Source organism: Bradyrhizobium sp. USDA 3364 (assembly GCF_054056355.1).
Genome location: NZ_JBSRYG010000002.1, coordinates 847133 through 904803, shown reverse-complemented (window position 1 = coordinate 904803; position 57671 = coordinate 847133). Strand labels below are relative to the sequence as shown.

At 58.5% G+C, this 57671-nt stretch carries 39 protein-coding genes and 3 pseudogenes (1 of these 42 cut by a window edge); 26 read left to right on the top strand and 16 right to left on the bottom strand.

The features are described 5' to 3' along the window. The 6 genes from ACVILL_RS04375 to ACVILL_RS04350 all read left to right on the top strand — a co-directional run. On the top strand, nucleotides 1-421 hold the 3' portion of the coding sequence (locus ACVILL_RS04375) for an ABC transporter permease (RefSeq protein WP_456728013.1). Its footprint begins 368 nt before the window's first position; 421 of the gene's 789 nt are visible here — the last part of the coding sequence; its start codon lies off the left edge, out of view; its stop codon occupies nucleotides 419-421. A gap of 311 nt (nucleotides 422-732) precedes the next feature. Further along, a complete protein-coding gene (locus tag ACVILL_RS04370; RefSeq protein ID WP_456734159.1) occupies nucleotides 733-2748 on the top strand; it encodes a carbamoyltransferase family protein in 2016 nt (671 codons plus the stop codon). A 182-nt stretch (nucleotides 2749-2930) separates the two neighbouring features. After that, on the top strand, nucleotides 2931-4037 hold the full coding sequence (locus ACVILL_RS04365) for a nodulation protein NodZ (protein WP_456728012.1): 1107 nt from the start codon (nucleotides 2931-2933) through the stop codon (nucleotides 4035-4037). A 1175-nt stretch (nucleotides 4038-5212) separates the two neighbouring features. Continuing rightward, nucleotides 5213-6049 carry an SDR family NAD(P)-dependent oxidoreductase gene (locus tag ACVILL_RS04360; protein WP_456728011.1) on the top strand — a complete coding sequence of 279 codons (837 nt, stop codon included), beginning with the start codon at nucleotides 5213-5215 and terminating at the stop codon, nucleotides 6047-6049. A 176-nt stretch (nucleotides 6050-6225) separates the two neighbouring features. Continuing rightward, nucleotides 6226-8052 carry a nif-specific transcriptional activator NifA gene (gene nifA / locus ACVILL_RS04355; protein ID WP_456728010.1) on the top strand — a complete coding sequence of 609 codons (1827 nt, stop codon included), beginning with the start codon at nucleotides 6226-6228 and terminating at the stop codon, nucleotides 8050-8052. 219 nt (nucleotides 8053-8271) lie between these two features. Next, a complete protein-coding gene (locus ACVILL_RS04350; protein ID WP_456728009.1) occupies nucleotides 8272-9114 on the top strand; it encodes an electron transfer flavoprotein subunit beta/FixA family protein in 843 nt (280 codons plus the stop codon). Between the two features lie 93 nt (nucleotides 9115-9207). On the opposite strand, the gene tcuC is transcribed toward ACVILL_RS04350, so the two are convergent. Next, nucleotides 9208-10560 carry a tricarballylate/proton symporter TcuC gene (gene tcuC, locus ACVILL_RS04345; protein ID WP_456728008.1) on the bottom strand — a complete coding sequence of 451 codons (1353 nt, stop codon included), beginning with the start codon at nucleotides 10558-10560 and terminating at the stop codon, nucleotides 9208-9210. 1083 nt (nucleotides 10561-11643) lie between these two features. Here tcuC and ACVILL_RS04340 point away from each other — a divergent pair. The 5 genes from ACVILL_RS04340 to ACVILL_RS04320 all read left to right on the top strand — a co-directional run bounded on the left by ACVILL_RS04340 (nucleotide 11644) and on the right by ACVILL_RS04320 (nucleotide 17946). Further along, nucleotides 11644-12867: a GFA family protein gene (locus tag ACVILL_RS04340; RefSeq protein ID WP_456728007.1), complete on the top strand. Its 1224-nt coding sequence runs from the start codon at nucleotides 11644-11646 to the stop codon at nucleotides 12865-12867. Nucleotides 12868-12872: 5 nt separating this feature from the next. Next, nucleotides 12873-13559, top strand: coding sequence for a 2OG-Fe(II) oxygenase (locus tag ACVILL_RS04335; RefSeq protein WP_456728006.1), 687 nt, complete (start codon nucleotides 12873-12875; stop codon nucleotides 13557-13559). A gap of 833 nt (nucleotides 13560-14392) precedes the next feature. Continuing rightward, nucleotides 14393-16993, top strand: a complete 2601-nt coding sequence (locus ACVILL_RS04330) for a hypothetical protein (protein ID WP_456728005.1) — start codon at nucleotides 14393-14395, stop codon at nucleotides 16991-16993. Nucleotides 16994-17136: 143 nt separating this feature from the next. Continuing rightward, nucleotides 17137-17316, top strand: coding sequence for a hypothetical protein (locus ACVILL_RS04325; RefSeq protein ID WP_456728004.1), 180 nt, complete (start codon nucleotides 17137-17139; stop codon nucleotides 17314-17316). 405 nt (nucleotides 17317-17721) lie between these two features. Next, nucleotides 17722-17946, top strand: a complete 225-nt coding sequence (locus ACVILL_RS04320; RefSeq protein WP_456728003.1) for a hypothetical protein — start codon at nucleotides 17722-17724, stop codon at nucleotides 17944-17946. A 705-nt stretch (nucleotides 17947-18651) separates the two neighbouring features. Here ACVILL_RS04320 and ACVILL_RS04315 read toward each other — a convergent pair. The 7 genes and pseudogenes from ACVILL_RS04315 to trpD all read right to left on the bottom strand — a co-directional run bounded on the left by ACVILL_RS04315 (nucleotide 18652) and on the right by trpD (nucleotide 26202). Continuing rightward, on the bottom strand, nucleotides 18652-19950 hold the full coding sequence (locus ACVILL_RS04315) for a preATP grasp domain-containing protein (RefSeq protein ID WP_456728002.1): 1299 nt from the start codon (nucleotides 19948-19950) through the stop codon (nucleotides 18652-18654). 185 nt (nucleotides 19951-20135) lie between these two features. Beyond that, nucleotides 20136-21672, bottom strand: a pseudogene (locus tag ACVILL_RS04310) (class I adenylate-forming enzyme family protein). A gap of 129 nt (nucleotides 21673-21801) precedes the next feature. Continuing rightward, complete coding sequence (locus ACVILL_RS04305; RefSeq protein ID WP_456724742.1) at nucleotides 21802-22077, bottom strand: hypothetical protein; 276 nt, start codon at nucleotides 22075-22077, stop codon at nucleotides 21802-21804. 797 nt (nucleotides 22078-22874) lie between these two features. Beyond that, nucleotides 22875-23999: a M20 family metallopeptidase gene (locus ACVILL_RS04300; RefSeq protein ID WP_456728001.1), complete on the bottom strand. Its 1125-nt coding sequence runs from the start codon at nucleotides 23997-23999 to the stop codon at nucleotides 22875-22877. A gap of 373 nt (nucleotides 24000-24372) precedes the next feature. After that, nucleotides 24373-24570 carry a hypothetical protein gene (locus ACVILL_RS04295; protein ID WP_456728000.1) on the bottom strand — a complete coding sequence of 66 codons (198 nt, stop codon included), beginning with the start codon at nucleotides 24568-24570 and terminating at the stop codon, nucleotides 24373-24375. Nucleotides 24571-24939: 369 nt separating this feature from the next. After that, nucleotides 24940-25134 (bottom strand): hypothetical protein, encoded by a 195-nt coding sequence (locus ACVILL_RS04290; protein WP_456727999.1) that lies wholly within the window; start codon nucleotides 25132-25134, stop codon nucleotides 24940-24942. Further along, nucleotides 25135-26202 carry an anthranilate phosphoribosyltransferase gene (trpD, locus tag ACVILL_RS04285; protein WP_456727998.1) on the bottom strand — a complete coding sequence of 356 codons (1068 nt, stop codon included), beginning with the start codon at nucleotides 26200-26202 and terminating at the stop codon, nucleotides 25135-25137. It lies immediately after the preceding gene. A gap of 1609 nt (nucleotides 26203-27811) precedes the next feature. Between trpD and ACVILL_RS04280 the strand changes: the two are divergent. Continuing rightward, nucleotides 27812-28024, top strand: a pseudogene (locus ACVILL_RS04280) (phosphomannomutase/phosphoglucomutase); the annotation flags it as partial. Nucleotides 28025-29223: 1199 nt separating this feature from the next. Here ACVILL_RS04280 and ACVILL_RS04275 read toward each other — a convergent pair. From ACVILL_RS04275 to ACVILL_RS04265, 3 genes are read right to left on the bottom strand one after another with little or no spacing between them, the layout of a single operon-like run. Next, a complete protein-coding gene (locus ACVILL_RS04275) occupies nucleotides 29224-30831 on the bottom strand; it encodes an acyl-CoA carboxylase subunit beta (RefSeq protein WP_456727997.1) in 1608 nt (535 codons plus the stop codon). A gap of 1 nt (nucleotide 30832) precedes the next feature. Beyond that, entirely contained in the window at nucleotides 30833-31336 is a 504-nt protein-coding gene (locus tag ACVILL_RS04270) for a biotin/lipoyl-containing protein (protein WP_456727996.1), read from the bottom strand. 1 nt (nucleotide 31337) lies between these two features. Beyond that, nucleotides 31338-32807 carry an acetyl-CoA carboxylase biotin carboxylase subunit gene (locus ACVILL_RS04265; RefSeq protein ID WP_456727995.1) on the bottom strand — a complete coding sequence of 490 codons (1470 nt, stop codon included), beginning with the start codon at nucleotides 32805-32807 and terminating at the stop codon, nucleotides 31338-31340. A gap of 3449 nt (nucleotides 32808-36256) precedes the next feature. Here ACVILL_RS04265 and ACVILL_RS04260 point away from each other — a divergent pair. Beyond that, nucleotides 36257-36592 (top strand): DUF7694 domain-containing protein, encoded by a 336-nt coding sequence (locus tag ACVILL_RS04260; RefSeq protein ID WP_430649906.1) that lies wholly within the window; start codon nucleotides 36257-36259, stop codon nucleotides 36590-36592. A 521-nt stretch (nucleotides 36593-37113) separates the two neighbouring features. Here ACVILL_RS04260 and ACVILL_RS04255 read toward each other — a convergent pair. Next, the gene (locus ACVILL_RS04255) at nucleotides 37114-37554 is read right to left on the bottom strand and encodes a hypothetical protein (protein WP_456727994.1); all 441 of its coding nucleotides are present in this window, start codon (nucleotides 37552-37554) and stop codon (nucleotides 37114-37116) included. Here ACVILL_RS04255 and ACVILL_RS04250 point away from each other — a divergent pair. From ACVILL_RS04250 to istB, 4 genes are all read left to right on the top strand, one after another. Continuing rightward, the gene (locus ACVILL_RS04250; RefSeq protein WP_456734475.1) at nucleotides 37514-37747 is read left to right on the top strand and encodes a hypothetical protein; all 234 of its coding nucleotides are present in this window, start codon (nucleotides 37514-37516) and stop codon (nucleotides 37745-37747) included. The two genes, ACVILL_RS04255 and ACVILL_RS04250, sit on opposite strands and share 41 nt — an antisense overlap. 373 nt (nucleotides 37748-38120) lie before the next feature. Then, complete coding sequence (locus ACVILL_RS04245) at nucleotides 38121-38483, top strand: hypothetical protein (RefSeq protein WP_456727993.1); 363 nt, start codon at nucleotides 38121-38123, stop codon at nucleotides 38481-38483. 741 nt (nucleotides 38484-39224) lie between these two features. Next, nucleotides 39225-40745 (top strand): IS21 family transposase, encoded by a 1521-nt coding sequence (istA, locus tag ACVILL_RS04240; RefSeq protein WP_456727992.1) that lies wholly within the window; start codon nucleotides 39225-39227, stop codon nucleotides 40743-40745. 14 nt (nucleotides 40746-40759) lie between these two features. Next, nucleotides 40760-41521: an IS21-like element helper ATPase IstB gene (gene istB, locus ACVILL_RS04235; RefSeq protein WP_456727991.1), complete on the top strand. Its 762-nt coding sequence runs from the start codon at nucleotides 40760-40762 to the stop codon at nucleotides 41519-41521. Between the two features lie 223 nt (nucleotides 41522-41744). Here the strand turns inward: istB and ACVILL_RS04230 are convergent, their stop codons facing one another. Next, on the bottom strand, nucleotides 41745-42053 hold the full coding sequence (locus tag ACVILL_RS04230; RefSeq protein WP_456727990.1) for a hypothetical protein: 309 nt from the start codon (nucleotides 42051-42053) through the stop codon (nucleotides 41745-41747). Nucleotides 42054-42737: 684 nt separating this feature from the next. Here ACVILL_RS04230 and groES point away from each other — a divergent pair. Together groES and groL are read left to right on the top strand one after the other, a co-directional pair. Then, nucleotides 42738-43052: a co-chaperone GroES gene (groES, locus tag ACVILL_RS04225; RefSeq protein WP_069280009.1), complete on the top strand. Its 315-nt coding sequence runs from the start codon at nucleotides 42738-42740 to the stop codon at nucleotides 43050-43052. 84 nt (nucleotides 43053-43136) lie between these two features. Further along, a complete protein-coding gene (gene groL / locus ACVILL_RS04220; protein ID WP_456727989.1) occupies nucleotides 43137-44786 on the top strand; it encodes a chaperonin GroEL in 1650 nt (549 codons plus the stop codon). A gap of 1387 nt (nucleotides 44787-46173) precedes the next feature. On the opposite strand, the gene ACVILL_RS04215 is transcribed toward groL, so the two are convergent. From ACVILL_RS04215 to ACVILL_RS04205, 3 genes and pseudogenes are all read right to left on the bottom strand, one after another. After that, nucleotides 46174-46719, bottom strand: coding sequence for a YopT-type cysteine protease domain-containing protein (locus ACVILL_RS04215; protein WP_456727988.1), 546 nt, complete (start codon nucleotides 46717-46719; stop codon nucleotides 46174-46176). A 438-nt stretch (nucleotides 46720-47157) separates the two neighbouring features. After that, nucleotides 47158-47376, bottom strand: a pseudogene (locus ACVILL_RS04210) (IS21 family transposase); the annotation flags it as partial. Nucleotides 47377-48087: 711 nt separating this feature from the next. Beyond that, on the bottom strand, nucleotides 48088-48666 hold the full coding sequence (locus ACVILL_RS04205; RefSeq protein ID WP_456727987.1) for a hypothetical protein: 579 nt from the start codon (nucleotides 48664-48666) through the stop codon (nucleotides 48088-48090). Between the two features lie 1131 nt (nucleotides 48667-49797). On the opposite strand from ACVILL_RS04205, the gene ACVILL_RS04200 reads away from it, so the two are divergent. The 7 genes from ACVILL_RS04200 to ACVILL_RS04170 are packed head-to-tail and all read left to right on the top strand — an operon-like array spanning nucleotide 49798 to nucleotide 57374. Then, complete coding sequence (locus ACVILL_RS04200) at nucleotides 49798-51459, top strand: class I tRNA ligase family protein (protein ID WP_456727986.1); 1662 nt, start codon at nucleotides 49798-49800, stop codon at nucleotides 51457-51459. Next, a complete protein-coding gene (locus ACVILL_RS04195; protein WP_456727985.1) occupies nucleotides 51456-52673 on the top strand; it encodes an MFS transporter in 1218 nt (405 codons plus the stop codon). The genes ACVILL_RS04200 and ACVILL_RS04195 overlap by 4 nt, the downstream gene beginning before the upstream one ends. Continuing rightward, nucleotides 52674-54008: a lysine N(6)-hydroxylase/L-ornithine N(5)-oxygenase family protein gene (locus ACVILL_RS04190; protein ID WP_456727984.1), complete on the top strand. Its 1335-nt coding sequence runs from the start codon at nucleotides 52674-52676 to the stop codon at nucleotides 54006-54008. A gap of 53 nt (nucleotides 54009-54061) precedes the next feature. Continuing rightward, nucleotides 54062-54403: a cupin domain-containing protein gene (locus ACVILL_RS04185; protein WP_456727983.1), complete on the top strand. Its 342-nt coding sequence runs from the start codon at nucleotides 54062-54064 to the stop codon at nucleotides 54401-54403. Then, on the top strand, nucleotides 54400-55488 hold the full coding sequence (locus tag ACVILL_RS04180; protein ID WP_456727982.1) for an NAD(P)/FAD-dependent oxidoreductase: 1089 nt from the start codon (nucleotides 54400-54402) through the stop codon (nucleotides 55486-55488). Before ACVILL_RS04185 ends, ACVILL_RS04180 begins: the two co-directional genes overlap by 4 nt. Nucleotides 55489-55500: 12 nt before the next feature. After that, nucleotides 55501-56667: an alanine racemase gene (gene alr, locus ACVILL_RS04175; RefSeq protein ID WP_456727981.1), complete on the top strand. Its 1167-nt coding sequence runs from the start codon at nucleotides 55501-55503 to the stop codon at nucleotides 56665-56667. Continuing rightward, the gene (locus tag ACVILL_RS04170) at nucleotides 56664-57374 is read left to right on the top strand and encodes a hypothetical protein (RefSeq protein WP_456727980.1); all 711 of its coding nucleotides are present in this window, start codon (nucleotides 56664-56666) and stop codon (nucleotides 57372-57374) included. The genes alr and ACVILL_RS04170 overlap by 4 nt, the downstream gene beginning before the upstream one ends. The last annotated feature ends 297 nt before the right edge of the window (nucleotides 57375-57671 follow it).

The window sequence follows — 57671 nt, the reverse complement described above, 5'->3', positions numbered from 1 at the left end:
CAAGTCCGTTCTGGCCGGAACAGCGATCGGGATCGTCGCTGTCACGCTGGGTTATGCATCATGGCTATCCATTCTGTATGCGATGCCAACAATCGCCCTTACTGGCCTTGTCTTCGCCAGCTTGGCCATGGTCGTCATATCTCTTGCGCCAAGTTACGATTACTTCGTATTTTATCAGACACTTGTCCTTAGTCCTATGGTGTTCTTGTGTGGCGTGGTCTTTCCGACGAGCCAACTGCCCGGCTCATTTCAGCATTTCGTCGGCTTGTTACCTCTCGCACATTCGGTCGACCTTATTCGCCCAGCAATGCTTGAACGCGGTGTCGACAGTGCTGTCCTGCATGTCGCTGCGCTCTGCGTTTACGCGGTCTTGCCCTTTTTTGCGTCGATAGCAGTATTTCGGCGCCGTCTGCTGCGTTAACGCGAGTTCAGCGAGAATGGAGAAATTCACAGTCAGATGCGCCGTGCGGTAGCTCGGGATGACCTGGTCTGTCGCAGCGGCCGCTGCAACGGACTTGAGAGGCCGCGATCGAGCAAGGTCTCTGGCCGTCCGTTCGGTCGATCGGTGCGGACGGCGGCACCGCTACATTCCGAGCGCCTGTCGCTAAGCGCCGAGACGGATTTGCAAAGTTGTATTGTGTTGTCTGGCCCGCGCACCCGACGGAGCGTGACCGCACAGATTGGATAGGTGGAACGCAGTTGTCGTTCCGCCATGATCAAATGGAGAGCTGGATGTTGTGCCTAGGAATAAGTGGCGGTCTTGACAGAATCTATGAAAGCTCGCCGGAGCTGCCGAGTACATTTCTTCACGATGGCGCTGCGGTTCTTGTGCAGGATGGCCGCGTGATTGCTGCCGTCGAAGAGGAGCGCCTCAACCGCGTCAAGCACTCCAACAAGTTGCCGAGCAACTCCATCCGATACTGCCTTTCTAGCGCAGGAGTTGAGCTCGGCGAGATCGACCGTATCGCGTTCTACGCGACTGAAGCCTACTGCAATACAATGCTCGAGCGTCTTTCTGTTTCCAAGCCCGTTCCGTTGGACGCCAAACTGTTGATGCGCCAGCTGCTGGCACGGGAGTTCGACGCCGAGATCGATCCGTCGCGGCTTTCCTTCGTAAGTCACCACGAAGCGCATGCCGTGAGCGCGTTTGCCATGTCGGGGTTCGAACAAAGTCTCATTTTTGCGATCGACGGTAGTGGCGATTTTCTCTCTGGCTTATTGGCGGTGGGGTCTGGCACCGAAATTGCGCAACTTGCAACCTTCCCGGAACGTAACTCCCTGGGGCTGTTCTATCTCGAGACGATCCGATATCTCGGCTACGGGTTGTTCGACGAGTACAAAGTGATGGGGCTTGCCCCGTATGGTGATCCCGCTCCCTATCGCGAACTCTTCGCGCAGTTCTACGAGTTGTTGGACAAGGGTGGCTATCGCGTTCACCTGGATCGGATCGCTCCGGCCCTGGTCCGCCACATCGAGGTTCGGCGAAAAGGAATGCCATTCACCCAACAACATCGAGATGTCAGCGCTTCGTTGCAGGAGGCGCTGGAGCGGATCGTGTTTCACATCCTGCGGCACCATCGTGAAGCGACAGGCATAGCACGCTTGTGCCTGGCTGGAGGGGTAGCCCATAATTGCACGCTGAACGGTAAGCTGCTTTATTCGGGGCTATTTGACGACATCTTTGTTCAACCCGCGGCGCACGACGCCGGTTGCGCGCTCGGCGCTGCATTGATCGTGTCAAATGAGCTGGGCAGGCCGGCGCCGCGCGAGCGACTGCCGGACGTTTATTGGGGGCCCGATCTCGGCAATGAGCAAGCCGTGGAGCGTGAGCTCAACGCATGGTCAGGCCACCTCGACATTCAACGAAGTGATGACATAGCATCCAGTGCGGCAGACTGGATAGCAAATGGCGCTGTAATCGGCTGGGTTCAGGGCCGCTCTGAGTTCGGCCCACGTGCGCTTGGTAACCGCAGCATTCTTGCCGACCCGCGGCCAGCCGATAACAAGAACCGAATTAACGAGATGGTCAAAAAGCGCGAGAGTTATCGTCCGTTTGCGCCGTCTGTACTGGTTGAGCATGCGAGCGAGTTCTTCGAGCTTCCAGGCGGCACGAGGGAGCTGCCGTTCATGAACTTTGTGGTTCGCGTGCGTGAAGCCCAGCGTAGCGTGCTCGGTGCGATCACGCACGTTGACGGGACCGCTCGGCTGCAAACGGTGTCGCGCGAGACAAACCCCGCTTATTGGGAATTAATCAACGAGTTCAAGAAGCGAACTGGAATACCGATTCTTCTAAACACGTCGTTTAACAACAATGCCGAGCCGATCGTTGATTCGGTGTCAGACGCGATCGTTACGTTCTTGACGACCGATTTGGACGGACTTGTGGTCGGACCGTTCCTGGTCAAGAAGCGGACGGCAACATTGCAGGATTGGAGCGCACTGGGCGTTTCATTGCCACCCTATGCATCGCTTCATCGTGTCCGCTCTCACGTAGCGGTAGATCGTCAGGAGACGGTCTGCGAGATCCGCACGGGACATTCCGCCTACGATAGTATGCGCATTTCAGATGAGCTTTTCGAGATGTTGATGCGGGTCGAGGGCGAGGCGTCGCTCGGCTGGCTGCTCGACGCAACCATGCTGGGCCAGGCCAAGCGTGAAGATCTCGTGAAGGAATTGCGGCTCGTGTGGGAGCTGCGAGGCATTCGTCTGCACCCGCCGCGCGCGGCTTGCGACCGCAATAAAGTGTAAAGCAAAACATAGCCGTAACTCATGAGCATGGCCATGCCTATGCCTGCATGTGAGGAGGCCAGGCCGTCCGACGCACGGAGGGGGCATCTCGCATCCGGCTGAAATCGGCACGTCGCCGCAACACCGCTCAAGAAAAGACGGAAAGTGTTGCGAGATCTCGGCCCATCACGGATAGCACTGATATGAAGTTCTACCGACGCAGCTCGCCGGCACCGCAATTTCAGACCGCGACGTCGGACGAGATGATACCCGAGATGTCTGCAATGGCGTCTTTTGTCCAACCAGGAGCCCGGGAGGAGGCCATGCAAAGCGGTTCGAAGAATGATAGGTTCGTAGTTTCCCGACGACGTACGGGATTCGGCGACTGCCTGTGGTCGCTGGCGGCTGCTTGGCGTTTTGCACAGCGGACCGGGCGGAACCTGGTCATCGATTGGCGGGGATCTTGTTATCTCGACCAGCCGTTCATCAATGCTTTTCCAGTGTTCTTTGAACCAGTTCAGGACATTGCCGGCGTACGAGTGATTTGCGACGACCAGATCAATCAGCGCTCGTTTCCAGGACCATTCTTCCCGAGTTGGTGGAATAAGCCATCGATCGACTGCGTCTATCGGCCGGATGAGCAAATTTTCCGAGAGCGCGACGAACTCGATCAATTGTTTCAAAGCCAGCAAGACAGCGATGCGAACACTGTCGTTTGTGACGCCTGCCTGATGTGGCGCTGCGATCAAGAAGCAGAACGAGAAATCTTTCGGAGCATCAAACCACGCCCTGAGAGTCAGGCCCGGATTGATGCCATTTATCGCGAGCACTTTGAGCCATACAGTATGATCGGCATTCATGTTCGACACGGCAACGGCGAGGACATTATGGGGCATGCTCCGTATTGGACCGATCCGGAGCGCGCCCTGCGACAGGTCTGTAATGCCATTGAAAGGGCCAGGGCGTTGCCGCACACAAAACCCGTGAGGGCGTTCCTGTGCACGGACAGCGCGCACGTCCTTGAGCAGGTTTCGGCGATATTTCCTGATGTTTTCACCATTCCCAAGCGCTTCAAGCCGCCTCAGGCCGGACCGTTGCACAGCGGGGCGCTCGGAGCCGAGGGCGGCTTTGCCGCCCTTACCGAAATGTATCTCCTTGCGCGGTGCAACACTGCAATTCGTTTTCCTCCGACAAGCGCTTTCACACGCTATGCACGCCTGTTTGCGCCACGCGTCATAGAGTTCGACCTAAACGATCCGGGCCGACTAATCTTGATTGAAGAAGCCTCCCAAGAGGTCGTGACGGCATGAACGTCGCCTCATTGATTTTGATGGCCGCTCTTTGCATCAAAAAGTGCTATCGCGTGGTTTCCGGGCGTAAAATCGTTGGCGAAGTGGCCCTTGGCAGCGAGGTTACCCTGGAGGACGCTAACCGTCGGGAGTGCGAAGCTCGACGTCGATCAACAATTGCCCCGCCGCGCTAAAAAGGTGCGCGCCAATCTCCGTCTTCGCCTCGCGCGAAGCTTGGGAATTTGGTTGGTCCTGACGTCGGACAAGGCTGCGCTCCCATATCACCGCGGCCGACGTTAGACGGGATGGTATGCATTGATGCTTGGTCCTTGGGAGGTCGAGCAGCGCCTCGCTCTGAAAAATGAGCCAACAGTGCCTCCTTTCCAGGACCTCGAAGGCGCGGGTGTGGCTTGCGACAGTCTGATGCCAGGAGCTTTCCGCCGTTGGCAGCTGAAGTGTAGAACGTAGAAGGTGCTGGGCCCGCTGAGCGCGCATCTTCGTCTTCCGCGGTCGCCGGAGCGATCTTGTGAGGGTGTCTGGCACGTGTGGCAGGGAGTATATTTGTTCACCAAAAGGCTAGGGAGAAGGAAGAATCATCGGGTCATCGGTCGCGGGTGAACCGGAATCGATCTCTCCGGCGTAGCTGAACTATCTGTTGGCCAGGATCGATTGGCGCAACAGCCCTCAAGGCCGTCTGTCGCTCGCTCGCCCAACTGACGCAGGCGCGACCGGGGACGCCGTTCAGACAATCGGCGCACCGGCTCACGATACGCGACAGCAATTCGCGGCGATGTGCGACTGTCAAACGGGCCAGTGCGTGACAGGTCGGGCAGCTGTAGGGAAATCGGACGTGCCAGGATGATAACGTCAGTTTCAGATCGCTGAACGGCGCGGTTAACAGGCCTGACCGTACCGACCGATCGTTGCTCCGCGACAAATGCTGCCCAGCTGTCGGATTCGCGGTTGCGCAAACAGGAAAGAGCGCGCGCGTCCAGGCCCGTATCCATCCAGGCAAGCGCGTGGTTCCGACATTTTTGTTGCTAACATGCCATTGTTGTCGCAAAGCGAATGCGCCGTTGCGAACCTGCCAAGCGTTCTGCGACACCAGGCCGCAAAGCCGAAGCGGCGTTGCCTCGGTTATGGTGGCCCAATTCCTGCTGGGAGTGCGCGAGCACGCAACAGGAGAGGAGGTGGGCGTGGGTCTCGATTTGCCAAATGACGATCTGATCCCGAGCCCGCTGCTGGCGATGCAATCGACTTGTCCGTTTCATGCCGATAAAGCCGGCGTGCATCGAGGAGAACGGAAGACGATGCTTCTAACCGGCGCATCGCGCGGAATTGGTCACGCTACTGCCAAGCTGTTTTCAGAAGCCGGCTGGCGTATCATTTCTTGCGCGCGCCAGCCGTTCGACGGCGAGCGCTGCCCGTGGGAATCAGGGAACGAGGATCATGTCCAAGTCGACCTCAGCGACCATCGAATGCTGCCGCGCGCGGTGAGCGAGGTGAAGAAACGTTTGAGCGGCGGAGTGTTGCACGCCCTGGTGAATAATGCCGGGATTTCGCCGAAAACACCTAATGGGGACCGGCTAACGTCCTTGACGACGTCCACCGAGACTTGGATGAGGGTCTTCCATCTCAATCTCGTGGCTCCGATCCTGCTGGCGCAGGGCTTGTTTGACGAGCTGAGAGCTGGGTCAGGATCGATCGTCAATGTGACTTCGATCGCCGGATCGAAGGTGCATCCGTTTGCTGGAAGTGCCTATGCGACGTCGAAGGCGGCGCTAGCAAGTCTCACACGCGAAATGGCACATGATTACGCGCCGCACGGCATTCGTGTGAATGCGATCGCTCCCGGCGAAATCGGGACGGACATGTTGTCGCCCGAAACCGAAGCGCGTCTTGTGCCCACTATCCCGCTGCGCAGAGTGGGAACGCCCGATGAGGTGGCCAAGGTCATCTTCTTCCTGTGCTCAGATGCTGCGAGCTACGTCACGGGAGCCGAGCTACCGATCAACGGTGGGCAACATCTGTGATCGGCCTCGCCTTGCGAGGCAGCTGACTTGAGCTGCAGCAGTGGAACGTGCGTTCTACGCTGACGTCGGGCATCCATTCCGCAAAAGAAACGCACTGAAAGTTTATCGTCGTGCCACGAAAAGCTGTTACGCTTCTACGGCGTCTCGTCAACACTTGGCCCTAGATCGAGAATGACATGCCTAACGAAGCTCGCAAACCAGAACAAGTCGCCAGGGAGGATGATCAAAACAACGGAGACCGCCTCATGCTGCATATCGCTTCCGCACGCGAAAGACCTGCCTCAGAAGTGGAGCCACAACGCGAGCTCTCCGTCGAGCCATTGCGCGAGAGCGCACTGACCGGCATCTTCGAAATATCGAAGATACTGACCGCTCCTTGCCGGCTTGAAGTTACCTTGGCCCACGTTCTCGAGGTTCTGCAATCGTTTGTGCAGATGCGACACGGCATCGTCTCACTGTTCGACGATGACGGGATGCCAGACATCACCGTGGGCGACGGCTGGAGCGAAGGCAGCGACGAACGGTACCGGGCGCGCTTGCCCCGGAAGGCGATCAACCAAATCGTCGCGGAGGACCGGCCTCTTGTCGCCGAGGATGTGGCAGCCGAGCCGGCATTCAGCGCTGCCGACCTCGAGGTGCTGGGCGCCTCGGATAATACACCCGTCTCGTTCATCGGAGTGCCAATTCGCATCGACACCAAGGTCGTGGGTACGCTGACAGTCGACCGTATCCGCGACGAAAGGTCGAGTCGCCGGCTCGATCACGACACACGGCTGCTTGCCATGATCGCCAATTTGGTGGGACAGACAGTGAAGCTGCACCGCTTGTTCGCCTGCGACCGCGAACGGCTGATGGTGGAGAAGGACCGGCTACAAAAGCAATTGTTTGAGCTTAGGCAACCTGCACGGGATCGTAAGAAGGTCCACGTTCATGGCATCATTGGCGACAGCCCGGCGCTCCGTGGGCTTCTCGAGAAGATCGCGATCGTAGCCAAATCGAACAGCACGGTTCTACTGCGCGGTGAATCCGGGACCGGAAAGGAACTGGTAGCCAAAGCCATTCACGAGTCGTCATCTCGAGCCAAGCGGCCCTTCGTCAAACTGAATTGCGCGGCGCTGCCTGAGACGGTCCTGGAGTCCGAATTGTTTGGCCATGAAAAAGGTGCCTTCACCGGCGCGTTCAGCTCGCGCAAGGGGCGCTTCGAGCTTGCTGACAAAGGGACACTATTTCTAGACGAGATCGGCGAGATTTCGGCGCCGTTCCAGGCGAAATTGCTGCGAGTTCTGCAAGAGCAGGAGTTCGAGCGCGTCGGCAGCAACCAGACCATCAAGGTCGATGTTCGTGTCATAGCAGCGACCAACAGGAACCTGGAAGAGGCCGTAGCAAAGAGCGAGTTTCGCGCAGACCTTTACTATCGGATCAGCGTCGTTCCTTTGCTCCTGCCGCCACTGCGTGAGCGGCGCAGTGATATTCCGCTGCTGGCCAGCGAGTTTCTCAGGAACTTCAATAACGAGAACGGGCGTACGCTGACCTTGGATGCGAGCGCGATTGATGTGCTGATGAATTGCGGCTTTCCCGGAAATGTCCGAGAGCTCGAAAACTGCATTCAGCGCACGGCGACGCTGTCCGCCGGGCCAGCGATCGTGAGAAATGATTTCGCTTGTTGCCACGGCCAATGTCTTTCCGCCATGCTGTGGAAAAGTAAATCGGAGGAGATGATCATGCCGGCGGTCCCGAGCACGCCGGTACTGGCTAAGTCGATCACTCCGCTACCTGAAGCGACCGCGCCGGCTCCGCCAGGCGGCAGCGAGTTGGCCTCGCTGGCTGCTCCTCCCGGCACGGTCCTCGTAAGTGGCGCGAAGATCGCCGATCGCGAGCGGGTCATTGCAGCCATGGAAAAATCTGGATGGGTGCAGGCAAAAGCAGCGCGCTTGCTGGGGCTAACGCCGCGTCAGATTGGTTACGCGTTGAGGAAATACGGAATCGAGATCAAGCGGTTTTGAGCGCAAGGATCTTGGCGTCACTTACCTGACGTGCCCGGCGGCTGCGCGGCGCTGTCGCGGCTTCGACGCATGTCGGTATTCGTCCCCTTACAAAACCGGGCCAGGTCGCTCGATCGGCTCCGCCCAGGCCTTTGTAATGGCGAGCACAGTCCAAGGAGAGTCGTTGTGGTACGAGACTTGCTGTTCTCTTCGCAGTGTCGTAACTTCTGGAGCAACTCCGTGCACAATGTCGTCTGCATCAAACAGGTTCCCGACTCTGCACAGATTCGCGTGCACCCCGTTACCAATACGATCATGCGTCAGGGTGTGCCGACCATCATCAACCCATATGACCTCTTTGCGCTTGAGGCCGCGCTGGAACTGCGCGATCGGTTTGGCGGCGAAATAACCGTGCTTACAATGGGCCCGCCGTCGGCGGAAGACTCTTTGAGGAAGGCGCTGACCTATGGCGCCGATCGCGCCGTACTGCTCACCGATCGATGCTTTGCGGGCTCCGACACCCTTGCCACGACGTATGCACTGGCAACAGCCATCCGAAAGATCGGTAAGGAATATGGCCCGGTAAACCTCATCTTCACGGGCAAGCAGACCATCGACGGCGATACCGCGCAGGTTGGGCCAGGCATCGCAAGGCGCCTGGGCGTGCTGCAGCTTACCTACGTCGCCAAAGTCAGATCCCTGGATCTCGCCGCACACACAATCGAAGCGGAACGACGTTCCGAAGGTGGTATCCAGGTCCTGCACACGAGGCTGCCCTGTCTCGTCACCATGCTGGAGGCGACAAACCAGATTCGGCGCGGCGCGATGGCGGATGCCTTACGTGCCGCACGGGCGCCGATCGTGAAATGGAGCGCGCACGACGCAGGCGTTGAGGACATCTCCAAATGCGGTCTCAAGGGCTCACCGACCGTCGTCAAGCGAGTGTTCGCCCCCTCTGCACGCGCTGAGAAGGCGGCCTTGGTTGAGGCCACGGAGCAACCCGCGCAGGCGCTGATCGACGCTATTTTCAAGTATCAACCCAAGCTCGAAGCCGATCTTGCGGTATCAGCCCGTGATGCTTGATCTGGATAGAAGGTCAGTCAGACCAAACACAAGTCCAGCTTCGAGATGGCGGTGACGACGAGGCAAAACCTGTCTGCATCCGGGAGCACCATGCTAGGGCGATGCCGTTTGCACGCCCAAGGTGCTGTCATTTGGTTCAGGGTGTGAACGGTCCGCGGTTCTCGACGGTTTGGCGGTGCCCCGATAGATGGTCAGTGCCGCGATGATGCCGAGCGTGGCTGAAAACATCAGCCAATACGCCGGTGAAGCCTTGTCGTTAGTCCGCTCAATGAGCCAGGTCGAGGCCAACGGCGTAAAGGTCCCAAACAAGGCGGCCGCGAGTGCGAAGGCCAGGGAAAAGCAAGTTGTGCGCACATGCGCAGGCACGATCTCAACGAGCGCGCCCAACATAGTTCCGCTGTAGGTGCCAAAATAGAACGAGAACATCATCGCGACCGCCAACATCTTGCCGAAGGTGGGAGCGCTTACCAGCCAGTTCAAAGCCGGATACGCGCTCATCAATGCAAGACCGGCAATGGCGAGCAGAACTGGCTTTCGGCCGATACGGTCGGAGACGGCGCCGCCAATTGGATTCCAGATGAAATTGGTCATGGCGACCAGGAGCGTCACCAGGAGAGCATCCTGAGCGGACAGCTTCAAGACTGTCTTGCCGAAAGTGGGCGTGTAAACGGTGACGAAATAGAAGGTCGTTGTGCTCAGGATCGCCATCATCATTCCGAGAACGACTATGCGCCAGCCGACCAGCGCCGAGGCAAAGATCTCGCGGGCTTTCGGATGCTTCCTCATCGCCAGAAATTCTGGCGTTTCCTCCAGTGTTCGACGAAGAAGGAAGATAAGCGGGATGATAAGGCAGCCGAGAAAGAATGGAATGCGCCACCCCCAGGAGGCGACGGTTTCGGCCGGCATCGACTCGTTCAGCAGGTAGCCCACGCTCGCCGCGACAAAGATCGCGACCTGCTGGCTGGAGGATTGAAAGGATGTATAGAAGCCGCGATTGCCTGGGGTTGCGATCTCCGCCAGGTAGACTGAAACGCCGCCGACCTCGACGCCGGCGGAAAAACCCTGCAGCAGCCGTCCAGCCAAAACGATAATCGGGGCTGCAATGCCAATGGTCGCGTAACTGGGACAGAAAGCGATAATGACAGTGCCGATTGCCATGATCGATAGTGTGATGATCAGGCCCTTTCGACGGCCGATCTGATCGATATAGGCGCCGAGGACGATTGCGCCTACTGGACGCATCAAGGCACCCAACCAGAACACGCCGAAAGTGTTGACCAACGAGGCTGTTTCACTTTCGGATGGGAAGAAGGCTCGTCCGATAGCGCTGGCGTAAAAGCCAAACAGGAAAAAGTCGAATTGCTCGAGGAAATTGCCGCTGGTTGCACGCAGGATCGCATTGACGCGCGATTTAACCGTCCCATGCTGAATAAGTGTCTGTGACAAGCGAGTTTCCTTCCCGTCAAAAATGGCCGGTTCGGAAAACCTCACGCCAGCCCAATTGCATCAGGCCGTGACTCTGTCATTGGTGACATTACCGACCGAGCGGAAGGCGCCTGATCTTTTCGGCGTATTTTCGGCGATAATTAGATTAGTGCACATATTTCAGCGCCAGTTCGCGGAGCACCAGCAGATCTCAACGCCAATTGCCGCAAGCTCACTTCACGTCAAACAAGAATTGACGAATACCTGAGGCGATTCGTTTGCCGGCTCACGGCAGCTATGAGGCTTGTTCGGGCGCTTCTGGCGGTCAAGGACGTATGCCCCTTGTGGGCAGAGACTGGCACTTATTCGCTGCTCGATTTCCGACAGCCATGCAAACCGTGTCAGACTCAAGACACCTGTCCTGACGAGCCGGCATCAACGTTTTACCAAACTATTCCGAAACTTATGGCGCGAGACCAGGGTTGGCACGGCGATTGCTGGAACGTGCAAGACCACAGGAGCGGACGAGTGCAGGCGGAACGGGTAAGAGCAGCGGCGGTGTTTTCTCAGACGCTCGTAGGGGCGAGTTGCCGACATCTCGCGCAGATCGCGGCGGAAGCTCCTAAGAGCACGTTAGACACGCCTCCTTCTAGCAGCGCTGTCCCAAGCGCGTAGCCAGTCAAAAATGAGCAATGAGCAGAAACCGCGGGGATTCGATGCATCTTGCGACCGACGTCAAGAGAGGCTCGATCGCGCAAACAGAGCCCCTCCTGTGACGCAAAATCCCGATGCTTTTGGGCGGGCCAATAACTCACCATGAATCTGCGCGTGATGTCTGGAGGCGCCAACCATGCGCGGAATTGGACTGATCTGGATCGTAATCCGACAGAACTATCGCCGCTTCAATCCATGGGCGTGCTCCATGTGTGAACGGGATTGGGCTCAAGACGCACGGCTAAGGGGGCCGCGAGGATGCAAAGAGTAGAGTTCGCCTCGGAGGCGACGGCGATCATGAGCGCCATCGCGCCAACTAGCTCGTCTGTCTCGACTGGCCAATAGCTGGTCCCGACGAGAATTCGCTTCTTCAGGGCTCGTGCTCCCCTCATGGCTGTCGTCCCAATGACGTCTTCTCAAGCTTCTCGATTTTCGCCGGATCAGCCTCCGCAGAGTTTTTGCGCGCATTTGACTGAGCGTGCGCGAGCTCTGTTTGGCGCGCATCCCTTTGCTGAGCAGCTGTCCGAAGAGCAGCTTGGTCGCCTGCTGCCTGAATACCTGGCGATGTCACAGGCCTTTCCCTACCTGCAGGCAGGGTCGCAAAAAGATCTCATATTCGATGCAATGCATCATAATCGGGATCTTCCCAGGGATATTGAACTGACCAGCGTCGTCGCTAATTTCATTTGTTGGGATGAGACGGGCGGCTATGGCCGAGTTCTCCAGGGTGGCAAGGCGGCGCTACCCGATATTCTGCTGACCGAAAATTTTCACTCAAATCTGTTTAGAAGGGATGCATTGCGACTGCTCGGCAGAGCAATACGTCCCAACTATAGCGCCACGACGAACCGGTACCTGCATTCTCTCTATGATGGGTTGTCAGCGAAAGACCCCGTGGTGCGTTGCGCCTACATGGTCGCCTTTGAGTTGCATGCTGCGGACATGATCCAGGCGCTGTGGACCACTACCGTCAAAACCTTTGATGCGAGCCCCGACGATCTTGAGTACTTCCGGAGCCACGTCGGTGGAAAAGATCCGGCCGAGAAGTATCATGGAGAAATGACAAGCCGGCTCATCGGCGAAATTGTCCCGGCTGACCGCAACGGCATCTTCTTGGACGAGTTCGATCGAGCCTATCGACTGAACTTGCAGTGGTGTCACGATCTGCTCCGGATTGTCTCACTTGAGCAAAACGACCGATCTGAAATCGAACACCGTGGCCATTGTCATTGTGGTTCTGTCAAATTCCGCGTCCGGGCGCCGCGGCAGCTCTCTGCAGTTCGATGCAATTGCTCGATCTGCCGGATGTCTGGATTTATGCACTTGCTGGTACCTGGCGATAGGCTCACGATTGAATGTGGCGAAGAGTTCCTCATCACTTATCAGTTCAACAAGAACATCGCCCGGCACACGTTTTGTCGGGTTTGCGGGGTCAAGCCATTCTATCGGCCGCGGTCGAACCCAGCCGGATTCAGCATCAATGTTCGATGCCTGGATAAAACAACGATCGAAAGCATCAGAATAGACGAGTTCGATGGCGAGCATTGGGAACAAGCATTCGGCTCTATGCAACCAGGACCCAGGCTCTGCATCGAAGAACAAACCCCGGAGTGAACCCAATGGCGCGTTCAGCAAATGACAAAAAGGGCCTACTTTCAGAAGAGGCTCTGACGAAATTCCGCGTAGAGCTCTTGGTGAAGGGGACGATCGTGATCGGCTCCCAGACGTTATTTACACTGGATGAACTGGCGAGGATCAATCAGCTGCAGGCTGAGATTCCCGAAGAAGAGGTGCGGTTGGGAGATGCCGGCGACTCGCACAACGTCTTTGTCAAACGCGTGAGGGTGGACCCACCCGGCCGCAGTCCCAGCAATGTGGACGGCGCAGCGCCGAGGCAAATCATCGATCTGCTTGAAAGGAAAGACCGCGGATTCGCATTAAAAACGATCCTGGGAGCATCGTCAGATTATGTGATTCGCAGATGCCAGTTGCATCGTATGCCTCCCGGTTCGTTTGTTGGCATCCATTTGGATGCCGAGAGCGATCCAGACTTTGAGTACTCCGTAATTGTGCAGCTCGCGCAAGACTTTGAGGGTGGCGAATTCGTCGTATATCCGAGCGCGTACGAGCAGCAGGTATTTCGACCACCATTTGGTGCGGTTCTTGTCACAACATGTAGGCTGCGGCATGAGGTGAAGCCTGTATCCGCCGGGGAGCGCCGGTCGCTGGTCTACTTCTGTTCGAAGCGCAGCGGCACAAACCGACGCGTCATCGAAAGCTCTACCAGCGGCCATGAAGCAAGTTAACTCGAGTACCTGCGAGTAAGATGAGTGGCGCGGAGGTCTCACGCTGAGTTCGGCAGATCGCAGCTATCTTGCAGAAGATCTGTCCTGCGAAGCGGTTTGTCGCTGCGGAACGCGCTGTCAAATCGGATCCGCCGAAGACCGTCGGCGAGAGCCATTCGGAAAGGAATGACGTGGTGACCCATCAAGGTCCCGCAGCGAGCTCGCGCGCACAAAGGGGGCGTCGGCCGTTCCAGATTCCACCGGAACGAGGTGACGAAGACGTTGGTCAAAGTGGGAACCGGGCGCTTCGAACAGTGAACACGTTTTTGCTGGGTCCATCTGTTTTGGAGGGCCAGTGCGGAGACGCGTTCGTTGGGCGCCGATCGTCAGCTGATCCGCCCGCTGCAATGAGCGTGGCGGTAGATGGTGGAATTCAGCGACCGAAATTGCTCTGGCTTAAGGGAGTCGGCTGCTCCTCGCCCAGGCTGCCAAAATGCTGAGCGGAGCCATGGAAGAAGCCACGATCGCACAACTTGCCTCATAAGAATACTGGGGCAACATCGCGGCACGACCTCGTCACTGTTTTCGAACTGCGGGTGTTCCGGCGCGTGCTCGACCGTGTTGTCGCGCCGCTCGTAGAAAGCTGCGGTCTCGTCAGGTTCTCGACAGCTATCCGGCCTAGCAAAGCAGGCGGATGCTGGGACCATTTGGGACGGTGTGTACGAAACCAGGGTTTAGTGCAAGGGGCAGCGAAGAAAAGCGGTTAGCTGATGCTCTAATCGCACTCGCTCGATTGCCCGATTGTCCATGCGGCAGCCGAGACCCAGATATTTCACCGTCGAAAGTGACCGCGAATGAACTTTCCCTCTCCTGGTCGCGCGCTTCAGCAGTCGGGCAGCGTGGGCGCGCAAGACAACTCGTCGGTCTCCCCCTCGGCGGACGCGGCGGCGTTCGAACAACAGCTGGGAGAGATCGCCGATGCGGGTAGTGGCGTGCCGGAGCAGACCTCCGCCCGGCTAGTCGGCGCATGGCGAAGCGAGGGGCTGCCCCTTACGGATACCGATGAGCACGAATATTCGACGCTATCGCATGGCGGAAGCTCCGGGGCGATGCTGGTGCCCTCCGTGCAGCAGCCGAGTCGGGCAGTGTGGGCTTTTGCAGGCCGTAGCAGCGAGTCCCTTTATTTTGAAGATGTGCCTCTCGTCGAGGGACTAAGAGCGGCACTCATCAAGCGCGGATTCAAGGAGCGTACGGCGAAGGGGCACGTCGATTCTCTTCTCAGATTTGGACGCTGGCTCGTTCAACACAGCAAGCAGGGAATTGCCGAGCGTCTTCACGACAGTACGCTGAACAGCGATGCAGCGGCTTTCAAAGAGACTGGCGAGCGGGGTATCCTCACTGCGCTCGGCCATCTGCGGACCTCTCAGGTGGCGGGCGGAGTGGAGTTGATCCCGTCGCGGGCGAGCCCCTTTGCTCAGGACGCCGAGCTCATCAAGGAGTACAAGTCGACTGTCATTAACGAGCGTAAGAAGGAAGCAGCGACGGCATACAGGTATGGAACTGCCCTAGGCAGATTCAGTAAGTACCTGCGTAACAATGCCAAGTCCGCCACCGCTGCCCGGCTTCACGACAATTCGCTGGATGAAGACCTCATGCGCTATGAGGCCACCCCTGGTTATCACCCGAAGGTTCGAGCTGCACTGACCGACTTGCGAAAGACACTGGCTGGCGATGACGCGGTCGAGCTTGATGGCGTTATTCGTCCCGACTCGGAAGCCGCGGCCGTAACGGGTGAAATGTGGTCGGCAGACGCCGTTGCGCCCGACAGCGTGTGGCAGCGAACGGTCGGCTGGCCAGAGATGCTGCCTGCGCAAGGTCACGAGCAGGATGCGCCCTCGAGCGTCATGGATCAACCGAGCCCCTCGGCTTATCTGGCGCCGCAAGCAGGCCAGGCCGGGCGCAGCGCCGATCTCCTTTATTCCGAGGATATTCCCCTCATTCTCGAGCTTAGGGAGGCGCTCCTCAGGGGCGGGGCCGCCGAGAGCACAGCCAGGAGCAATGTCGATTATCTTTTAGGCTTCGACCGCTGGCTCTTTGGCAACGACAGGCCGGCAATGGCGGAACGGCTTGACCACGAGATGCTGGATGAAGAGATCGAGGAATTCATAGCAAAGGGCGGTGCCACGAACGTGCGTACGGCACTGGCTCATTTGCGGACCTCTCAGGCAGCGGGCGGAGTTGCGCCGGTCGCAGGCCAACCTGACCTAAAGGCCTATCCGGACGACGCGGCACGCATCAAGCAGTACAAGGAAGACGCGGCGGCCGCCGGGACATCAAAGATTGCCAGGACCTATGCAAGTATTATGATCGATTTCAGTCACTACCTGCGCGAAAACAACAGGCAGAGCATTGCCGCTCGCCTCGACGAGGATGGGCTGGATAAGGATCAGTCGCTCATCGAAGATATGGATCTCTATCGGCAATCCGGTGGTTCCAGGGCGATCCGTGCCGCGCTAGAGCATTTGCGGACCGGTGCGAGAAAACCTGCATCTCTGCATGCTGAGGATGCGTCGCTCATTTCCGCGCTTGAGAACGCACTCATCAAGGCGAACTTCGAGAAGATCACCGCCCAAACCAATGGACGGATTCTCCGAAGATTCAGCCGATGGCTTTTTGCAAACGAAAAGCTCGCCATTGCTGCCAGGCTTTACGATAAGTCGCTGGATAAGGATGCAGCAGCTTTTGACAAGAGCGGCAAACGGCGCGCTCTCACGGCACTGGCACATCTGCGGGCCTCACAGGCGGCAGACGGAATTGCACCCAATGCAAGTCGCGCCAAAACGGTCGCGAACCTCTTCCATCCCGAAGACGCGCAGCTTGTTTCGGCGCTCGAGAAGGCACTCGTCGCAGCCAGATACGAAGAGGCAAGCGCCCAGGCGATCGCCCGTCATATTCGCAAATTGAGCCAGTGGCTGTTAGCAAATAACAAACCGGCGATTGCCGCCCGGACCGGAGAGGAGTCGCTTGATAAAGATGCCGCGTCATTTAAGGCGAATGGGGGCGAGCAGCAGATCACGGCGTCACTGGCTCATCTGCGGGCATCTCAGTCGGCCGCCGGGATTGCGCCAAGGAAGCCCCGTGCTGAGCTCAGCCCTTATCCCGAAGATGCGGACCTGATCAAAGACTACAAAGCCGCGGAATCCCGGCCGACTGCCAGAAACTATGCACCTTTCCTTATCGGTTTCAGCAACTACTTGCGCCAAAACCACAAGCAGAGCATTGCCGCCCGACTATCCGACGAGTCGCTGGATGAGGATGTCGAGACCTACAAGAGGTCCGGCGGTCATGCAAAGACCAGTGCCGCACTGGCACATCTGGCCAAATCGGCCGCAGGCGTTCGCGCCGTGGAACTCAGGCGCTCGGCTGATAAGCTGCGCCGGACAATGCACCACTAGGAGCCGCCAATTCGCCTGTGGATGTTGCCACGGAAGAGTACGACCATCTCTCGGCGGTACCGCCTGCAGCCAGCACCCTCTCGCCGCTCGCGGGGACTCCGTACCCTCACGAGGCTCCAGATCCCGGTGAGCACGTAGACCCCTTGAGCGAGAACTACGAGAATGCGATTGCCGCAGACGGGCTGATCAATGCACCTGATTGGGGCGATTTCCTCTCCACCGAGCACGTTTTTGGCGATGATGAGCACGAGGCGGCGGGCGCCAGACCGGCGAAGAGGCAAAGGATCGACGATGCTCCGCAAAACGGCGCGTTCGAGCGGTAGTCGGCCAGATCAGCGTTTCAATAGCCGAAGCGTTAGCGCAGCCTCCAGCCAATCAGCCGGATGCTTCTGTTTCACAGGAGCACAGTGGACAAGGCTACGGGACGGCGCCGCAAGCTGCCTCGGGGGACGTTGTGGACGCCGCTTCGCAGCAAGGACCGCCGCAGGGACCTGTCAGCTGGCCATTGCTTCTGCCGACGGCTTACGATCAGGATCAGCTCTGGGGGGCGTTGGAAGACCTTCCGGCGTGGTCCGGGTTAGCCAGCCCCAAGCGCGCGCCGGAGGCAGAGCAAGTAGCACGGCCGGCAACAGCTGGATCCACCTCGAGCTGGTCGCTGCCGACGTCGCCCGACTTTGATTGAAGCATGCTGCCGGCAACGCCATCCTCTGTCGAGACGCGTTCGTCTGATGTCGAGCGGGGTGTCGAGGCCCCTGATTGATTTGCTGTCTCAAGAATCGCGTGATGAAGGCCAGCTTGCGCCATCACGCACGCCAACTGATGCCGGGACCGAAGGCGTGACTCCCACAACCTCGGTGGATGGGCACAGCGGACAGCGGCTTGGCCTGACCGAATGGTTGCACGACGAACATATCGCCGCCGATTACGCCCTGGTTGAAGAGGAGTTGTATTGAAACAATCCAGATCTTGTTCGCCAGACCGGATTCGTACAGCCGGCGCAAGCCCAGCTATTGCGCCTGGTTCCGAGTGAGAGCGACCGCCTGCAGATTCTGCTGCAGATCTTCAATGAGAATGATACAGTTGTCGCCAACTTCTTGTTCGTCCCGGTGAATGATGCTGGAGTTGCGGACGGCGGATCGCATTGGTCGCTGCTGCTGGTTGATTGGCGCGTGCCGACAGCAGCGGTTGCCTATCACTATGACTCTGCCGGGCTTTTGCAACAGTGCCGTTGCAGAATAGCTCGCAGCACGTCTCGGCTCCCGCTTTCAAGCGGCACGGATGGCCCAGCAGCAGAACGGTTATGAATGCCGAGTCTTCGTGGTGGACGCGACGCGAGCGCTGGTTGGACGATTGGCGCAAGGAGAGCGGCCGGACCGTGAGCCGCTGCACCTCGAGCGCCTCATCGCCGATCGACCGGCACTTCGGGATCGCCTCAGGACTGATCGCGGCTTGCGCTGACGGACTCCATCGGACCGCCGGTTTTCGCCCGGATCAGTCTCTCGGCTGAACAGCGCAGCCGGCAACGGATATCCGCATCATGCGAGACGGACGCGGATTTCGGGTCACCTCGCAGGTACCGTTCTCCAGCACGCTACCGAAAGCAGGGGCAAGTTCGAATGAATGGAGTGGCAGGATAGATGTGGTTACTGTGATTCCAATCAAACCAGTCTGAGGAGCCGTTGTTTCAGATCGCCGGCGGCGGCCCGGTCGTACGCAATCACGAGGCACTCCACCGTGCCAGCCTCCTCGTCAACGGCAAGCGGGATCACGCCCTGCTTGCGTGTGCCATCGAATAGGAAACCCTCCTTGGCGAAACGTTCATGTGCAGTCCGGAGCGAACTCGATCGAACGTTCCTCACGGATGAAATAACGTAGGAGCCGGAGTAGTCGAAGCCCAGGAGCCGGACGGCAATGCTGTGCAACACCGAGCCGCCACCCCAGCGGCCGTTCGCTTCATTGAATAGCAGCCGTCCGTCGTTCGCGAAAATTGCGTCAATATTAATTGGTCCGCGATATCCTAGATTGCGGACAAGGGATACGAACCGGTAGGCATGCGCCTGCGCAGTCAACCATTGCTCATTCCCCAGATCGCTTGGAAGTTCAAGTCCTGTCCAGATCAGAGCCCGTTCAGATCGATCGGTGCTCCGGCGTAGTCGAATATTCCCACTGTTGATGAAAGTGATTGAGCCATCACGCTCGATTTCATACTCGAGATAGAACGGAGTTCGCGCCAAGTGGTACGATTCGACCACGAGCGTCTTGCATGACGCAGTTGTCATCTCAGACCAAAGTACGTCCGGATCGAACGACGGCCAGGCAATCTGTCGGGTCTCTCTCGCCCCGGGTAGCGGACCGTCTTCATTGCTGCTCAGAATGACATTTCCGACCCCGCCGGCCCCATTGTCCAGCTTCACAATGACCCTGCCGGTTTCGTGCCGGAGCGAGTTGACCGCTCGGAACAGTTCGTTCGAATTCGTCGTTATGGAACCATTGGGCAACGGAAGTGCGACACTTGTCGCCAGTTGACGGAAGTGGCTCTTGCGGTTCAATAGATCAGGCCCACGCTGTAGAGCGAATTCGTCGCCAGTCTGCTGTATACCCAGCACGGACGCCAGCCGCGCCACGCCTTCGCTGGAGTAGCAGGGATACATGCTCCAGGATGATTTCTGACGAATATGCCTGTTGATTTGCTCAACCATGCTGTTGGACAGCAGTGCGTAATCGTTGAGAATCGGCGCTTCGCGGTCGCCTCCAGGTACAAGCAATGAAAGACTGGAGGCGTCGAAATTAAGCGTCGCGCCAACGTAGGAGAGCAGATCCGTCGGGATAGATAGGGGGGACACTATCAGATCGCCCTCCTGAGCAAACCACGCCGAACGGTAAACCGAGTTGCCGGCGAGCGAAAGTTGAGCTGCTACCAGATCGGAGCCCGACATTTGCGCCGTGCCGGCATTCATGATTATGATCCGCGGCATCAGTGACCTTTGCGCATTGGGATGTGATCAGAGCGAGAGACGGTCAACAATGGCGAAGTCGCTGCAGCAGAGCCTGTAGATGCCCAGGCGGAAAAGCTCATTTTGCGCCGTCACGATGTCACCTGCGGGGTCGCTGAGAAGTAGAGCTAACGTGCAATCCGCCGAACTCAATTGCCATTTGCTTTGTAGCTTGATCTCGCGTCAGCCTTCTTCAGCATGAAATGCTGGACCTTGCCCAACGCAGTTTTCGGTAGCTCTGGCGTGAAAATGATCTCGTGCGGTACCTTGAAACGGGCGAGCTGCGACCGGACATGCGCGATCAGCGCTTCTGCTTCGAGCCGGGCGCCCGGTCGCCTGATTACATAAGCGACCGGTACTTCTTCCCAACGCGGATGCGGTCGACCGATGACAGCGCAATCTGCAACATCCGGATGACCAACAAGCACACGTTCAACTTCGGCCGGATAGATGTTCTCTCCACCGGAAATGATCAGGTTGTTCTTGCGGTCATGCACCCAAAAATACCCGTCGGCGTCGCGACTACCAATGTCGCCGGTGCGATACCAGCCACCGTCCAGAGCCTTGCGGGTTGTCTCTTGATCCTCCCAGTATCCGCAGAAGACGTTGGGCCCGCGTACTGCGATCTCGCCTGCGCCACCGGCCGGCAGCGTGTGCCCAGCATCATCTATGATCGCAGCTTCGCAACACAGACCTGCGAGGCCGCTCGATCCCTCGGGCACGAGACCCCCGCCGAGCTTAGTATACACAGCGATCGGGCAGGTCTCCGTCGAACCGTAAACCTGCAGGACCGGCACGCCGCGCGCGACAAAGACCTCGACAAGATCGTGGGGCACCATAGTAGATCCGGTACAGATTGCCCTGAGCGCGGAGAGGTCGGTGCTATCCCATCGGGCATTCTCGGTCAGGGCTCGCATCATGGCTGGCACCAAAACTGCCAGAGTGGGTCGATCGCGCTCGAACGCGTCGAGAGTGGTCTCCGGTGTAAAGCGGCTGTGGATAGTAACCGTCGCGCCGTGATGCAAACTGGGCGTCGTCTGGATGTTTAGTCCACCGACGTGGAACAGTGGCAGGACAGTCAAGGCGTGATCGGCCGAGGTGAGGTCATGCATGTGCTGACTCATGACGCCGTTCCAGAGCAGCGCTTCCTGACGCAGTACGGCACCTTTCGGTCGTCCTGTCGTGCCCGAAGTGTAGACGATCAAAAGCGGGCAAGACAGGTCCGCACCTGGATTGCGTCCGTCACCACAGTCTGCGTCCAGAAGATCGTCGAGTTTGTTTCCGCCGATAGGTGCGAAATCTAGCCCGACGACAGAAACAGAAGAGCAGTTGCCTCGCCACAACAGGCAAGACTGCGTCGAAGGACCGCTCAACTAGCAACACGTTTGCTCCTGAGTCGGACAGAATGAACAGCTGCTCGGCGGGCGCGAGGCGCCAATTTAAAGGTAGGAGAATTGCGCCGAGCCGCGCGCACGCATACAGCAGCACGAGATAGTCTGGTCGGTTCAGGCTAAGGATCGCGATCCGGTCTCCTCGCTCTACCCCGAACTGGCTCTTGAGGGCGCAAGCCGCCCGCCCTATCCGGCGATTGAGGCTCGCGTAGCTTAGAGTCTGCCCCTCGAAACGGATGGCGGCTTTATTAGGAGCATACGCTGCGTTGCGTTCAATTAGTGTGCAGAGGTCCAACTAAATCTCCATATGATCCAGCTCCGCGCAACGGTTCGAACAGGCCTCGCAACGCGCTCGCGAGGCCCACCACATGGTTCGGTGCCCGTTGCACAAGCGACGATCACACCCTTCGGCAGGACAACGCAGCTATTGATTGTTGTCACGGTTGCGATCAACAGATATTGCCTGGCGAATCGCTGGCGACTGATTACTCATTCTGTTCGGCTCGGCGGCGGTCGTGTGCATCTGCCGGTAGTGGTAGGCGCACCATGACGACTGTTTCTTGCCCGGTCTTTGACAGACAGGCTCGCCGCACATATAGGCAGCTCTGGTATCTCCATCCTTGAAGCCGATGATGGCCCGGCATTGGCCTTCAGTATGGTCGATCAACAAGACCTTGTTGACGCCGTCAGGCTCTTTCAACTTGCTGCTCCAGGATACCAGGCAATCTCTTCGGTGCCGTTCCGGTCACGCCGAGTGACACTCGCAGCTGGGGCCCTTTGAAAACCTCTGGAGGCTTACGGCCTGTCGCACATCTGCGCGACGAGAATGCGCCGGCAGGCCGGCATGAGCGGAGCGAAGAGCCGGTTCGGCGGACTGCTTCTGGGGCTGTGTCCCGCCAGAACAGGGGGGCGGGTTCACTATCGGGAAGAGGCCGCGCCCTGCAGTGGCGCCGCACCGAACCCTGCATTGATCTCGTCGGACGTCACCTGCTCGCTGCGGGCCCGGCTTGCGGCAGCCACAGTGTTGCGGTTCTGCAATGCCCAACCATTTGCAACTAGCCGCGAGCCGTAAGGCTGCGGTCAAGACGCGCTGCGTCACTGTTTCGACCGAAAGGCCGTCAGGGATGAAGATCATGACCAACCAGTGCGGGGTTGTTCTGACCAGCTCAGACATTCGTCAATCCTTCCAGTCCCGGCGGCGGATGAAGATGCGTGCCAACCGTAAGATCGTACAACTTAACGTTACGTCCGATTCAAGCCCTTTCTGACAATCTCGCCGTGAACATGCCAAAGGGTATATCGGGACGGACCTCCGGGACGGTTGGAGAGCTTCTAGCGCGTGATCTGCGTCAGAAAGTTGCGCTCCCATGAGAATGGTTCTGCGGCTGGCAGGGCCTTTGTCGAAAAGGCTCGCACGTCCAGCGATCGAGTGCACGCGACCAGGAGCCGATTGCGCGACACCCTCCGCTTAAGTTCGCTCGCCTACCGATGCGTGGATTATCGCAGTGTCTGATAGAGGCGATACAGCAGCCGCGCGCGAGGTTCGATCGATGAAATATAGAGTTGCTCATAATGCGTGTGCGCGCCCTTGCCGTCTACGCCGAGGCCATCGAGGGTTGCGGTATGCGGCGCGGTGAAATTGGCATCGGAGCCGCCGCCGCTGAACGCGTCGAGCAGCTCGAAACCGATCTCGGCGGCAAGTTGCCTGGCGTGTTCGTAGAGCGTAGCGCCGGCCTTGCTCTTCTCATAGGGAGGACGGTTCAAGCCGCCCGATACTTTCAGGCGAACGCCATCGGTGCGCGAGGTCATTCGGAGAATTCTCGGCACCAACTCGTCTGCATGAGCCATAGTCGGCACGCGCAGGTCGACTTCCGCATAGGCCTGTTCGGCGATTACGTTCGGCTTGGTGCCGCCGCGGACGACGCCAACGTTGACGGTGATGCCGCGCGAAAGATCGTTCATCGCCTCGAGCATCTGGATCACATTGGCTAGCTCCCGGATCGCGCTACGGCCGTCCTCGGGGCGTTCGCCGGCGTGCGCCGGCGCGCCCTTGATGAACACATCGAAGCGGCCAACACCCTTCCGCCCGGTGACGATCTTGCCGCCGTCGCGCGCTGGTTCGGTAACCAGCACATATTTTGCCTTGCGGCCTTCGGCCTCGATCAGCGCCCGCGAGGTCGGACTGCCGATCTCCTCATCCGACACGTAGAGGTGGGTGATGCCGAGCGGCGGGCGCGCGTCGTCGGCGCAGATCTGCCGAAATGCATGATAGGCTAGATAGGCGCCGCCCTTCATGTCGTAGGTACCCGGGCCGAACGCGCTGTCACCGTTGATCTTGAACGGTAGTCGTCTTATGAATCCCATCGGATGAACTGTGTCGAGATGGCTCAACACCAGAATGCCCGGCACGCCCTGTCCCCATGACGAGCGCGTGACCAGGTGATCGCCGCGGCCCTCACGTCCCGCAATGCGCTCGATGGTGGCCGGCAGGTCGCGATAGCCGGCCGCGACGACGTCAGCCAGCTTGTTGAGCTGATCCGGCCGTTCCGTCGGGGACTCGATCTCGACCCAGCGACGGATGCCATCGAGGATCGCGGAGGTTTCAAACGGGTAACTGGACATAGTCGTCTGATGCCTCTCGACTCTCGACCTTCATCACTCGCGCAAGATCATGGTAGGACCCACTTGCTCGCATCAGGATCGAGCACGGAGATCGCAGGTTGGCTGGCTATTGTGACGCAGTGTGCCTTTGATCCATGATGTTGCCGCGACACTGATGCTACGCGCCTGCCGTGGAGAACTGAGCTACCAAAGCTGGTAGTTTACGTCGGGCTATGCGGGTTCAACGTGCGGTGGGAGGGTTTAGTTAGTCGCGAGGTACGCGCGCTTTTCAATGCGGTGAGCCCGGTAGAAACAAAACCGTCCACGATTGCGCGGATGATTGTTCGATAACTATCGCTCCAGCACCGGTCGTCCGCTCAACGCGTATTCCATTCTAACGACATTCTGCGCAGAATTCGGCAAGCGGCAAGATTCGAAGCGCGCGCTGGAAGTTGGACAATGGACAGCCGCGGCCTGTCCGCGCTGCGGCAATTCGTCCGATAAAGATCCTATGTGTGCCAATGATATTGTGGTCATACGAAGCGCATTCGAGCGCGCAAAATGCTTTGGACAATAACGGCACATCAGCCATGCTTTGAGTCCAGGAAGCGGTGCCGAAGCGATGAACACCCGTCGCCGCCCCTGACCGCCAAAACGCAGAGCAAAATCCTCCTCGTCGCTGCGGAGAAGATTGATTGCAGAGCTGCCCCTAGCGAGTATCGCGTCGTGGGCCTTAGTGTAGGCGGATGCCAACAAGCAAGCACGACGAATGCCATGCAGATGGAGTCACAGAATTCGCCGTCAGGCCACGTCGTCCGCCGGCGGTTTCGGTCGTCACGATGGCGGCGTCGCTTACCAGATTTCGTATAGCCTGACGAAGTCTGCCGGCTGGATAACGGCGGTCTCAACCCAGGGGATAACTGGTGCTTCATAATCTGCTTTTGACCAGAGCGCGCCCTGGTTAGCGCGCTAAATTCACTCGCAAGAGAACACGCTTTTTTGCATCTAGCAGATGCACATCGAGCGTCGCGTGCAGCGAACCCCGCAGCTCGGGCGGGATCGAGCAATCTGTATCGATCAATTCACGAAACTTTCGAATGATGTGTTCTATCATTGCGATGGATCCGGGTGCTTCCAACTTCTGTGATGACATCATCTAATTTTCTCCTTTGGAACGCAGCGCATGCCGCGAGTTCCTATCTCGGCAACAGGTGTTGTTGGAAACTGCAATCAGGCGTTTCAGTCGAGCGGCTGCGCCGCCACCGTCAAGCGCATGTCGTGCAAGTGCGACGCCCTCCCGCAGCGTGTCGACGCGGCCGGCGACGATCAGCGCCGCCGCCGCATTCAAAAGTGCAGCGTCGCGAAATCGACCTGGAACGCCATCGAGGACGTTTTGCAGGGCGACGGCCTTGGCCTTCGCATCGCTGCCCTCCAGCGCCTCCTTGCCGCAGCGAGCAAGCCCGGCATCTTCCGGCGTTACTTCGAAGGTGCGCACTGTGCCGGTCTCAAGCGCGGCAACGAAGGTCGGTCCGGCGAGGGTAACCTCGCCGAGGCCGTTAGAGCCATGAACGACCCATGCCGATTCGGTGCCGAGGTTCTTTAACACGTAAGCCAAAGGCTGAACCCATTCGCGAGCGAATATCCCAACGATCCGCCGCTTGACCCTGGTCGGATTGGACAGGGGCCCGATGAGGTTAAGGATGGTATGGGTCCCAAGTGCGGTCCGGATCTGGCCAACGCGCTGCATCGCTGGATAATGAGCCGACGCAAATGAGAAGCCGATTCCGGCTTCGTGCACGCAGCGCGCAACGGCCTCAGGCTTGAGGTCGACGTTGACACCGAGATGCGCCAATAGGTCTGCGGTGCTAGGGCCTGAAGATGTATCGCTGTTGGCATGCCTCGCAACAGGAACGCCGGTTCCGGCGACGATAAAGGAGGCGCACGTCGTCACGTTGGCCGAATACGCGACGGTATCGTTCGTACTAGCGATATCGATGGGATCGCATGCGACCTCGACCCGCGGCATTCTCTCGCGCACCGCGGAGACCGCACCGGTGATTTCTTCGACCGTTTCGCCCCTGACTCGCAATCCCATCAACAAGCCGCCGATCTGCGACGGTGTCGCATGACCCGACATCAGGCTGTCGAATGCTGACGCAGCTTCCTCACGCGTCAGAGTGGCGCCGTTGGCAACTTTAACGATAATCGATTTAAGCGTTTCCATCGACTTTACACGTTCATTTGTCCGGATCCGAAGCGCTTCGCTTCAACGGAAGCTTTTGTTGAAGAGACATGGCACCGGCTGCATTGTTGAAGCTGTCCGACCCATCGGCGGCACGGCCGAACGTCGTCGGCGTTTGAGATATCGGTTGGTGTGGGCACCGCCATTTCGGCAAGGCTACAACCTGACGCTACGTAAGGGTCAAGCACTCCATGTTGTGATGCCGTCAAGAGATCATTCGACCGTGACACGCGAGCATTTCTTGAACTGCAGTCGGATCTCTGATCTGATCACCTCCAGCAGTTTTCGGATATCGAGCTGCCGGAGCTGGACCCACAGCATAACCGGGTCATGATTTGCGGCAACTCAGCGCTGGTGCGCGATGCCCGCGAGCTGTCGGTGGCGAAGGGCTTTGTCGAAGGCAATCACGGGTCAGCCGGTGCAATTCGTGATCGAAAAAGGCTCTGAGCGCCGCGCCTTGATTTTGTGAGATTGAGCTTAGCTTTGAACTATCCTGGTCGGACGCTTAACGCTAGACTTCCGGTGGTTGCGGGCAGGGGAAGCTATGCCGATAATTCGGATCTTGAAGGGTACGGCGACCAGTCCGGAGATGGTCGTGCGTCTCAATCGAGCCTATGAGGAGAGGCTGCGCGCTCTTTGCTTGGTGGATCGCAACGATCCCATAGCTGAGATGGTTGCGAGGAAGATCATCGAGATCGGCCAAACCGGCCTCGACGACCCGAAGCGGATATCTGCGGAAGCGCTTAAGCAACTTCGTATTGATTGGTTGCGTAACTCGTAAGTTCAGCGCGGCCAGAATGACTTGCAGTCTACGGCCGGCTTGACGGCGGCAGCCGCGCTGCACATTCGCGATTTGGCACTCCTGCGGTAAGCGCAGTAGCCGAGATGGTCCTCTGGTCGTACGCGATACATGGGTGCTCGCATCAGTCGCCCAAGACCCAGGTCGCAGCTCGCCTCTGCTGAACACCGATCGGAGAAAGTCCGTCGCCGGAGCAAGCGAATCGCAACTTACAACGCGTTCGGCCGTCTCACCTTCGCAGAACGCTTTCGATCTCGTACCATCCTGCTGTTCGATTCAGGGCACACGCAAATGACGGTGTCAACTTTTTCTGAAGCGATGATCCAATGAAGCGATATCTGTACGTAACGTACAGAACGCGCACTTTTAGTTCTGACACTGTAATGCTTCACTTTGATTCGAAGCATGTCGACAGTTGATCTGTTTCTTTCGGCGAACCCAGTAGAAAGCGTTATCTGGAGAGGGGACCGCACCATGACCAATCACGTGCCCGCCGTCCTCGACGAGCATGATAAGGCTGGAGATGGAGCTCGCCAGGCGCTGTCTGGCAGCGGCCGATGCATGATCGGCTTGGTGCGGTGCGTATTAATGCCCGCCCTTTTGTTACAAACGCGATTCTAGCGAGACTTTCCTTGCAAGATCTCGCGGCAATAGGGGAGTTCGCGGAACCGATCGTCCTCAGAGGACGTATGGTTTTGCAGGAGCCGAAACGGCCTCTTGAATATGTCTATTTTATAGAGTCGGGTCTCGTCTCGCTGAGGATTGTCGCCGCGGGCAGCATTCTTGAGCTGCGGCCAAGCGATTCGCGATCTCGTCGCCATCAACGGCGTGCACGCCACGGTGAAAGACGGAAGCTGGGGCTTGGTGCGCGCTTCGTCCAGCAAGCCGGAACTCGTGGTCGTGGTCGAAAGCCCAGTTTCCGAGAAACGGATGCGCGGCATGTTGGAGATGATGGACGGCGTGTTGCGCATGCATCCCGAGACCGGTGAATACAATCAGATCTGAGGCTGGCTTGCTAAGGTGGCATTTGCAGCAATCATTTAGATCGCCGGACTTGACAACCCACTCGATTAACTTAATTGGGAGCAAACCGTGACAACCATTGTTGTTCCCTCGGCCGGGCCACACTCAGTTCAAACTCATCCAGCAATCGGGTGTAGGAGATAAACTGAGATCGTAAAGGGTGGCATATCGGCATCAGGTGTTAGCAACGCGTGCTGTTTCTATCTCAAATCGGGCTGGTGCTTGAACCGGTGAACGAGTGTTCTCATCTTGGATTTGCGCGGGTTTGAGCCGACGGTCCAGGCGTTAGCGCGATGTGTTCCCCTTACTTCAGCGGCCAGCCAGTAGACAATGGACAAAATTTGCTCTCACCGATCGCCACTGCCATCCTCTGATTGTCCTCCCGGCCGCTCCATTTCTGGACCTCATTGGGTGATGGTCTTGAATTGGCTAGGGCAGATATTTCAAGCAGCGCGAAGTCTCTTTCGCGAGACCATCAAGAGCCCGGCATCACCGAACTTGCCTACAGACGGTGACTGGGTGCGCCTTCGTAGGCACGAGTTCGATGAGCGTTTGGGCAAAGTACTTTGGACAAATGAGCAGTGGGCGGGTGTGAAGTGGATTGTCGGCGGCGACGGTCGCGCTCTCCTAGGCGACCCGTGCATCGTTCACCTGTGCGAACTCGAGAAAGTGTCCTGAGTTGGGATTTGTACGCGCGATGTATGGTGGTTCGTTAAGGCGTCCCTGAACCCTGATGCGCATATATGGGAGCCGGCGTCTTGTCCGAGGAGCCCCATCAGACATCGGGTCAGCCGGACCTGGCTCGCTATGTTCTTGCCGCTCGGGGCTGGCATTTGCTTTGGCCTTGGATCAGACCGGGTGATTCCTCGCTTACAAGAGATCGCCAGCCGATGAGAACAGTGCAGTCGCTGCACCAGCAAAGATGGCAATGTCTACTGCCACGCATGTGCCCCAGCGGCGGCTCCTTGACAAACTTCGAAATATTGCGGCTTGCCATCACCGCCGTCGTGTCGGTCGAAGTGACTTCTCACGTGCTTGGGGAGAACAGTGCTGATCTGCCTCTACAAATCGTCCCGCCGACTCCAAATCAAGGTGAGGCGAAACCGGAAGCCATCATACGGCAATGAAAGGCTCCCGGTCTGGCTCGCGTCAGGCCTGAACCGTTGGTGTTCGGTCCTGCTTTACAGTCGGAACACGCCGTACTGCGGCGCGTCGATCGGTGCGTTGAGCGAGGCACTCAACGCGATTGCAAGGGCAGTCCTGGTATCGACAGGATCAAGAATGCCATCGTCCCAGAGTTCGGACGTCGCATAATAGGCGCTTGATCGTTCGCGATATTCTTCAAGAACCGGCTCTCGAATGCCCGCCAGTTCCTGCTCAGAGAGGTGCCCCCCGGTGCGAGCCAATTGCCTTGCCTTGACGTGGGTGAGGACGCCAACGGCCTGCTCGGCGCCCATCGCGGAAATCTGAGAGTTCGGCCAGCTGAACACAAACCGGGGATCAAACGCGCGTCCCGACATGGCGTAAGTGCCTGCGCCATGAGAGCTGTTGCAAATGATCGTAAACTTCGGGACAGACGCGCCGGACACAGTCATGATCAGCTTTGCGCCGTCCTTGGTGATCCCACGGCGCTCATATTCGCGGCCAACCATAAAGCCTGTGACGTTCTGCAGGAAGAGCAGGGGCGTTCGGTTCTTGTCGCATATTTGAATGAAATGAGCCCCCTTTAGCGCGCTGTCGCCGTACAAAACGCCATTATTGGCAACGATCCCGACTTGATATCCATAGAGCCGGGCAAAGCCGCACACGAGTGATGTCGCATAACGGGGCTGGTACTCATCAAATCGACTGCCATCGACCAGACGAGCGATGATCTCCCGCATGTCGAACTGCGCTCGCGCGTCCTTTGGAATGATGCCGTAGAGTTCGGATGCATCATAGGCGGGCGGCTCGGGCGCTACGCGATCGATGCAGGTTTTCGCCGGTTGGTGGAAGCGCGCGACAACGTTGCGCGCAATTGCGATTGCGTGGAGCTCGGAACTTGCGAAATAGTCACTGGTGCCCGACACGCTCGTATGCATGAGGGCACCGCCGAGCTCTTGGGCGGAGACTTGTTCGCCAGTGGCAGCCTTCACGACCGGAGGGCCGCCAAGAAAAATTGCTCCCGTGCCTTCGACCACAATGTTGTATTCGCTAAGCGCCGGGACATAGGCCCCTGCCGCGGTGCAGTGGCCCATGACGATGGCGACCTGCGGTACTCCCATCTTCGAGAGTATCGACTGATTGCGCAGAATTCGACCCGCATGGTATCGATCAGCAAAGAACTCCGCCTGCAAAGGCAGAAAACCGCCGGCGCAGTCGCATAGATGAACCACCGGCAGACGGTTTTCGATGGCTATGTCCAAGGCCCGCACGATCTTCTTGACCGAGAGTGGATACCATGCGCCGCTCTTCACGCTGGAATCGTCAGCGTGAACAATCACTTCTCGACCCGCAACGATGCCGATGCCGATCACCTGCGCGGCGCCCGGAACCTCTCCGTTGTAGGCCTTGTTGGCGGCCAGCGTGGAAAGCTCCAGGAAAGGAGTTTCCGGATCCAGCAAGGCCGCGATGCGGTTGCGAACAAACAGCTTGTTCTGCCGACGCAGCCGCTCGAAGTCTTTCTCAGGTCTGTCGAACCGGGCCAAGCGTTGCCGCTCCTTCAATTCGGCAGCCAGTTGTCTGTTGTGGAGGGCGTTGCGACGAAACTCCTGCGAATCGACATCCACCGCAGAACCGATCCGCTGCATTTCAGAACCCTTCTTTAGACAGCGTTACGAGTACGGCGTCGTGCTCGAAGCTCTCGTTCTCCTTGACGTGAATCCGCTCGACAATGCCGTCCTGGGGTGATCGTATGATCGTTTCCAGCTTCATGCTTTCAATCATCATTAGCGCCGTCCCCGCCGAGACTGAGTCACCAGGCGAAACTGTAATCGCGACAACCATGCCAGGCATTGGCGCCCGGGCTACTAGGGGACAAGTCCCGCTATTCCCAGCAGCGTGGGTCCGTAGCGGATCGATGTAGCGCAAAGTACGCGTTCTGCCGCGGATATGGAGGTGAATGAGCTCCCCGTCGATCACGAACCTGACGGGTTCGCTCTGCCCGGCAATGGTCAGGACACCGCTGGTGTCGCTGCGCTGGGTGAATGCGACGGGGGCAATCACCTCGTCTCGCAAATGAAGGCGGTAGCCATGCCGGCTGGCCGAAAGCCACAATGTATGATCTACGCCGTCAACCTCGAACGAGTGATACACTTCAGTTTCTCCAATTCCCGAGCGCTGAATGAAGCTCTGGCACGGCATCTGCCGAGTCGCGGACCGGCCTCGTCAGGAGAGCGGCTGATGCGAGGAACGCAGACATTCCGGCAGCAAAATTGCCCGCTGCGAGATGCGGGTTTTGTTCAAGGTATCCGACATGGAAGTGACCGCCGAGAAATGCCTCGTCGGAAACGATCCGGGCGAGCAAGTTCGCATTGGTCTCGCACCCCAGTAAAACCAATTCGCGAACTGCACGATGGGCTTTCAGAGCAGATTCCATGCGGCTTGGTGAATGCACGATGATCTTGGCAAGCATCGGATCGAACGCCGGCGTGATGTGCTGGCCTTGCATGATGCCGCTGTCGATCCGTACGCCATTGGGATACTCGAGAAGAAGTACTTTTCCGGTGGTCGGAGCGTATCCGCGTTCAGGAGCCTCCGCGTACAGCCGGAGCTCCATTGCATGGCCGTTCGAAACGATATCGGACTGGGAGAATGCAAGTTCGCGTCCCGCTGCCGCATAGATCTGTTCCGCCACCAGATCGACGCCAGTAATCATCTCGGTGACCGGATGCTCGACCTGAAGTCGTGTATTCATTTCAAGGAAGTAGAAATCGTCTCCGCTGAAGAGGAATTCGACCGTTCCTGCATTCCGGTAGTTCGCTGCACGAGCGATGCGAACCGCTGTATCGCAAATTCGAGCCCGCAATTCTTGGGATAGCGCGGGCGAGGGCGTTTCCTCGATAATCTTCTGGAACCGGCGCTGCACGGAACACTCGCGCTCGAACAGATGCACGAGATTTCCTAAGCAATCACCGAGCACCTGTACTTCGATGTGTCGCGGGTATTCGAGATGTCGTTCGGCATAGAGTCGGGCATCTCCAAAGTAACGGCCCGCTTCACTGCGCGCCTGCTCGATGGCTGCCTCCAAGGTATTAAGGTCGCTTACAATCCGCATGCCCATACCGCCGCCACCAGCCGATGGCTTCACGAGCAGAGGAGCTCCCATGGCCCGCGCTCTGGAGGCAAATGTCGCCGGATCATCTTCTTCGATGACGCAGGGGGCGACCGGAAAACCGTTGGACTGAACGAAATTGCGTGCGCGGATCTTGTCACCCATCAGCTCGATGGTTTCAGGAAGAGGACCGATGAACGCAATGCCGGCGTTTGTCACGGCTCTGGCGAACTCCGCATTTTCGGAAAGCAGCCCATAACCGGGATGCAGCGCGCCGGCGCGCGCCTGGTCGGCGGCCGCGATGATCTGCCTAGTATCGAGATAACTTGCGATCGGCGTGCTGCCGCTGATCTGAATGGCCAGGTCGGCCATGGAGACGGCGGGTGTTCTCGCGTCTATTTCGTGGTAGGCAATTGCAGAACGGAGTCCAAGTTTATGTAACGTTTTGACGATGCGGGCGGCTATCTCGCCCCTGTTGGCGATCAGTACGGTATCGAAGGGCAATTGTGGCATTTGCCTATCCAAATAAGCATGAAGGGACCAAACCGTCGTGAGCGGCCGGGCTTGTTGCCTCCAGCCGACGTCGCGTGAACGTCCTGCGTGCTAGGTGGGCTATCTCGGAACGTGAGGCGGGCGAACAGGCCACCCGATCCTCTACTTCGAGATGCCGCCGTTCTTGCCCGTATCTCGCGAGGAGATCACGTAACGGCATTGCTGGCTGAGGCTGGCGTGCTTGGATCTGAGACAAGCAAGGATAGCGACGTGGCTCGGTATGTGATTGCTGCAAAGGCGGAACACGTCCTCTATACACGCCTGTCTCTCCTCGGGAGTCGGAGCTTGATCTCGCGCGTTGACCTGCCACGGGATTACAGCAGTCACTGCGGCAGCTAGAGCGATGGCGCGGCAGGATTTGAGGAGCGAAGGCAAATCGGCCCCTTGGTCTTGAGTCATGTCATTCCTTAAGGTTGGTAGGTCTGCGATGTCTTGAGCGAAGCGCAAAATGGTCTGTCCGTCGGCCAATAGACGTGTAGCGCCAGGTGCAATGCCTGCGAGTTCCGTTTCGCCGACCCTGGTATGCCTGGATGTCCTGAAGTATTCGGCGTGGCACGTTGAGGTGTTTGAGCACAGCCCACCTCACGGCCAATAGTTGTTGCCACGGTCGGCGCGATACGGGATCGAACAAGACCTGCGGCCTGGTGCCGGCCTTATCGAGGCAGAGAGCTGAGCAAAAGCCAGGTGCGCTCAAGCCATAGCTGATGACGCAATTGATCCTGCGTAACGAACCCTGATGAGACGCCTCCAGGTCATCTTTAGTGTAGTCGGCCTGCGCTCCACATTAATGTGGAGACGGCGACCGGGATGAGAGCGCCCTCTGTAGAAATATCGAAGGGCTCGATCTCTTCCGCTGCTGGGCCGAGGTAGCCTCGGATAACGTGTGAACAGGTACGTATCTGCAGAAGCGTATGATCCCGAGCGACTCTCGCCAGCTGAGTTTAGATGTTTGACACATTCGCTATTCTCATTGCCTGCAGGAAGCGTCTGGATTGTCGGAGGCGGTTCCGACCTGTCCAGGATCGTACAATCTGACGCTGCGTGCGATTCAAGTCCCTTCTTGGATCAAATCGACCGAGTATCCTCTTACGGTGGCAAATGGCGCTTTGGTGGCCGCCAGCCCTTAGGTGATTATACGGAGCGCCGGTGTCGCATTTCTTTGATGTCCAAATTGCATGCTCACGGCATGAATCCGAAAAGTAAACTCTACCAGCCCGACCACTGGCGAAGCCGCGCGGAAGCAACGCGAAAAAAGGCGGAAGGACTCGCTTATGGTAAACCCAGAGACAGGCTTCTTAACGTTGCGATCGAGTACGATAAGCTGGCTCGGCGTGCCCAAGAGTGGCAGACGCGCAGAAGTGAGGACGAAACATGGTCAGAGCGAGAGCTGTAGGGCTCTGCCGGGCCTCGATAAGCCGCGCCTCAGCTGGACGGCCGCAGCGCCGATCGCGGACCAAATGTCACCCGGCAATCGGCGCATCCACGCAAGCAGCGCTGAATCTAGCGTTTTGGTCCACGATAGGCCTTGCGGCTTCGAGGCACATTGAGTGGCCTCGAAGCTGGTTCGGCATGGTATGCTGGAGGCGTCTTGCTGCCTCAGTTGCGAATTCATATCCTGCTAGGCGCGCGCCGGGGCACAAAGCTGACCTGTGAAAGAAGCGTCCGCTTCCAATCGACGGTCGGGATATTCCTAGCCTACAATCGGATCGCCGAGGTCGGGAGGTGCGCGCGCGTGCCATCCGACGTAGCTTTACTTGTGATTTGTCAGTTCCGCGAGCTTCTTTGGCTCATAAGAAGACCGCTGCGACGATCCAGTAAATGCTGGCCCAGAGCAGCGCACCCAGGAGGAGCGCGGCCAGCGGCCATAGATTCCATCGCCGTTGCGCCTGCAAACAACGGCAATCGGCGTCGTCAGGCCTGACAGTCGGGTACTTTGGTGCGCGCCAATGAGTCATTGACCACGTGCCGCACTGGTCCGCGGAGAACAGGTGGTCTCCGGATGCATCGTATCGTTCATGAGCTCGCAGTCTTCCTTCATGGCTCGGGTTATCGGATTCTTGTTTGCGGTGCGACCTGTATCCAGGTGCTGGTGTTCTCATGCAGTGGGCGGTTAGACGAGGTGCTACCAAAGCTGAGAGACGCCGGGCAGTGCATCGCTCAGAACTAAAGCATAGCCAGATTAGTGACGTCTGGACTCACTGCAGCAATCAGCATGCCACGAGCGGACTAGTGCCGGCGCAGCCTTGATGCGAAGCAAGCCACCCGCTCGGTTTGGCGACACGATCTCGCTGCACTTGGTCGGAGTTGCGACCTTGGTGTCCGGAAAGCGACATCGGCATCGAAAGAAGACAAGAGCTCGCTAGCGACATTTGGCAAGCAGGGGTTGGGAGTTGCATTGTCGGGACGCGGCAAAGGCGCCGCCAACGGCAGCGCGATTGCAGTCCCTCAAGATAGACTAATCAGCTTCTCTGACCATTAGCTTACGAGACCTCATCAACCCATGGATGTTATCGGTGTAGGGACACGTTATGCCTAACCATCGCGGCGTGAGGCTATCCCGTTTCGATTTTGCTCCCGGACGAATCAATCACGGCCACATAGATGACGCATTGGCCCTGTTTCAGAGCCGGCGAGCAGAAAACAGCGAATGATCGCAGGACAGTTGGTGAGGCAGCAATATCGCCCTTGCGAAGCATTGAACGAGGATAGGCAAAATATGCTGTGGAATTGCGAGTGATAATGGAATGTAGATGTCAGGCCATTTCGGCGTGCATACCAAGCATTTGTCGATTCGCCGGCGATGATGTGGTGGTCCTCGACGCCTCCGTAAGATCAAGCGCATCTCCGCGAAACCTCGACGCGGCGCACGCAACGAAACATTGTGCGTCAACCGCGAAAGCCCAAAGCCACATCGTATGCTGATGCGCGCGTTGTTCGGCGGTGTACTCTGCAGTCCATGAGCAAGGCGCTCTGCATGGGCCTCGTGCGGTGATCGAGATGTCGGCTCCCATAGCCGCCGAGCTTCCCAGAGTGGCAATTCTCAACCTATGCGCCGGGTCATTATCGAGTGGATCTTGCACGGTTTGAATTCGGGCAAAAAAGGTCCTGCAAGGACTGGCAAGCGTCCTGGGCAGGGCGTCAGCGTCCAAAAAGACAGGAGAACAAGTGATGGACATCTGCGGCTTTCTCAGCAGGTGGTTCGCTGAAGAATGGTACTGGAGCGCCGTCCCAAAGAGGACGGAACATGCGCCAAGTTGTGAGTTGCAAAACAACAACGTCATCTACATCGACTTCAAGGCGGTCCACGAGGCAAAGGAGGAAACGTGCGGACGCAAGTAATAGAGAGGCTGGAGGCCGGTCGCGTACAATATGGCCAGTTTGCCAGCCTTCCAGGATCAGGTCCTTGCGGCATGTTCGTTGTACAGGGACCCTGCGGCTGTGAACTGACGATCAGCGGATTAATTCGTCCTGCCTGGGAGCATGTCGCTGTCTCAACGCCGCGACGTTGTCCGAATTGGGAAGAGATGTGCTTCGTCAAAGACCTGTTCTGGGATGAAGAGGAATGCGTGATGCAGCTGCATCCCCCACATTCGCAATATGTAAATAACAGTCGGTATTGCCTGCATCTGTGGAGGCCAACTCATCGGGACATCCCGATGCCCCCACCGGGCTTTGTAGGCGTCGTTGGGCTCGGCCCATCGGAGGCGGCAATGTGGTTTGCCCGCATGAGTGCGACCGCATTATGAGATAGCCTAAAGTTGTCTGCGTGACCGATCAAAAGCAGTGGTTCGGCGCTGTTGTCAGCCCACACCGCAACAGGAGGTGTCGGCTGTATGCCGACACACTAAGACCGGCCCGATGACGGTTTAAGAGTAGGGCGGTAGGCGTTTGTCCAATTGTGCTACCGATAGTTGTGATCGGGCCGTAGACGAGGGAGACGCGGCCTTCCTCTCGGGAAACACGATTCTCGTCATCAACATCTGGAAGGTCATCAAGGGCAAATCCGTCTTCGGCTGCTTGCGGACGCTCTTCACGCAGTCGAGCCACGGACCTGCTTCGCGCAGTCCGAGACCCAGGAGCAGCTTCACCTGCCGGGATGCGTTCACGGTCGGCAGCCGGTCGGCGATAGAGCCCACGATCTGATGCCCCGTGGCGTTCCGCGCGAACGCCCCTTGCGGGAGCAGAAGGGCGACCAGGAGGGACAATGTTGCTGCAAGTCTCGATAAGATGCGGCGGTCCTCGTTCGTTGGTCAGAATTGGTGAAACGTCAGGCCGGGCGAGCTGCGGCATTGACGATCGTGTCGGCGAGTGCTTCGGCCATTCGGCGCGCGCTCCAGTCGCTATGATGCAGCCGGTCGCCGCCCCGCGGATCGACGATGCGATCGAAGGAGACGTGCTCCACGAGGTGCCAACGCCGCATTATGTCGTAGCGCCGGAATACGTTGACCGGGTAGCCCGAGGCTTCGGCGGCGGATTTGATCAGATCAACCATTCGCTCGCCGGCTTCCTTCGTATCGGCCGGTGTAAGTAGCGCGGGCACGTATTGGGGATCCATCAGGATTACGTCCGCGCCGAGCTGCGAGAGCATCGCGAGGCCGTCGGAAATCGCTTCGGCAACTACGCCGAGGTCATATCCCTTCCACGCAGCATTCGTGCCGACCTGCCAGATGACCACGCTCGGCCGCTCGCCGATGACGTCCCTTTGCAACCGCTTCGCTTCATCGGGTGCCTCTTCGCCGGCCGACGCCGCGATTGAGGACGTCGAAGACGTGGCCTTGGTACCTCTGGCGCAGGGCGCTCTCGAGACGTTGCGGGTAAGGCACGATGTCACCTTCGCCGGCGGTCGTGGACGAACCTATGGCCACGATCTTGATCGCGGCGGTGCCGGCCAAGCGCTCTGACAGAGCTAACATCCGGTGCTGGAAGCCGTGGGTTTTACGGGAATGGCAGTCGTGGAGGGCGCTTCAGCCATGCGAGGACCTCGGAAATGTCACTCAGTCTGGAGGGCAAGTACGACAATAGGATTACGGATGCGAAATAGTTGTGAAGCGCTTCGAATGCTACCAGTGCTAGGGAGGCAAATCCAGTCCGTCATCGAGCCAGAATGCGGTCTCCCAAGACGCTCGTGGGAAATTCGCCGCTCGAACCGAAATGTCCGAAGCGTACGAAACGAGCCGACGCTGACGCCTACCACGTCGACCCGCTCGTTACGTATTCGTCTCTTCAGGACGCGGACGCCCAAGCAGCGCCAAGTATGACGTCCACGCAGCTTAGATGACAGCCTCGCTCGCGCGGCAGTCGCAGATTGTGCAGGTACTGCATAGACGAGAGCCAGCCGATGCCGATCGTGCCAATCAGGATCTAGCCCTACTTAGAAATCGTCCAGCTGATTTCCGTCACGTTATCCTTAAAGACGCACCTACATTGCAGAACGTCCTGTTCGGCTACATGCCGCATTTGTTCGTGGACTCACTGGCAGGCCAAAATCTTTACGGCTTCGACAAGCAGGTGCCCGGGTTCTCGACGACAAGGATTCTTTCTCCATGCGCAGTGCGGAGGGCATTCAGAACGTGGTCCGAGCGTGACGGCATGCCCGGCAGCATCGACAGCTTTTACGTCATCAAGCAACTTCGCTAGATACTGGGTCAGCCACGGGTCGGGATCCAGCCGGACGGCAATTTTGTTTACTCGATGCTGAAGTAGCCCGTCGGGAGCACGAGGAGAGGGTGGCTGCGATCGATGGCCGAGCGTGCCGCTCTGGAGAGCGTGCGGAAGCGGAAGAGACCCGCTGGGCAAAGCAGTAGGAAAAACTGGAGGCCGCTTCGCGGCCGGCCCTTAGTGAATCCGGGAACGGGCGGTGCCGGCTATCCTTGTTTTCCACTGAAATGGGGGGCACTCTCCGACGTTCGACGCCCAGACCACCGCGCTGCTGCGCGCAGTTCTCGACGATGTCTGCCAAACCGTGTCGCGCTACGAAACCGGCCCCCGGACGCATGTTGCCGCAAAGATACTCGAAGCGGCAAGGCAGGGCCAAACGACGCCCGATAGCTTGATGCGGGTCGGCCGCAAGGCGCTCAGTGACGCCCCCACGATGTGGCGGTGAGGCGCTCCTCGGATTACTGAGACTCGAGAAGTCGCGCTGCGGGACTGACTCGTCCGCGCACGATCTATATTGCATGCGTAATCCGAAGCAAGCCGGCCACTGATTCCGACGCAACCCGGCCACCGATTCCGACGGAAGTCGGCCACCGATTCCGATCGAAGCCGGCCACCCTGTTGAGACCGGCCTGACGCTCTCGAAGACGGCGATCGAATCGCGGACCAGCCCCCCTTTGCGGCCGAGCAAGGGGAGGTCTGATGCCCGCCGAGAGAGCGCCGATGCGGAAGGTTCGAGAAGTTTTGAGACTGCGGCACGCCCTTGGCGTGAGCGAGCGGCAGATCGCCGTCACCGTCGGCATCAGCCGATCGACGGTTGGCGAGTATCTGCGGCGGGCTGCCGTGATCGGCATCACCTGGCCGGTGCCGGAAGGGATGGACGACGGCGAGCTCGAGCGCCGGCTGTTCACGCCGCCGACATTCGAGGAGAAGCCGGCGCGGCCGTTGCCCGACTGGACGGCGGTGCACCGGGAGCTGAAGCGGCGCAGCGTGACGCTGCTCTTGCTGTGGGAGGAATATCGCGCGGAGCACGCGGACGGCTATGGCTACAGCCGGTTCTGCGATCTCTACCGGAAATGGAGCGAGACGATCTCGCCGACCATGCGGCAGGCGCATGGGCCTGGAGAGAAGCTGTTCGTCGACTTCGCGGGCGACACGGTGCCGGTGTTCGACGCCGCTACCGGCGCGCAGCGGCTGGCCCATGTCTTTGTCGCCGTGCTGGGAGCATCCAACTACACCTTTGCCGAGGCGCGCTGGTCGGAGGGGTTGGCTGACTGGATTGCGGTGCACGTCAATGCTTTGCGGGCGATCGGCGGCGTGCCGAAGGCGATCGTCTGCGACAATCTGAAATCCGGCGTCACCGCCACCTGTCGCTATGAGCCGGGCATCAACCGCACCTACCAGGAGCTGGCCCAGCATTACGGCACCGCGATCCTGCCCACGCGTCCGCGCAAGCCGCGCGACAAGGCGAAGGTGGAAGTGGCGGTGCAAATCGTCCAGCGGTTTGTGCTGGCGAGGCTGCGGAACCAGCGCTTCTTCTCGCTTGACGAACTCAACGCGGCAATCCGCGAGGCGATCGCCGACCTCAACGCCAAGATCATGCGCAAGCTCGGCGTGAGCCGCAATGAGCTGTTCGCGCAGATCGACAAGCCGGCGCTCAAAGCCCTACCGCCGATGCCGTATCAGTATGCCGAGTGGAAGAAGTGCCGGGTCGCGCCCGACTATCACGTCGAGCTCGCCGGTCACTACTACTCGGTGCCCTCACGTCTGATCCGCGAAGAGCTCGAGGCGCGCATAACCGACAGGACGATCGAGATCCTGCACAAGGGCATCCGGGTGGCCAGCCACGCCCGCTCTGACGTGCCCCATCGCCACACCACGATCCCGGAGCACATGCCGAGCGCGCACCGGCGCTATGCCGAATGGACGCCGGCGCGGATCAAACGAGAAGCCGCCAAGATCGGCCCCGCCACGATCGCTCTCGTCGAGGCGATCATGAGAGCCAAGCCACACCCCGAGCAGGGCTTCCGGGCTTGTCTCGGCATTCTGCGGCTCGCACGCAGCTACGGCTCGGCCCGCATCGAGGCCGCCTGCCAGCGCGGCAACGACATCGGCGCGACCACCTACGGCTCGATCAAGTCGATCCTGCAGCACGGGCTCGATCGCGCCTACGCGAATGAACAGCCGCCGGACGGGCCACCAATCCGACACGGCAACATCCGCGGCACCGATTACTACCACTGAAGAAAGGAGAGACGATGTTGACACATCCCACTCACGAGCGCCTCGTCGCGCTCGGGCTCAATGGCATGGCGAAGGCCCTCGACGAACAGCAACGACAGCCTGACATCGCCGCGCTGGCCTTCGAGGAGCGCCTCGCGCTGCTCGTCGACCGCGAGGCGACCGAGCGCGAGAACAAGCGCCTGGTCGCCCGGTTGCGGTTCGCAAGCCTCCGGCAAAACGCCGTCGTCGAGGATATCGACATGAAGGCGCCGCGCGGACTCGACAAGCCGCTGTTCCAAAAGCTCGTCGCCGGCGAGTGGATCGACCGGCATCAAAACCTGCTCATCATCGGCCCGACCGGCGTCGGCAAGAGCTGGATTGCTTGCGCCTTGGGCCACAAGGCCTGCCGGGACAACCGCTCCGTGCTCTATCAACGGCTGCCGCGGCTGTTTGAGGCGCTCGCCCTCGCGCGGGGCGACGGCCGCCATGCTCGCCTCCTCAGGACCCTGGCGCGCGTGGAACTCCTGATCCTTGACGACTGGGGGCTTGCCTCGATGACGGCCGAGCAACAACGCGACCTGCTGGAGATGATGGAGGATCGCCATGGCCGCGGCTCAACCGTGGTGACAAGCCAGCTCCCGGTCGAGCATTGGCATGAACTCATCGGCAACCCAACCATTGCCGACGCCATCCTCGATCGCCTCGTGCACAACGCCCACAGGCTCACCCTCAAGGGCGAGAGCCTGCGCAAAGCCGCCGCCAAGCGTCAGACGCTTGACGACGAGGCCGCCAACTGACCTGATGACGACGTCGTCGCGAGAGCCCGCCTCGGCAGGCGGCCGGGATCATCGGAATCCCCGGCCGGCTTCCATCGGTACAGGCGGCCGGCTTCGCTCGGAATCCACGGCCGACTTCATCGGAATGCGCATATTGCAACCGCTGCGCGATGGCCTCGTTGCACTTGCCCTTTGCACGCCTACAGAAGGGCTAGGGAGCAGGGAAATGAACGACAACGCGCCTTCAGCGCGGACCGATCTGCAGGCGCTCAGGTTGATGCGGGCTTTTCTCCGAATACGTGATCAACGGAGCCGGACAGAACTCATCAAACAAGCCGAAAGCCTTGCGGCGAGCCGGAGGGCGCGTCTGGCTGGGCGGCCATGCAGACTTTGCTCGCTCGCGCCCCTCGGCCGGCCGTCCGCCTGCCAGGTTGAACTTCTGAAAGCATGGCTTCTGCGAGGCCAGACTCGATGCAGCAACGATCTGGCAAATCAATTTAGCGGGCCACGCCGCCGCCGGGTCTTGATTGGAGTTTTCGTTCGTCGAGTGCAACTCAATGGCAGCTCTTTAGGAATTGCCCGCCGCGCCTTTCTCAGGACTTGCTCTCGTCGACCGTTGGGTGAGCAATGGTCCGGGGTTCGACGTCCGCTGACATAGACTCGACTATCTCGATGACGCGTCGACGGTCGGCAGAAGTTCGCAGCGCACGAAAGGCTGTTAAGAGACGGAAGGTCTGTGCGACCTCGTCAGAGCTGTTCTTAGTCGACAAGGGTGCTCCATACTCGACTAAAGCTTAGATCGCCCGATCCCAAATGCAAACAGGGAGTTAATCGTAATAATGCGGACAGGACATGGATGAGGGCAGCCGCGGGAAATGTGACGTTGCGTCACTCGTTGGCCAAGCGGGGTTTTGATCACGTCGCGAGGCTCCGGAAGGTAAGGCGCCGCATCCTTCACCGCGAGCACGACTGGAGCAGGGGGTAGGCGGCGGCAGGTCGATGCGCGAAGGCTGGAACTCCGTCTCGCGCGAGCCGGCTGCCGATATCGTTCGGATATACGAAGCCGACGCGCGCCATGTACCGGGTCGCATTCGACGTGAGCTGCATTTTTCTGCCAGAGTCCCTTGCTCCCGCAAAAATCCTTTCCTATTTCAACTCGGCCCGTGATTAGCACTCGCGGGCATCGATTGCTAATACCCGAAAATCCTCAAATCGTGCAAATGCTTAGGAGGCCTGCATGAAATTCCGTCCGCTTCACGACCGCGTCGTGGTCAAGCGCATCGACGCCGAAGAGAAGACTGCTGGCGGCATCATCATTCCGGACAGTGCCAAGGAAAAGCCCTCGCAGGGCGAAGTCATCGCCGTCGGCCCGGGCGGCCGCGACGAGAGCGGCAAACTGACCCCGATCGACGTCAAGGTCGGCGACCGCGTCCTGTTCGGCAAGTGGTCGGGCACCGAGGTCAAGATCGACGGCGAAGACCTGCTGATCATGAAGGAAAGCGACATCATGGGCGTGCTCGACGTTCCCGCTTCCAAGAAGAAGGCCGCCTAACCAACCGCTAGCACCCTCACCCCTGAGGAGCGCCTGCCGGGCGCCTCGCCAAGGGTGGGACCAAGACAACTCAGGGAAACCAATATGTCAGCCAAAGAAGTCAAATTCGGCGTAGACGCACGCGACCGCATGTTGCGTGGTGTCGACATCCTCGCCAACGCAGTGAAGGTCACTCTCGGTCCGAAGGGCCGCAACGTGGTGCTCGACAAGTCGTTCGGTGCTCCCCGCATTACCAAGGACGGCGTCACCGTCGCCAAGGAGATCGAGCTCGACGACAAGTTCGAGAACATGGGCGCCCAGATGGTGCGCGAAGTCGCCTCCAAGTCCGCTGACGCGGCCGGCGACGGCACCACCACGGCGACCGTGCTTGCAGCCGCGATCGTCCGCGAGGGCGCCAAGTCGGTCGCCGCCGGCATGAACCCGATGGATCTGAAGCGTGGTATCGACCTCGCGGTCGAAGCCGTCGTTGCGGACCTCCAGAAGAACTCGAAGAAGGTCACCTCGAACGAGGAGATCGCCCAGGTCGGCACCATTTCGGCCAACGGCGATGCCGAGATCGGCAAGTTCCTCGCCGACGCCATGAAGAAGGTCGGCAACGAGGGCGTGATCACGGTCGAGGAAGCCAAGTCGCTCGAGACCGAACTCGACGTCGTCGAGGGCATGCAGTTCGACCGCGGCTACATCTCGCCCTACTTCGTCACCAACGCCGACAAGATGCGCGTCGAGATGGACGACGCCTACATCCTGATCAACGAGAAGAAGCTCTCCTCGCTGAACGAGCTGCTGCCGCTGCTCGAGGCCGTGGTGCAGACCGGCAAGCCGCTGGTGATCGTCGCTGAAGACGTCGAAGGCGAAGCGCTCGCCACCCTCGTCGTCAACCGCCTGCGTGGCGGCCTGAAGGTCGCGGCCGTCAAGGCTCCGGGCTTCGGCGATCGCCGCAAGGCCATGCTGCAGGACATCGCGATCCTGACCGGCGGCCAGGCCATCTCGGAAGACCTCGGCATCAAGCTCGAGAACGTCACGCTGCAGATGCTCGGTCGCGCCAAGAAGGTGATGATCGACAAGGAGAACACCACGATCGTCAACGGCGCCGGCAAGAAGGCCGACATCGAGGCGCGCGTGAGCCAGATCAAGGCGCAGATCGAGGAGACGACCTCGGACTACGACCGTGAGAAGCTGCAGGAGCGTCTCGCCAAGCTCGCGGGCGGCGTCGCGGTGATCCGCGTCGGCGGCGCGACCGAGGTCGAGGTGAAGGAGCGCAAGGATCGCGTTGATGACGCGATGCATGCGACCCGTGCGGCTGTCGAGGAAGGCATCGTCCCAGGCGGCGGCGTCGCTCTGCTCCGTGCCGCCGAACAGCTCAAGGGCCTGCGCACCAAGAACGACGACCAGAAGACCGGCGTCGAGATCGTGCGCAAGGCGCTGTCCGCGCCGGCCCGCCAGATCGCGATCAACGCCGGTGAAGACGGTTCCGTGATCGTCGGCAAGATCCTCGAGAAGGAACAGTACGCCTACGGCTTCGACTCGCAGACTGGCGAGTACGGCAACCTGGTGTCCAAGGGCATCATCGACCCGACCAAGGTCGTACGCACGGCGATCCAGAACGCCTCCTCCGTGGCGGCGCTGCTGATCACCACCGAGGCCATGGTCGCTGAGCTGCCGAAGAAAGCCGCAGCCGGCCCGGCCATGCCCCCGGGCGGCGGTATGGGCGGCATGGGAGGCATGGACTTCTGATCCAGCCGCATCGAAGAATACGAGAATTACAGAACCCCGGCACCAATGCCGGGGTTTTTCCTTGACGCCGTGTTCATGTCCCTTGTTATGCTGGTGCGCGTAGCCCGAGCCCCGAACTTCATGCGGAAGTTGAAAAAGGCCAGTGTCCTCCAGCCTCTCACTTACAGCGTAAGCTGAACTCTTCCGACAACAATGTTGCCTCCATATGTCGTCCGAACCGCGTCCCTCGATACCTCGGGTGCCACGTTGTCATCACCCGGAGGCACGAAATGATTGAGAACAAGTGTTTTAACGTTCGCCATCGCTGCGATGCAGCCCGCCGCATCCGCGCGGGTGTAATGGCCCTGAATACTGGCCTTTCTGAAGCTGCCAGACCTGATAGAACTACTTCTGAACTAAAACCTCTTCCATCTTTAGCTCCGTAGCCTGGTGCCGGCGGATCCTCGACCACAACCGGTGATCCTACCTTGATCAGATACTACCCGATTTTCTTACGGCAAGCTTCCGACGCCGACCAAGGCGGCCCCGGAGACCTTATCGGGGCCGGCGAACGACAAATCCGGCGCGGCGGCCGCCGGACAAGCGGGATCAGTTCGGCTCGGCCTGGACAGACTTACAGAGCTTGGAAATCGGCATGCCCAAGTCGGTGACGTGCACGCATTATATATAGCGAGGGGCCGCGCAGTCGCTAACGTGAGTCCGTACTTTCTCGGCAGTATCGTCCTGATCAAGAGCCGCTGGCGGCTCACACCGACGTGGTCGACGGCCAGCAGCGCTTTACGACCATAACGATCCTCTTTTGCGCCCTCCGGGACCTGGCGGATGCGAAAATCGGGCAGGCGATCCATAACTAGATCTGCCAGACCGGCGACCCGATCATGGAAACTGCCGACGTCTTTCGCTTAACGCCCAGGGAGCGCGATGCTGAGTTCTTCAGCTCGACGATCGATATCGCATCGCAAACGCGGAGCCTGCCCGATCCCCGGCTGCTTGTGAGGGTCACATCCTGGCTGAACCATTATCGATGTGTCGGTTTTACGTGCTTCGAACGAAAGCTGATGTCGTGGAAAGTCATACCTTGCGCACAGTCGGTCTGGATCAAGCGCGTCGTTTGATAGCGAACGGCATGGATTGTCGCCGCAACAATTGTTTCTTAGCGACGTCAGTTGAGAGAAACCGCAGGCGGTCATTCCGAAACAGAATTGCAATTTGTGCCGGCCGTCATGGATAGCGGGGGCCGGCGCCCCCGCTTTCGATGCCAGCACACTCGCCAGCCAGTACGTAGCCGGCTATCCGCCGCAGATTTGGCCCCCGACACCGCGACCGCCGGCCGACGTATCCGTGCCTTCACAGAAGGCGCCAATCACCACCGGCATGAGGGCCCAACTCACTGCATCCTTTGCGTCGTGATTGTCGATAAATGCTGCCCGTTGGGATTCCTGTAACGATTGGCGAGGCTCTGTAACAATGAAGCCATCTGGTCCGGATCTGATCGAACAGTAAATTCTCCATAGTTGGGGTCGAAAACCGTGGTCCTTCCATTCAAGGCCGACGTCGCGATCGTGTGTGCGCCGCCTTCGGCGAAATACAAGCTGAGCAAATGGTTCGATCCATCTTCGTTGATTTCGTTCACCATGCGCTTGATATTCGAAGACTTGCTGAATGCGAATCTCTTCTCTTCTCCAGCCGGTTCCAAGCCTGCGTCCTCCAAAATGGTATTTTGTGCCTGAAGGTCGGCCTGAGAAGATCCTGCTCCCCTGCTGCGCAACTGATCCTTGAGATTTTGATATTGCTGCTGCCGTTCAGCCGCTGAAGCGTGCGTTTGCGATCCGGGTGTGAGCGCACTCATTCGGGTTGATGGGCTGTTGTTAAGATTGCGGAACCACTCCGCAGTTAGCCCAACACAGATGCCGTCCACATTCGCATCACGCAAGTCGGCCGTTCTGTATTCAAACAAGGAGGTGGCCGGACTCTCTGGAGAGGATGTACTGGGGTCGGAGGCGCTAGAAGTGTGAACGTTTGCATCCGAGGTATGTGGCTTGCTGCAGCAGGCCCCCCTCTTGTCAGGCAACTCCCCCGGTTGCGAGCTCCACCGAGGCGCGAGACCTGCAAGTGTTTCCGTAAAGCTGCCGCCATCCACCGACTGAGTCGGTTCGTCAGCTTGTCTAGTGTATGTGGATGAGCCACTGATTCGATCATACATGACGATTTACCTTTCTGTGCTGCGCTAGCCTGTTCGCATCAATTCGGGCTGCTTAGGCCCTGCTGCGAGAATACCCGGACAAGCTGATGGCGAGCTGACGGGCAGCTATTGTCCAGCTTAGAAAGCGTTCCTTTGTCGGACTTCTGACAATGTCTGATTCTGCGCGGCGTAGGGCTGTGTCAGAGCCTCCCGCGCGTCGGCTGCCGGATTCCGGAACGACATTGACAGGCTATCGCTACGATGCCCTCGCAGCACGCCGCCGAGCGCCCACTGGGCTTTCTGCAAGCCCTCGGCCAGAGCGACGAAGCTTTCGGCGCCGCGCACGACATGGGCATGCTCGAAGCTGGAGAACGCCAGCCGGAAGTGACAGAGCCGATGATCGAGCGGCCTCATACACGCATGCTGCACCGGGTAATGGCGGAAGAACACTTTCCCGCGCCTACGGGCCGTGATCGAGGCCTTGGCGGCCTGCCAGGCATAGTTGCTCGGCTTTTGACAAGCGCTCCAGAAGTTGGTCGATGTCGATGCTGCTTCCGATGATCCAGTTGCGGTCTCGAGCATTCGCGGGAAGTGGCGGATGCCGAAAGTTGCCAGCGGCTCAGAGTTTGGATCGCACACCAGACATACGGAGCGACGTGCAATTTGCCCTCGCGCCTCAGCCGCAAGACACTCCCATTACAACGGCCGAATAAATCAGAGCGGCGCCGAGCCGAAGCGGCAAGCGCATTCACATTTCGTTCAATGCTGGTTCACCGCCTGCAGCCTGCTGTCTCGATAGATGCCATCTTTGTGCGAATACTGCTTGGTCACAACCACCATGAATCATTGTTCGGTGGTTGGCAAATTGGTCATCTCCCGGAATCGAGGCCATTGTCCACGGTGAACAGAGTCACATAATCGGCTTCTTCAGCCAACTGGATCATGCAGCCATCATAATGCCCGGCAGGCCACGCAAAGTAAGGCACCGCTCGCCCGAGCCGTTCCGACAGAATCCGACGTGACTCCAACAGCTCCCAGCGAACATCATCGGGGCCCCCGGCCGGTGCTGCGCCCGTTCATCCAATCGAGGTAGCGTATTCCCGGGCTGCCAAAGATGCGTCATGCTGTGCGAGTAGACATCGTAGCGTGGATCACGCGCGATCGCTTCGATCTCGCTCTGCTCGGGAACAGCGCGTCAAGATAGATCGTGATCATCGGCGCGGTCGCACAGACCACACAGCCGAGCAAGATCACCGCGCCGTCAATGATGCTGTCCCTGTGAGTTGTCCGTTGCCTGACCCGCTGCGCAATTCCCATTGCCCAATCTCCGATGTGATCGGTGTGACCCGGCGAAGTGCGCTTGTCAGTTGGCCTGGAATAGGAGGGCATTCGTGCGGTTTCGAAATAGGCGGACGCCAGCAGATGGAGCCGCCGCGTCTCCTCCCTGCTGACAGCAGAGGCGCGAGTCGGGTTGCTCAGCCATCGGGCTGCGTCGGCGGCTTCTCGCGCCAAAAGCTCCATCAGGAGTTCGCTCGCGCGGTCGCCGAGCAGGCGGAGGGCGTCCATGGCGCGATTGCATCGCGTCCACGGCATGCCATCGTAGCCCGAGCTCCGGAGCATCGAAATGGGACGCTCCAACCTCGAGCTCTCGCGCGGCACCGGTCGGGTGACCCGGTCCGAGCCGAGAATGATCGCCATCAGAGAACGGACCGGCTCTTTCCTTGCCCTGCCTTGGGCATCCTGGTGCTCGAAGTCTGCCGGAAGCGTGATGTGGTCGGCCCCAATACCAGGCGACAGCACTTGGCATCGCGATGAGCGTGGATCCTTCACGAACTCACCGTCGGAACTCCGACTGGCCCGCATCGAGCCGCGCGGCGTGCCATTGTCTCGAGGGCCAATCGCACAAGGGCCCGGATGCGCGAATTCGAGCGAGCCTCAACGCCACCATTAGCTGATTCTGCGCGCGGGGGTCGCCTGTTAATCACTGCGCGCTTCGCAGTAACTTCGACCAGCCGGAGGTCGGTCGGCGATCTCGGTCGCAGCGGTAGGCAGTGATTGTTCTGCAACTCGGGAGTAAGCGCGTCAGCACAGCCGGCCGAGAACCGCGTCGTCGACTTCATCCTGACGCGCGGAAACGACCTGCTCCGAAGCGCAATCGGCTGGTCGGTAAGGTCCGTGTTTCGAAGCAAGCTATCGGATCTCGTCCAATGAGAGCGCATGCATCCCTTTCGCGCGGGCCTATTCGATCGCTGCGCGCTCGTCCGCTTGGGCGGCATCATCTCAAACCTTGCAATGGCCGGAATGGTGGCCCGGCGTAGATCGTGAGCTCGCAGCTGCCCAGGCCGGGATCGGTTGCCCATACCACAGGTCGCCGTTGCTCGTGAGGGAGTAATGGGAAAGAGCCTGTGGCGGACTCTTGCCGGCCCTGCCGAGCCGCCTGTCAGGTTCGTGACCAAATGTTGGTAGTCGACCTAAATGCAGGCCGCGGCATGGCCAAAATCATAGATCTTGAATTGGCGCGCCGCTTGCTTCTTCACGGCATCATCTCGATCGCTCCAGGGGCGATCCGTGAGATTGACTAAGCAGAGGTGGAGAGGGTGGCCATGTTGCGAGCTGAGGTGAACCGACACGTGACGCGTCCAGCTAGGAGCAGGTCTAGAGGTATTCAACGAGTGTGTGACACGCTTTGAACGCCCTGGCTCGAAATCCGCAACCCGATGGGATCCATAACCTGTCAAGCCGCGCGCGTATTCCCGTTGTCGTGGCGAATTATCTGGATGTCTATTCGGGTGCTCTCAGGACCTGTTCCTGGATGTCACTTGTGCAGATATGAGAAAAAGCCCAATCATCACGCCGCTAAGCGTAGCGAATACGAATCCCACCGACGTATATATCTCGCCCGTCAACTTGACAGCTAATGGCAGGGCACACCTTGGCCACGCTGCCGGGCCATTTCTCAGAATGGACGTCGTACAAAGGCACCTGAAGAGGGCAGGGCATCATGTTCGCTCCGGTCTGACGACCGACGGTTTCGAGAACCATGTTCTAGTCCGAGCAGCGCGCGAGAACATCGACCCGTCGGACCTGGCTCATGGCTTCCATGTCGGGATTGCTCATGATCTCGCCTCACTAGGGATCGTTTTCGATCATTTCGATGATCCAGCCCATGGCAAAAATCTTCAGCGGTTCTCCAATGTCAGCAACGCGCTCATGGATGCGTTATCTGCAGCAGGATCGCTGGAGTTTCGCGCAGCGCGGCTACCCGTCGACGATGCGAGCTCTGCTCTGACGCCAACGGAAGAGCGTTTCTGCATTGGAGGCTGGTTTGGCGCAACCTGCCCCGTATGCGAAGCATCCGCAGGGAGCTTCTTCTGCGAACAGTGTGGACATCATTTCGAGCCAGATGAAGCACGAAATCCGGTGTCGAGGCGAGGACGGATTGTAGAATGGACAGATAACATTTCTGCCTTTCTCTCAATTGCACGAAAAGACCAACTCGTCCGAGCGTGGGACGATGCGTCTCTCGAACCTGGCTTTGTGGAGATAGGGAAGCGGTATATCGCACGTAAAGGGCAGCAAATGCGGTTGACCGTTCCTGGTCTGCATGGAATGGCCTGGAATTCGCAGCAGTTCAACACACGTCAGATCCTGTTTAGCTACTCCTCGTTGCTCTATGCTCATTCCCTCTATTGCGGGCATAAAGATGCGGAGACATCCGGCACGCCAAGTGCCTTTGCGCGCAATTCCAACACTTTCCTGGTCGGCGCGACTGGCATCGACAATACAATTCCGATGCTCGTGGGAGTTACCGGATGCGCATTGGGCCAGGAGTCATTTCGTCAATTTGACCGAATTTTCTTTAATCATTTCCTTCGGTTGAATGGATCGAAGTTCTCCACCAGTCGCGGCCACGTGATTTGGGCGGGTGAAATAGCTCAGGTGCCGGATATATCTATCGATATTCTCAGAGTATGTCTGTCGGAAATCTGCCCCGAAGAAGCGGAAACCGATCTGATCCCAAAACAATTGATTGGCCGCTACAATGCAATTCTCGACAAGAGCGCTGGGGTCATCAACCGTTGTACGGACATCATCAGCGCGATGCCGGCCATCGCCGCGTGTCACGTAGATGATGCAATGATGATCACGCTGGACCGGCTGTACGACCAGCAGTGCTCCGCTCTCTCGCTAGATCATCTGCGCGTATCGCACGCGTCCAGATCGGTGACCGAATGGCTCGATTGTCTTGATTCCAATCCGAACCATCAGATCGCTTACACATGGCTGATGGGCTTCAGTGTACTGGGTTGGCCGCTGATGCCCAGGATAACGGAAGCTCTGTGGCACTGGCTCGGCCATGAAGGACATCCCCTCGCAGCCCGCGCGGCGAGACCCTCATCCGAACGAAGCGGAAGCGTACCAAGAATCGATCGACGCAGCTTGACGGCCGCAGACATAGATCGGTGCCTTCCGGGAAAAGTTGCACAATGAGCGCCGCAGCGAACATTATCGCCGCCGAGAAATTGCCCGATGAAGTGCCGCTCGAGGTCTCGATTCCATTCATGCTTGGTAGCATCAACGTGGCCGCGTCGTATGGGTCGAGCTTCTTTCTCGTGGATGCTCTGCGGTCGGCTCCACAGAGCGCATCCATAGCAGGAACAGTTATTTCGACCGGTACGGTCGCGACAATACTATGTTCGCTTGTAGCTGGCCGGATCGCCGATCTATTTGGGGTGATGCGAACGATCACCGTTGCTGCCGCGGTGATGGCAATCGCAATGATCTGCTTTGCAGCGGCGCCGGCTTTTATGTTCCTCGCTTATCTCGGCGGGCTCTCGCTCGGCATTGGATGGTCAATCTTCTATATGCTGGCGCCGCTTCAAATCTTGGAACGCGTGCGGCCTGCGGCTCGTGTCAAGTATCTCACCTTGCTTTCCGGATCCCAGATGCTGGGGATCGGACTTGCTGTTCCCCTGGCGCGCACGGTCGTGGAGATTTTCGGATCATATATCGCAGCGTACTCTCTATTCGCGGCTGCATGTCTCGTTGGCGCCATGCTGCTGGAGTTGGCCGGCAGGGCACTGGCGCAGGCTCCTCAGATCAAAATGGCGGCTGTTCGACTCACGTTTGAGGACGTGCGAGAGGCTTTCAAGTCGAATACGCGTTATCCGATCGTGATGATCGGCATCGGCGCATGCGTGTTTTCCGGTCTGTCCACGTTCCAGACGCTTTACGCTTCATCGCGGGGGCAATCCGCCGATACATTCTTTATAGTCTTCACGTTGACGGCTGTTTTCTTGCGCTTCGCGGCGGCGCCGGTCATCGGAAAGGTCCGGCTTGAGTGGGTCGCGGCGTTCCTCGTCGTGTGCACCATGGCGGGACTATTCTTGCTCTTGATGAATGCAAGGAGTGCGGAGATCTACATCCTCGGTACAGCGATGTTCGCCCTTGGATACGGACTTAGCTATTCGACTTTGAACGGTATGGTTGTCTTCATCGCAGGTACAGACGGGACATCATTGGCGGTTGCTTCTCAGGTCTTCACGCTTTCCTACTTCGTTGGTCTATTCGGATTTCCATATATCGCCGGGCAGATCGTGAGCGCCCTCAGCTTCGATGATCTGCTGATCAGCATGATGATGCTTGTCGGTAGCAATGGCATCGTTCTCGCAGTTCAAGTGTTTTCAACCAGCCGGGAGCGTTAAATGGCTCGTCTTGCGGACAGTGTGATGTCGAAGCAGGGCGGCGGCCATCAGGTAACGGCAATCGGCGCAGGCCCGGCGAATCTGAGCCTGGCAGCGCTCGCGGCCCCGATTCCGGAAATTTCCTTACACATCCTGGAAAGATCGGAGGCGCCGAGTTGGCATCCAGGGTTGCTTCTAGATGGGGCTCTTATGCAAACCAGCCCCTTAAAGGACCTGGTAACACCAGCAGATCCGACCAGTGCATATAGCTTTCTCGCCTACCTGCACGAGAAAAGACGGCTTTATCAAGCCATTGTTCGAGGAATCGCTTCGGTTGGCCGGAGCGAATTTGAAGATTATTTGAAATGGGCAGCAGAAAAGCTAGCGAACGTTCAATTCGGCGAACAGGTTATCGCAGTCGAACTACGCGGTGATGCGTTCAGTATCGCTACCAATCGCCGCAATTATCAGACCCGTACGACAGTGGTCGGCGTAGGCCGGGTGCCCTCTGTTCCTGACTGGAGCAGAAATGCACCGGAGAATCAGCTGTTTCACGCGAGTACTTTTCTCCTGCGACGCCGCGAGTTCCCCAACAAGCGTGTTGTTGTGGTAGGTGGGGGGCAAAGCGGAGCAGAAATATTTCTTCATCTGCTAACCGGTGCATGCGGCGCGCTGGGAGCCTTGGCCTGGGTCACGCGCCGCGCAAGCATATTTGCCCTCGAAGATAGTCCCTTCGTCAACGAGTGGTTCTTTCCACAGTTTGGCGCATGGTTCCTTGAGCAAAGCGACGCTGCCAGAAAGCAAACCCTTGAACGGCAGGTTTTGGCTAGTGATGGCGTCAACCCAGCGACACTGCGCGCGATCTACAACGCACTTTACGATCGCGAGGTTGGTAGAGGTTCGTATCCCGCTCAGGTCGAAATACGCGTCGACACCATGGCTGAGGAGCTGCGTGCCACATCTCCATTTCGCCTGGGGGTGCGTCAGCAGGCCACCGGCGTTCGCGCAGAACATGTCGCCGACATTATCGTGCTGGCCACGGGCTACCGTACCGAGATCCCTCCCTTTCTGGAGCCGGTCGCAAACCGGCTTTCGATTGTGAGTGCGCCTGGCGGCTCTCGGGAGATCGTGGTCGGCAAGGAGTTCCGGGCCCGGCTTGATGGCCCCGAAAGCTGCCGCTTATACGTCCAGAATGGCGCACGATTTCAACATGGCATCGCCGACACAAATCTGAGTTTGGTTCCTTGGCGCGCCTCAACGGTGCTCAATTCGATCATTGGTCGGGTGGCTTACGATTGCGGGCCTGCAACAGGAGCTCTCAAGTGGCATGGTGCGGTGCCCGAGAGCGCCCGCTGAGGATCGGCAAGGGGCAGCATGTCGCGATCGAGCTGCATGATTGGAGATACACCGTGAAGAATGCTCAGCTGATGACTTTAGGGGACGTAACGGTCTATAGCCCCGGCGTACTGGTACAGCACGTCAAAGGGATAAATGATCCGGAGATCACCGTTCCGGTTGAATTCATCGAATTCCGCCTCGATCCACTCGCGGTGTCGACGCCTCATTCTCATCCATCCACCGAGATCTGGCGGATCACGAGCGGGCGTGGTCAGGTAGTGACCGACGATGGTGAGTTGGCCGTGAAGGCCGGAGACCTGGTGTTTCTGCGACCAAATCAGACCCATCATTTGCGGAATTGTGGCAGCGAAGTTCTCAGCGCCTTCTCCATCTCCTGGAAACAAACTCAATGACTGACAAGATCTATGACCTCGCAGTCGTCGGAGCTGGCGTTATGGGCCTCAGTGCAGCCTTCATCGCAGCGAGCGATAGCCCGAAAAAAAGAATAGTCATCGTCGAACGAGATATCGTTGGATCTGGTACGAGCGGGTTTGCTCCCGGGATCCAGATCAACATCTGTCGTAACCAGAAGGAAAGGAGCCTCATCGGTTGTGGTTCGAAATTCTGGCGCGGGATCTATCCCGACGGACGATGGCCCAGGGGACGCGACTGTGATGTGTTTTGGTTGACACGCAATCCCGGCGAACTCGCGCAACAGATCAGTGCGGGCCACCCGACCCCATCAACATCCTTCGCTCTGGCCGAGAGGCTAGTATCGCTGCCGCAGTTCTTGGTTCCCGACGATGTGGCCGTCGTATTGGATCGTGGTTCGTACTGTCAAGTCGATTCCATCGTTGAGGATCTGACTCAAAGGCTCAAGATCAAGGGGGTTTCGATAAGCGAGAGTACATCGATTACAAAAATACGGAAGGGGCCGCGCAATATTCTTCTCCAGAGCTCTGATAACAGCGAACTCTCGGCGAAGCGGGCGATTCTCGCAATCGGGCCATGGTTACCGGAGTCACCGTTGCGTCAGCACCTAACAGACGAACCGGGGTTGCGAGTCAAGAAGGTCGTCGCGCTCCATTTGGCCGCACGGCCCACGCCGAACTGTCCAATGATCGGGCTCTTCGATGACTACGCGTTCCTCATTCCCATGATCGAGCAAGGATACTGGCTGTTCAGCTTTACCTCGCAGGAATGGGATGTGAAGCCGGTCACCGATGAACTGCGGCTCAGTTCGGATGATCTCGCGCGTGCCAACGCAATTCTGGCCAAGTGGTTTTCCTCCGAGGTGCCAGCGGTGGAGTCAGCGCGTGTGTTTTGCGACTGCTATTCGGCGGATGGCGTCCCGTTTTCCCGTCCTGCGAAAGATATCGCAGGTTTGCATGTGATCGGCGGTGGTTCGGGTAATGGGTTTCGCTTTGGACCAGCATGTGCGGAAGAGGCAGTACGATCCCAATATTCTGCGGATCGATACCCCATTACGGCGACATGAGGAAAGCTGGATGTGATTGGTCTCAATTCCAATCTCTCTGATAATCCGTCAGATGCCGGCTATGCCAACACATCGAGATCGACCATGGTTGTTGATCTCGGCGCGATAGAATCTAACTACCGGAAGTTTCGGATGCTGGCGCCCCAAAGCGCTTGCGGCGCAGTTCTCAAGGCAGACGCCTACGGCCTTGGCGCGCTGCGCATAGCGCCGTTTCTTGCGCGGCTTGGCTGCGGACATTTCTTCGTGGCCGATGTGGAAGAAGGCGCCGCCTTGCGCAAGGTACTGCCACTATCTGCGAAGATCTACCTGCTTCACGGAGCTATGCCCGGTTTGGAGGCGGCTATTGAGCACCATGATTTGCTGCCGATCCTGAACAGCAGGGAACAGCTGGATGCATGGCTTCGGCATTGCCGCCTTCGCAACCGGCTGTTACCCGCAGGTATCCATGTCGACACGGGCTTGTCTCGACTGGGGTTTCCCATAGATGAACTGCAAAAAGCCGCCGAGAACGAAAGGGTGCTGTCGGATCTGCCTGTCGTCCTGTTCATGAGCCAACTCGCCTGCGCGGAGTGGCGCGACGAAATCAGTCGGCAACAATTGTATCAGTTCCGTAAACTCACCTATCTGTTTCCCAAAGCCATCCTTTCGCTGTCGAACTCCGCGGGACTATTTGCCGGATGTGAGTTTCATTTCGATCTCATACGGTCGGGTGGAGGAATTCTCGGCCTTTCCATATCCGGTGATCCCGACTTCAGACCATCGCAAGTCGTCCGCCTGCGAACGCGAATCATTCAATGTCGCAGGGTAAAGGTCGGGGAAGCGATCGGATACCACAGGTCATACCCAGTGAAGAGACAGATGCGTGTCGCGACCGCCTCTATTGGTTATGCAGATGGGTTCCCGCGTAGCCTCGGCAATCGAGGTCATGTCTTCGTATATGGTGCTCGCGCGCCAATCGTCGGCTTCGTTTCGATGGATCTCATCAGCATCGATGTGACGGATCTGCCCGAGAGTTCGACTGCGCCGGGTACAATGGTCGACCTGATCTGCCCCGAGCAGACGGTCGCAGATGTGGCTTTGGCCGCGAACATGCTGAGCGATGAACTGACTACAGCGATCGGACGCCGATGTCGTAGACTTTATGTTTCGGGCAAGCGGAATGAGATGAGGCGCCAGTGAACTCCTCTGCATTCCGATCTCGCCAAGTGAATCGAGCAATCTATCTGGGCGACGAGGGCATACGTCTCATGCGTCCGGGCTACTTCACCGCTCGGGTGCGTCAGTTCCATGAACGTGAGCGAGCCTTCTGTCTTGAGCTCCTGCGTTCGACCACATACCGGTTAATTATTGAGGTAGGTTGCAGTTGCTACCGCCTTATCGGTATCAAGAACGATGACAGTGATTACCTTGGTATCGATATCAATCCACCTCGTGCACGAAGATTGAAGGAGGACAACGGGGCTGTTGTCCGCTGCGAGGCCAACAAATTCTTTAAAAGAAGGCGTCTGGTCGGTGAGATCGTGCGGCGATATGACGGAAGAGTGCTTTGCATTCTGCCGTTCAATTTTCTTGGCACCATGGATCGTCCAATGGAATTTCTCACGCTAATGTGCCAGACGCCCTTTGATCTCGCGTTGTCGCTCTTTTCAACCAGCGAGACAGCGACCGCGGCGCGGCTAGAATATTATGATCTTTGCGGGATAAACGTTCAGGCTGTCGTGCGGACAGATGACTACGTCCGATTAGATTGCTCGAACGGCTTCCAGGCGGTTGCTTTCGATCCATGTGTTCTGACGAGCCGAATATCGGCATTTGGATTCCGCTTGAATCAGGCAAAGTACTTTGACGTCTGTAACTTCCTTCATTTCAGTAACGAGCGGGTGTGAAGGTTATTCGCGTTCGTCTTACGAGACATGCTGAAAGGGGGAAGAGGGGGCGACGCCTGCTTCGTCGTAGGCATGGGCAGAAAAGATGAAATGCAAGTCGGTTTTGAGCATGGATTCAGTGAAGTAGGGATTGTTACGCGGATACGAGCCCTTAGCAAGCGTATGCCGTTCAATGTCGTCTCAAATGCGGACGCCGAGAGCAAGCAACGGTCCAGAACGAAAATGCTGCAGGAGCCCACCCGATCGTTTTCAACGGAAAGTCCCGCGCCGCGCGATCGTGGAGCCTTCGTCCGGCGG

Coding starts and splice junctions, on each gene's coding strand:
- ACVILL_RS04195 (WP_456727985.1), top strand. CDS start 51,456: ATGAGCGCCGCAGCGAACATTATCGCCGCCGAGAAATTGCCCGATGAA.
- groL (WP_456727989.1), top strand. CDS start 43,137: ATGTCAGCCAAAGAAGTCAAATTCGGCGTAGACGCACGCGACCGCATG.
- groES (WP_069280009.1), top strand. CDS start 42,738: ATGAAATTCCGTCCGCTTCACGACCGCGTCGTGGTCAAGCGCATCGAC.
- trpD (WP_456727998.1), bottom strand. CDS start 26,202: ATGGAAACGCTTAAATCGATTATCGTTAAAGTTGCCAACGGCGCCACT.
- nifA (WP_456728010.1), top strand. CDS start 6,226: ATGCCTAACGAAGCTCGCAAACCAGAACAAGTCGCCAGGGAGGATGAT.
- ACVILL_RS04260 (WP_430649906.1), top strand. CDS start 36,257: ATGTTCGTTGTACAGGGACCCTGCGGCTGTGAACTGACGATCAGCGGA.
- ACVILL_RS04365 (WP_456728012.1), top strand. CDS start 2,931: ATGAAGTTCTACCGACGCAGCTCGCCGGCACCGCAATTTCAGACCGCG.
- ACVILL_RS04205 (WP_456727987.1), bottom strand. CDS start 48,666: ATGGCGATCATTCTCGGCTCGGACCGGGTCACCCGACCGGTGCCGCGC.
- ACVILL_RS04275 (WP_456727997.1), bottom strand. CDS start 30,831: ATGCAGCGGATCGGTTCTGCGGTGGATGTCGATTCGCAGGAGTTTCGT.
- ACVILL_RS04335 (WP_456728006.1), top strand. CDS start 12,873: ATGGCGCGTTCAGCAAATGACAAAAAGGGCCTACTTTCAGAAGAGGCT.
- ACVILL_RS04180 (WP_456727982.1), top strand. CDS start 54,400: ATGACTGACAAGATCTATGACCTCGCAGTCGTCGGAGCTGGCGTTATG.
- ACVILL_RS04315 (WP_456728002.1), bottom strand. CDS start 19,950: ATGAATGCCGGCACGGCGCAAATGTCGGGCTCCGATCTGGTAGCAGCT.
- ACVILL_RS04200 (WP_456727986.1), top strand. CDS start 49,798: ATGAGAAAAAGCCCAATCATCACGCCGCTAAGCGTAGCGAATACGAAT.
- ACVILL_RS04300 (WP_456728001.1), bottom strand. CDS start 23,999: ATGTCCAGTTACCCGTTTGAAACCTCCGCGATCCTCGATGGCATCCGT.
- ACVILL_RS04250 (WP_456734475.1), top strand. CDS start 37,514: ATGACCACGCTCGGCCGCTCGCCGATGACGTCCCTTTGCAACCGCTTC.
- ACVILL_RS04330 (WP_456728005.1), top strand. CDS start 14,393: ATGAACTTTCCCTCTCCTGGTCGCGCGCTTCAGCAGTCGGGCAGCGTG.
- ACVILL_RS04290 (WP_456727999.1), bottom strand. CDS start 25,134: ATGATGTCATCACAGAAGTTGGAAGCACCCGGATCCATCGCAATGATA.
- ACVILL_RS04320 (WP_456728003.1), top strand. CDS start 17,722: ATGTCGAGCGGGGTGTCGAGGCCCCTGATTGATTTGCTGTCTCAAGAA.
- ACVILL_RS04370 (WP_456734159.1), top strand. CDS start 733: ATGTTGTGCCTAGGAATAAGTGGCGGTCTTGACAGAATCTATGAAAGC.
- ACVILL_RS04190 (WP_456727984.1), top strand. CDS start 52,674: ATGGCTCGTCTTGCGGACAGTGTGATGTCGAAGCAGGGCGGCGGCCAT.
- ACVILL_RS04265 (WP_456727995.1), bottom strand. CDS start 32,807: ATGCCACAATTGCCCTTCGATACCGTACTGATCGCCAACAGGGGCGAG.
- istA (WP_456727992.1), top strand. CDS start 39,225: ATGCGGAAGGTTCGAGAAGTTTTGAGACTGCGGCACGCCCTTGGCGTG.
- ACVILL_RS04340 (WP_456728007.1), top strand. CDS start 11,644: ATGGCTGTCGTCCCAATGACGTCTTCTCAAGCTTCTCGATTTTCGCCG.
- ACVILL_RS04295 (WP_456728000.1), bottom strand. CDS start 24,570: ATGGCTGATGTGCCGTTATTGTCCAAAGCATTTTGCGCGCTCGAATGC.
- istB (WP_456727991.1), top strand. CDS start 40,760: ATGTTGACACATCCCACTCACGAGCGCCTCGTCGCGCTCGGGCTCAAT.
- ACVILL_RS04245 (WP_456727993.1), top strand. CDS start 38,121: ATGACAGCCTCGCTCGCGCGGCAGTCGCAGATTGTGCAGGTACTGCAT.